The following is a 55,908-nucleotide window of genomic DNA, read 5'->3' as shown; positions in this document are numbered from 1 at the left end:
TTCGCCGACTTGTAGAAGTACATCGGCGCCACATACAGCCGGACCGGGCCGCCGTGCGAATGGCTGACCGGCTTGTCCTGCATCTTCAGGCAGACCAGCACATCGTCGCGGCGGGCCTGCGGAAGGGCGAGGCTCTCGCTGTACGTGCCGTCGAAGCAGGTGAAACGGATGGCCTTCGCCTCGGCGCGTACGCCCGCTGCGTTGAGCAGCAGGGACAGCTTCACGCCCGAGAAGGGGGTGTTGGGGACCCGCCAGCCGGTGACGCACTGGACGTCGCGCACGACCCGGGTCTGCGGCAGCTTGCGCAGCTCGGCGAGCGTATACGTCGCGGGGCGGTCGACGAGGCCGTCGACGGTGAGGCGGTAGCTCTGCTCGCTCTTGTGCGGCACGGAGGAGGCGACCGAGTAGTAGCGGAAGCCGCCGCCGTTGGGAAGCAGTCCGGTCAGGCCGGTCGGGTCCTTGTCCGAGGCCGCGCCCAGAAAGGACTCGAGCCCTCGCTGGAGATACGGCGCGGCGGCGATTCCGGCCCCGCCCAGCCCGATCATGCCGAGCACCAGGCGGCGGCCGACGGGGGCACCCTCGGCGTCGGGGTGGTGTGTGGTCACGCTTCGATTCGAACACTCGGGGACGGGAGAAGCCAGCGGATCCGGCCGCACGTCAGACTTCCGTCACACTTGGGGCTCCGCCGCTGGACCCCGTATGCGACCTTCGGCCGCATGTCCCAAACGCCGGACGGGCTGAAATTCACCCCACCGCCCGCGCCGCCGCCCGGCCCGCCGCGCGACCCGAGAAGATGCAGCCGCCCAGGAACGTGCCCTCCAGCGAGCGGTAGCCGTGCACCCCGCCGCCGCCGAATCCCGCCGCCTCCCCCGCCGCGTACAGTCCCGCCAGCGGCTCGCCGTCATCGCTGAGTACCCGCGAGGACAGGTCCGTCTCCAGGCCGCCGAGCGACTTACGGGTGAGGATGTTCAGCCGGACGGCGATCAGCGGACCGGCCTTCGGGTCGAGGATGCGGTGCGGCGCCGCCGTGCGGATGAGCTTGTCGCCCAGGTACTTGCGGGCTCCGCGGATCGCCGTGACCTGGAGGTCCTTGGTGAAGGGGTTCGTGATCTCCCGGTCCCGCGCGGTGATCTCGCGCCGCAGCTGCGCCTCGTCGATCAGCGGCTCCTTGGTGAGCGCGTTCATGCCGCGTACGAGCGCGGAGAGCTCCTTCTCGACGACGAAGTCGACGCCGTTGTCCATGAACGCCTTCACCGGCCCCGGCACATCCGTCGTCGCGCGCCGGATCACGTCGCGGATCGACTTCCCGGTCAGATCCGGGTTCTGCTCGGAGCCCGAGAGCGCGAACTCCTTGCCGATGATCTTCTGGTCGAGCACGAACCAGGTGTGGTCGTAACCGGACTTCATGATGTGCTCGAGCGTGCCTAGCGTGTCGAAGCCGGGGAAGAGCGGGACGGGCAGCCGCTTGCCGCGCGCGTCGAGCCAGAGCGAGGAGGGTCCGGGCAGGATGCGGATTCCGTGCTTGGCCCAGATCGGGTTCCAGTTCTCGATGCCCTCGGTGTAGTGCCACATCCGGTCGCGGTTGATGTGGCTCGCGCCCGCGCGTTCGGCGATGCCGATCATCAACCCGTCGACATGGGCGGGGACGCCGGAGAGCAGCTTCTCGGGCGGGGTGCCGAGCCGCTCGGGCCACTGTGCGCGTACGAGGTCGTGGTTGCCGCCGATGCCGCCGGAGGTGACGATCACCGCCTGTGCGCGGAACTCGAAGGCCCCAACGACCTCCCGGCTGCTCGCGGTGCCGCGCTCGGCGCCGGAGGGCTCGAGGACTTCGCCGCCGACCGTGTCGAGCGTGCCTCCGCTGCTGCTCAGCCCGGTGACCCGGTGGCGGAACTTCAGCTGGACGAGTCCGCGGGCGACGCCTGCTCTGACGCGCCGCTCGAAGGGGGCGACGACTCCGGGGCCCGTGCCCCAGGTGATGTGGAAGCGGGGTACGGAGTTGCCGTGCCCGGTGGCGTCGTAGCCGCCGCGTTCGGCCCAGCCCACGACCGGGAAGAACCGCATCCCCTGGGCGTGCAGCCAGGCGCGCTTCTCGCCGGACGCGAAGTCGACGTACGCCTCCCCCCATTGGCGGGGCCAGTGGTCCTCCTCGCGGTCGAAGCCCGCCGTGCCGAGCCAGTCCTGGAGCGCCAGCTCCCGGCTGTCCCTGATCCGCATCCGGCGCTGTTCGGGCGAGTCGACGAAGAAGAGTCCGCCGAAGGACCAGTGTGCCTGTCCGCCGATCGACTGTTCCGGCTCCTGGTCGAGCAGGATGACCTTGCGTCCGGCGTCGACGAGCTCCGCGGTGGCCACCAGGCCTGCGAGTCCTGCCCCGATCACGATCACATCAGCGTCGTACGCCATGGGTTCCATCCTTGTCGGGGGCCGGAGTGCGATGGCTCCGATCTTCGGTACGCGGCAGTAACTCGTCAACCGTTCGGCCGGTGCTTGGATGGGGACATGAATCCCGCTGACGAAATCCTGGACATCGTCGACGAGAACGACGAGGTCATCGGCCAGGCCCCGCGCGGCGAGGTGTACGCGCGCGGCATGCGCCACCGTGCCGTCTTCGTTCTGGCGAGGGACACGCAGGACCGGATCTTCGTTCACCGCCGGACGGCGACCAAGCTGGTCTTCCCCTCCCTCTACGACATGTTCGTGGGCGGTGTCGTCGGCGCGGGTGAGAGCTATGACGCGGCGGCGCTGCGCGAGGCCGAGGAGGAGCTGGGGGTCTCAGGACTCCCCGCGCCCGTGCCGCTGTTCAAGTTCCTCTACGAGCGCGGCGATCAGACCTGGTGGTCCGCCGTGTACGAGGTCCGCTGCGAGCTGCCGGTGAACCCGCAGGCCGAAGAGGTCGCCTGGCACGACTTCCTGCCCGCGCGGGAGTTGGAGCGGCGGCTCGGGGAGTGGGAGTGGGTGCCGGACGGTCTCGCGGCGTACGAACGGCTGCGGGAGTCGGGCACGTAGGGTGCGACGCGTGAGCGATTTCGGACGGAGTCTGCGGCTGTGGTTCGCGCCCCAGCGGGTGAGCGAGGAGGGCGAGACTCCCGACTACCGGTTCTCGCTCGCCAATGAGCGGACCTTTCTCGCCTGGCTGCGGACGGCGCTGGCCCTGATCGGCGGCGGCTTCGCGGTCGATCAGTTTCTGCCGGAGCTGGCCCGGTGGCTGCGGACCGGGATGGCGCTCGGGCTGCTGGGCGCCGGGGTGTTGTGTGCGCTGCGGGCCGTGAATCACTGGGTGCGCTGCGAGCGGGCGATGCGGCGGGGCGAGGATCTGCCCGTTTCGCGGTTTCCGACGGTGCTGAGCCTGGTGGTCGCCGCTGTCGCGGTGGCGATGGTGGTGGTCGTGCTCTTCGGCTGGGAGGGCGGGCGTTGACGGCCGCGTCCGAACGGGATCCGGGGCTGCAGCCGGAGCGGACCAGGCTGGCGTGGCGCAGGACCACGCTGGCGTTCACCGTGGCGGCCGTGCTCGCGGCCCGGCAGGTGGCGGGCGGTGATCTGAGCACGGCCGGGCTGGTGGCGGTGGCGTTGAGTGCGCTGGTGTGGCTGGCTTTTCTGCGGGTGGCCCACTGGCGGGTGCGCGCGTTGGGCGCAGGGCCGAGGCCGCGGGTGCTGTCGAACCGGGCGGCGCTGGCCGCGGTGGCGTGCACCATCGCCCTGGCCGGGTTCGCGGTGGCGATGGTGGTCTGAGGTGAGGCTTCCTAGGTCTCCCAGTCGACGGTGACGACGATCTTTCCGCGGGTGCGCCCCTCGGCGTTCACCGCCTGCGCCTCGGCCGTCTGCTCCAGGGGGAAGGTCCGGTCCACATGGACGGAGATCACGCCTCGCTCGGCGAGCTCGCCGAGCGCCGCCAGCTCCGCCGCGTCGGGCCGCACCCAGCAGTAGTTGCCGCCGAGGCTCAGGACTTCGCGGTCCGCGATCGAGGCGAGCCGGCCCTCGGGCGCGAGCACCTCGGCCGCGGACTTGAGCGCGTCCCCGCCGATCGTGTCGAAGGCCGCGTCGACACCGTCAGGAGCCAGCGCGCGGACCCGGTCGGCGAGCCCATCCCCGTACGTCACCGCCTCCGCGCCGAGCTCGCGCACATGGTCGTGGTTGCGTTCGCTGGCCGTGCCGATCACGCGTGCCCCCGCGTGCTTGGCGAGCTGCACGGCGAGTGACCCGACGCCGCCGGCGGCGGCGTGCACCAGGACCGTGTCCCCGCTGTTCACCTTGAGCGCGCCGCGCAGCACCTGGTACGCGGTGAGACCGGCCAGCGGCAGCCCCGCGGCCTGCTCGAAGCTCAGGTTCAGGGGTTTGCGGGCGAGCGTGCGGACGGGGGCCGCAACGTATTCGGCGAAGGTGCCGCGGCTGACGAAGTCCTCGCGTACGTATCCCATCACCTCGTCGCCGACCGCGAACTCCGTGACGGCGATGCCCGGTTGGACCACCACGCCCGAGACGTCCCAGCCGGGGATCACCGGGAACACCGGTTCGAAGAGGGCGTCGATGTAGCCCTCGCGAGCCTTCCAGTCGACCGGGTTGACGGCCGCCGCGCGCACCTTGACCAGGACGGAGTCGGGTCCGACCTTGGGCTCGGGACGGTCCCCGTACTCAAGGACCTCGGGGCCGCCGTACCGGCTGTAGCTGATCGCCTTCATGATCCGACCCTCGGCCGGGGGCGGCACCCGCGCAAGCCGGGCTGGGGCACAGGGGGTGCGGGCCCGGGTTTTCCCGGGTGCGGCACGTCGCCGGGACCCGGACGAGCCGGATCTTGAGGGCTAGCCTGAACTATGACAGAAGGCCGCATATCCGATCAAAGGTGAGCTTTATGACCGTCCTCCACCATGAGCACCCCGCGCACGAGCACGTCCACGGTCCGGCCTGCGGACACGCCGAGGTCCCGCACGGCGACCATGTCGACTACGCCCACGACGGACACCTCCACCGCTCCCACTCCGGCCACTGGGACGAGTGCGAGCCCGGCGAGCATGTCTCGCACAGCGGCCACGCGCACGAGCACGGTCCCGGCTGCGGCCACCCGGCCGTGGAACACGGTGACCATGTCGACTACGTCCATGACGGACACCGGCACGCCGAGCACGAAGGGCACTGGGACGACCACTGAACACACCCCCCGACTTCCCCCGCGCCGGGGCCGACTGGCAGGCTCCTGCTGACCGGTTCGGCCTCGACTCGGGGGAGTTCAGTTGTCCGTCAGCGATCCGTACATCGTCCAGCTCGCACCAGAGGTGCACGCCTACGTCCAGCCGGACGGCGGCTGGTGCCTGAACAACGCGGGGTTCGTCAGCGACGGGGAGTCCACTCTCCTCGTCGACACCGCCGCCACCGAGCGGCGCGCACGGGCGCTGCGGGAGGCGCTCGTCGCGACCGGGGTCCCGCTTCCGCGGACTCTCGTCAACACGCACCACCACGGCGACCACACCTACGGCAACGGGGTCTTCCTGCCCGAGGCCGTGGTGATCGGCCACGACTCCTGCCGCAGCGAGCAGCTGGCGGCCGGGCATCAGCTCCATCTCCTGTGGCCGGGGACCGACTTCGGCGACATCTCGATCATCGCCCCGACCGTGACGTATAACGACCGGCTCACGGTCCATGTCGGGGACATCGAGGTCCGGCTCATCCACCCCGGCGGCGTCGCGCACACCCCCGGGGACACGATCGTGCATCTGCCGCGGCAGCGGGTGGTCTTCACCGGGGACCTGATCTTCGAGGGCGGCACACCCTTCATCCCGATGGGCTCGCTGAGCGGGTCGCTGCGGGCGCTGGACGTGCTGCGATCGCTGGACGCGACGACCGTGGTGCCGGGCCACGGTCCGATCACCGACCCGTCGGCGTACGACGCGACAGAGCGCTATCTGCGCTACGTCGCCGAGCTGGCCGGGCAGGGGCGCGCCAGGGGGCTCACTCCGCTGGAGACCGCCCGCCAGGCCGATCTCGGGGCCTTCGCCGAGCTGAGGGAAGCCGAACGGCTGGTGGCGAATCTGCACCGGGCGTACGCGGAGCTGGACGGCCTGCCGGAGGGCTCCCCACTGGATCCCGCCGCCGTCTTCGGTGACATGGCGGCGATGAACGGCGGCGTTCCGGTGGCCTGCCACGCCTGAACCGCCCGGCGGACACTCGACCGCCGTTCCCATATATGTCCAGCATGTATGGATGTGGGTCTGGAGCCTGTGATCCAGACCCCGGTTCAGCGCGCGCACTGGACGACATACCGACTGGTCGGTCATCATGAGCGGGACCTGCCCTACCGCCCCTCGGAGGTGCCACCGATGAGCTCAGTCCCCCCGCCAGGCCTCGATCCCGAGCAGTTGCGCGGCTATCTCGACCGCGAGCGCCCGGGTCTGGTGAGCGGACCGCTCGATGCCCGGCTGATCCAGGGCGGTCGCTCCAACCTCACGTACTCCGTCACCGACGGCGTCGGCCGCTGGGTCGTCCGGCGGCCCCCGCTCGGGCACGTACTGGCCACCGCGCACGACATGAAGCGCGAATACCGGGTGATCAGCGCCCTCTACCCGACCGCGGTGCCGGTGCCCGAGCCGGTGCTGCTGTGCGAGGACGAGTCGGTGATCGGATCGCCGTTCTACGTCATGGAGTTCGTGGACGGCACTCCGTACCGCACGGCCGAGGAACTGGCCCCGCTCGGGCCCGAGCGCACCCGGAACGCCCTTCTCGGCCTGGTCGACACACTGGTCGAACTGCACGCCGTGGACCCCGAGTCGGTGGGTCTGTCGGACTTCGGCCGACCCGAGGGCTTCCTCGACCGGCAGCTGCGCCGCTGGGGCAAGCAGCTGGATGCCTCACGCAACCGCGAACTGGCCGGCATCGACGAGCTGCACGCCGCCCTCGGCCGCTCGCTGCCCGACTCCCCCGCTCCCGCCGTCATCCACGGCGACTACCGGCTGGACAACGTCCTGGTCGGCCCGGACGACCGGATCAAGGCGATCCTCGACTGGGAGATGTCGACGCTGGGCGATCCGCTGACCGACCTCGGTCTGCTGGTGATGTACAGCGTCAAGCTGGAGCTGCCCGAATCCCCCGTCAGCACCACCGCGGGCGCGGCGGGTCACCCGGAAGCGGCCGAGCTCATCGAGCGGTACGCCGCCCGCTCCGGGCGAGACACCTCCGCCATCTCCTGGTACACGGCCTTCGCCTGGTTCAAGCTCGCCGTGATCCTCGAGGGCATCCACTACCGCTACACCCTCGGCCAGACCGTCGGCCCCGGCTTCGACCGGATCGGCGCGCTGGTGCCCCTCTTCATCGAGCACGGCCTCACCACCCTCCAGGAAGGCTGAGTACACATGGACTTCGCATTCGACACGCGAACCGAGGAGCTGCGGGCCAAGCTGCTCGCCTTCATGGACGAGCACGTCTACCCGGCAGAGGCCATCGAGCACGAGCAGCGCGCCGAGCTGGCCTCGCCGTGGGACACCCCGGCGATCGTGGAGGAGCTCAAGGCCGAGGCACGCAAGCAGGGCCTGTGGAATCTCTTCCTCCCCGACACGGAGCACGGCGCGGGCCTGACCAATCTGCAGTACGCGCCGCTCGCCGAGATCACCGGCCGCAGCCCGCACCTGGCACCGACGGCGCTGAACTGCGCCGCTCCCGACACCGGGAACATGGAGGTGCTCGCGCAGTTCGCCACCGACGAGCAGAAGAAGCAGTGGCTGGAGCCGCTGCTCGCCGGGGAGATCCGCTCCGCCTTCGCGATGACCGAGCCCGAGGTCGCCTCCTCGGACGCGACGAACATCCAGACGCGGATCGACCGCGACGGCGACGACTACGTCATCAACGGCCGTAAGTGGTACATCTCCGGCGCGATGAACCCCGACTGCAAGATCTTCATCGTGATGGGCAAGACCGACCCGGACGGCGAGGACATCCGCCGCCAGCAGTCGATGATCCTGGTGCCGCGCGACGCCCCGGGCCTGGAGGTCCGGCGCGCCATGCAGGTGTACGGCTACGAGGACCACTCCCACGGCGGTCACGCCGAGGTGGTCTTCACCGATGTACGGGTACCCGCGTCGAACCTGATCGGCGAGGAGGGCGGCGGCTTCGCCATCGCCCAGGCGCGGCTCGGCCCCGGCCGTATCCACCACTGCATGCGGCTGATCGGCATGGCCGAGCGGGCGATCGAGCTCATGTGCAGGCGGGCGGTGTCCCGTCAGGCCTTCGGCAAGGCGATCGCCCAGCAGGGCGTCGTACAGAACTGGATCGCCGACGCCAGGGTCACGGTCGAGCAGCTGCGGCTGCTCGTGCTGAAGACGGCCTGGCTGATGGACACGGTGGGCAACCGCGGGGCGCACACCGAGATCCAGGCGATCAAGATCGCGACTCCGCGGGCGGTCGTGGACATCCTCGACAAGGCGGTGCAGGTGCATGGCGCGGGCGGGGTGAGCCAGGACTTCCCGCTGGCGGAGCTGTGGGCGGCGGCGAGGACGCTGAAGCTGGCGGACGGGCCTGACGAGGTGCACCAGCGGTCGCTGGCGCGGCGGGAGTTGAAGCGGTACGTGTAGGGGGGGCGGGGGGCGCCTGCGGCGGGCCTGTTCCCCTACCCGCCCTCCCCCAGACTCCGTCCGGGGGGACCCCCAACCTCCCCGTATGCGACCTCCGGCCGCATGTCCTCAAACGCCGGACGGGCTGAACAATCAGCCCCTCCGGCGATTGAGGCGCAGGGGGTCCGCGGGCAGCGCCCCCGGCTAAATCACGGGCGCAGCGCGCGCAGCAAGAGGTCTGCCAGGTGGTCCGCCACCTGCTGGGGGGTCAGGGGGCCGTCCGGGCGGTACCACGTCGACAGGTGGTGAACCGAGCCGAAGTGGTAGTCCACCACCAGGTCCGCGGGCGTGGCCGAGGAGAAGACCCCGCTCTGCTGGCCCTCTTCGACCAGCGCCCGGAACCGCTCGTGGTAGCGGCGGCGCTCGGCCCGCACCTGCTTGTGCTTCTCCGGGCTCAGATGGTGCATGGAGCGGAAGAAGATCGCCGCGTCGTCGAGGTTGTCGATGGTCGTCACCACGACGTCCGCCGCCGCGCCGCGCAGCCGCGTCTGAACCGGCTCGTCCGCGTCGGCGAAGGCGTCGAGGCGTTCCTGCTGGAGCCGCAGCACCCGGGCGTAGACCTCCTGGAGCAGGTCTTCCTTGGAGCCGAAGTAGTGGTAGAGCGCTCCCTTGGTGACGCCGGCCGCCTCGACGATCTCCTGGACGGAGGTACGGTCGTAGCCGCGTTCGGCGAAGAGCCGGGTGGCGGCGGCCAGCAGCCTCTGCGGGACGGGGGTGCCGTCCCCGTCCGTCGTCCTGGCCATTGCCGCCACCCGCCTTTCACTTCGTTCACTCGGATTGCTCGGTGTCTTGAATTACCCGGGGAAACGCAGTTCCCGCCTGAGGATCTTCCCACTTGTCGTCTTCGGGAGCTCCGGCAGGATCTCCACCTCGCGCGGGTACTTGTACGCGGCCAGGCGCTCCGCACAGTACGCGGAGATTTCGGCCGGTTCCACGCTCGCCCCGGGGCGCAGACTGATGTAGGCCTTGACGGTCTCTCCGCGGTAGTCGTCGGGTACGCCGACGACGGCCGCCTCGCGAACCGCCGGGTGCGTGTAGAGGACGTCCTCCACCTCGCGCGGCCAGACCTTGAAGCCCGAGGCGTTGATCATGTCCTTCTTGCGGTCGACGATGTAGAGCCAGCCGTCGGTGTCCATGAAGCCGATGTCGCCGGTGCGCAGTTCACCGTCCGGGAACGCCTCGGCCGTGGCGTCGGGCAGCCGCCAGTAGCCAGGCACGACCTGGGGGCCGCTCACCGCTATCTCGCCCTGCTCGCCGAGGGGGACGTCCTGGCCCTTCTCGTCGACGATCCGCACGATCGTGTCGGGTCCGGGTACGCCGACGGAGAGGGTGCCGGACGCCGGGTCGATGGGGGCCTGTTTCTCGGGCGGTACGGAGGCGCAGGGGGCGGTGCACTCGGTGAGGCCGTAGCCGTTGCTGAGGTAGGGGCCGAAGCCCGTACGGAACTTCTCGACCAGCGCGGGAGGCACCGGTGCGCCGCCGGAGGAGATCACCCGGAAGGATGCGAAGTGCTCGCGGGTGGCGGCGGGATGCGCGGCCAGCGCCATGAAGGCCGTGGAGGGGCCGACGGTGTACGCGGGCCGGTGCTCGGCGAACGCGTCGAGGACGACGCCCGCCTCGAAGCGGTAGGCGAGGGCGAGGGTGCCCGCGTTGGCGATACAGGCGGCGAGCTCGCAGACCATGCCGGTGATGTGGAACAGCGGCGCGAGCGCGAAGTAGCAGGAGCCCTCGGGCACGGGGTGGCCGGTGCGCTGCCGTTCGGCGTTGTGGACGATGCCGCCGTGGAGGTTCATGGCGCCCTTGGGGGTGCCGCTGGTGCCGGAGGTGTAGCTGATCAACGCCACGTCGGCGGGGGTGAGTTCGCGGCCTTCCGGCGCGCTCAGCCCCTGCCGGGCCACGGCCAGCAGGTCGTGGGTGTCCACCGGGGCCGGCTGCCGCTCGAAGCCCAGGACGCGTTCGTCGTCGCGGCTCTGCAGGTCCAGCTCGCAGGCCGTGAGGGCGAGGCGTACGGGCGAGTCGGCGGCGCTGTCGCGCAGATACGACTCCCAGGCGCGGTCCGAGCAGATCAGCACGGTGACGTCGGCGTCGCTCAGGACATGCGCGACCTCGGCCGACTTGTACATCGGGTTGAGCGGGACGACGGTCGCCCCGGCCTTCCAGGCGCCGAGAAGTGCGATCACGAAGTGCGGGGTGTTCTGCAGCATGATCGCCACGCGGTCGCCGCGCCCGACTCCGCGGGAGCCGAGATGGCCGGCGACGGAGTCGGAGAGCTCGTCGGTCTCGCGGTAGCTCAGCCGCCCGTCGAAGTAGGCGAGTGCGGTGTGCTCGGGGGCCCGGGCCACGGCGGCGCGGAAGGAGTGCACGACGCTCGCGGGCGGGGTGATCGTGGCCCGCTGGGCCTCGGTGAGCTGGGCGAGCCATGGCCTGGCCGCGTAGACGGATGTCACCTCTGCGCTCCTTCCCACTTCTGCTGGATGTGGTTCATGCCGGCCAGCCAGCGCTCGGGCGTCGCGGCGCGTGCCTGGTAGAAGTCGGCGACCTCGGGGTGCGGCAGGATCAGGAAGCGGTCGGCCTCGATGCCCTCGAACAGCGCGTCGGCGACGTCCTCGGGCTCGATCGCGGTGGGGGCGAGGACAAGTTGGCCCGCCGATCCGGCCGCGGTGAGCATGTCCGTACGCACTCCCTGAGGGCAGATGGCGTGCACCTTCAGGCCCCGGTGGGCGTAGGTGAGCTGGAGCCACTCGGCGAAGGCGTACGCGCCGTGCTTGGAGACGCTGTACGGGGCCGCGCCCACCATGGTGAGCAGGCCGGCGGCGGAGACGGTGGAGACGAAGCGGCCGCTGCCGCGCTCCAGCCAGTCGGGCAGCAGGGCGCGGGCCGCGCGGACGTGCGCCATCACATTGACGTCCCAGGCGGCGGCCCACACCTGCTCGTCGGCGAAGACGTCGCCGGGGGAGGCGAGTCCGGCGTTGGCGCAGTAGACGTCGACGGTGCCGTCCAGTGCGTCGCGGGCCTCTGCCACGATCTCGGAGGCGTCGCCCGGCACGGCGGTCGCGCCGATCTCGTCGGCCACCGCCTTGGTCCGGGCCGGGTCGATGTCGTCGACGACGACACGGGCGCCCTCCGCCGCGAACCGGCGGGCCAGGGCGGCTCCGATGCCGCCGCCCGCGCCCGTAACCACAACCCCAGCGCCCTGTACCGCACTCATCAAGCTCCGCCTCTCCGCGTACCGTCCCGTCCGAGCAGACTAACCAGTCGGTATGTCGCGAGGGAAGGGGGCGTGCGGCCACGGGCACAGGGGGCCGAACCGCGCTGTCGCAATCGTTCCGTACGCCCGCCGTGCACGCTAGCGTGCGTGGCCATGACAGACAGCGACCACGGAGGTAACCCGATGAGCCTGTCCAGACGGGGTCTGCTGGCCGCCGGTGGCGCGGTGGGCGCGCTGGCCGCGGCCTCTTCGCCCGCCGCCGCACACGCGGTCGCCCGCCGGGTCCGCACCGGCTTCGAGCGGCTGGCAGCCGACGGCTACGCGCCCCTGGCCGGACAGCGGGTCGGTGTCGTCACCAACCCGACCGGGATCACCCGGGACGTACAGCACATCGTGGATGTGATGCACGCCGACGACCGGGTGAACCTTCTCGCCGTCTTCGGCCCCGAGCACGGCTTCCGCGGCACCGCCCAGGCCGGCGGCTCAGAGGGCCGCTACGACGACCCGGCGACCGGGCTGCCCGTCTACGACACGTACACCAAGAGCGGGCAGGCCCTCGCCGACATCTTCACCGCGTCCGGCGTGGAGACGATCGTCTTCGACATCCAGGATGTCGGCGCGCGCTTCTACACCTACATCTGGACCCTCTACGACTGCATGGAGGCGGCCGCGCTCGCGGGCAAGCGCTTCGTGGTCCTGGACCGGCCCAATCCGGTGACGGGCCGGGCCGCGCTGGGGCCCGTCCTGGACAAGGCCTTCGCGACCTTCGTGGGCCGCGAGCCCATCGCGCAGGCGCACGGGATGACGGTCACCGAGCTGGCGCTGCTGTTCAACGGCGAGTTCCTGACCCGTCCGGTGGAGCTGGAGACGGTGCGGATGACCGGCTGGCGGCGCTCGGACTTCTTCGACGAGACGGGTCTGCCCTGGGTCCCGCCGAGCCCGAACATGCCGACGCCGGACACCGCGCTGGTCTACTCGGGCACCTGCCTGTTCGAGGGCACCAATCTGTCGGAGGGCCGCGGCACGACACGTCCTTTCGAGCTGCTGGGCGCCGAAGGCATCAACCAGGCCTGGGCAGCAGCCGCAAATGGGCTCGCGCTGCCCGGTGTCCGCTTCCGCGAGGCGTACTTCGCGCCGACGTTCTCCAAGTTCCAGGGCAAGACGGTCGGCGGGGTTCAGCTGCATGTCCACGACCGCACGTCGTACGACCCCGTGCGCACGGGGATCGGCCTGCTGGTGACGGCGAAGCGGGTGTGGAGCGGCTTCGCCTGGCGGCCCGACAACTGGATCGACAAGCTGACGGGATCGGCGAGGGTGCGGACGATGATCGACGCGGGGGCGGGGGCCGACGAGGTGGTGGCGGCGTGGCAGGGCGAGCTGGCCGCCTTCAGGGCCGTACGGAGGACGTACCTGCGGTACTGAGGCAAGCCCTACCCAGTACAAGGGGGTTGACTGGTTGGTGGGGCCCCGTGCCGGACTGGAGCGGCAGCGGCTGGGGGCCGACCGCGACGACTCTGTCAGCGCCGGATTCACCTTCGGACAGGGGGCGTTCAACGCGCTCGATCTGACGGATCCCGCCGAGCCGATCCGCGCCTTCAGGGTCGGACCGCCGGAGCCCGGCGGCAACGAGGAGACCCTGGAGCGGGTGTCGCGCGGCGACTACTACCTCGACATGCGTACGGCACCACCGGTCGCGCGGGATTGGCTGAATGTGGTACGCCAGACCCGGACCATCGGTAACGCCTGGCCGGTCGACACCGAGCCGGTACGGCTGGGCTCGACGTACGACGTACTGATCCATCTCCACCGGGTGCGCGCGGCCGACCGTCTCTGACCGACCGCCTGTGACCGACTGGGACCAGGCGCGATCGAGCGCGGTCGTAGGTATGGCCGTTCCTCCCTTCACGCAGGATGCTGGGGCATCGGCGGACAAAAACGGGGAGGGCCGGTCATGCCGGAAATGAGCGTGGAGCCGTACCGGGAAGTCACCTTCGACAAGGACGGCGATGTGGACGCCGCGCAGCGCGACTGTCTGGCTGAAATGGACGTCACCGATCTGGTGATGTTCGCGCACGGGTGGAACAACTCGCCGTCCGTCGCCCACCGGCTGTACTCGGCCTTCTTCGCGCCCTTCCCGGGGCTGACGGGCGACGGGGTACGGCTCGGATACGTGGGCGTCGTGTGGCCGTCCATGAAGTTCACGGACGAGCCGATTCCGGACTTCCGGCCATCCGCCACGGCTCACCCACTGGACGCCGCACTGGACGAGGCGACGCAGGACGCCCTGGTCGAGCTGTTTCCCGGGCACGACGGGACGGTGCGACGGCTCGCTCAACTGCTCCGCGAGCAGCCCGAGTCGGAGGCGGCCTTCGCGGACTTCGGCTCACTGGCACGGCAGCTGGCCGAGGCACCGGTCGGCGGAGTCGGAGGTAGCTGTTTCACAGACGATCTGCCCCGCGACGAACAGGGCCCGCCCGCCGTCCTGTTCGAGGATTCCCTGACGATGTGCCGGAGGTTCGCGCTCGCGCTGGAGGAGAGCGTGGAGGTGACGGAGAAGGAGCCCGCCGTCGAGTCCTTCGCCATCGGCGGTGGGCTCAAGAAGGTGTGGAAGGGCGCGAAGGAACTGCTGCGGCAGACGACGTACTACGCGATGAAGCGGCGCGCCGGGAGGGTCGGCGAGCTGGGTCTCGGCCCGCTGCTGGGCCGGCTCGCCCGGTCGTCCCCCGCCGTGCGGGTGCATCTGGTGGGGCACAGCCAGGGGGCGCGGCTGGTTTCCTTCGCGCTGCGCGGGCTGCCCCACGGCGTGAACAACGTGAAGTCGCTGACGCTCCTCCAGGGAGCCTTCTCGCACTATGCGTTCGCGCAGAGCCTGCCGCACGCGGCACACAGCGGCGGCGCCCTGCGCAGCATGGAGCAGCGGGTCGACGGGCCTGTGGTGGCCTGCTATTCGCGGCACGACAGCGCGCTCGGTGTGATCTATCCGCTGGCCTCCAGCCTGGCCGGGGAAGAGGCCGACGTGGTCGGGCTCGACAAGCGGTGGTGGGCGATGGGGCACGACGGCATCCAGGCCGTGCAGCCGCTCGTCAGGCTGACGCTGGAGGAGGCGCTGCGGCAGGGGATCCCCGGCTCGGGCTGCGTCAGCGTGGACACGGCTTCGGTGGTGCGGCGCGGCGGGCCTCCTGCCGGTGCGCACAGCGACATCTGCCACGAGGAGCTGGCGCGGGTGGTACTCGCCGCGGGTCGCATCGGACGCTGAGCATTCTCAGCGTCCGTGCGGCCCGCGGCTGTTGCGCTTAGGTCCTGTCCGGCCGATCTTGCCGGGCTCGCGTGCCCTGGCACGGCACTCCCCCGTAGCCCTTCGGGCACGGGAGGTACCCCCATCGCCAGACCCCGCTCCCTGATCAGGCCTGATCGACCGGACAGGACCTATCGATGCGACGGGAACTCCACGACCTGCTGATAGGTCGGCCGGTTCTGCCAGCTGATCGCCGGGTGGGTGATGCCGCCCAGCGCCCGGTGGATGATCGCGTCCGTGCACCACTGTTCCCCGGCCTTGCAGCTGCCGTCGCCGGGATAGACCTCGGTCGCGGGCTTCGCCGTGGCCTGCTTCAGCGTGGCGAGGAGCGCGTCACGGCAGGCGGCGAGATTCCCGCCGCCGCAGTATGTCGTGGCCAGCGGGCCCTGCACCGGCCGGCCCAGCACCTGGCGCAGATCCTTGTCGGCGAAGGCCCACCAGCCGTACTGGAAGGAGGAGCCGCTGTGCGCGCCGGTCGCGCCGTGGGCCGCCGCCGGTGACTCGTCCGTCGGCAGGCTCCCGGTCAGCGCGGTGTACAGGTCGGCGCCGAGGCCCGGTTTGAACTCTGCCTCGATCAGCAGCGGCCACCAGGCGTCCATGATGCGGACGGCGTCGGCATGGGTGTAGGTGTGCGAACCGGGCGCGGTCTCCCTGCGCTGTGAGCCCGCGGCTCGCCATGCCTCCAACTGCTGTATCGCGGCGTTCAGTTGGGGATCGGTCACGGGTCCCGAGCGCAGCACCGCGAGCAGCTCGGGCAGCAGCTGCTCCCCGCGCAGGTCGGTGACCGCGGCCTCAGCCATCGCCCGGGTGAGCGAGGCGCGGGTCACCCCGCCGTCCGCGGCGAGTCTGGCCACCCGGTCGTCCAGCAGATCGCCGCGGTGCACGGCGCCGAAGCCGAAGACCGCGGTGGCGTACCCCTTGGCCTGCCGGTTGTTCCAGGAGATGTAGTAGTCCTGGCCGACGGACTGCGGATGCTGGGCGAAGGGCGTGTAGGCGGCGGTGTTGGCGGCCGGGTCGTAGCCCTGCCACTCGTACTGCCGCTCCGCCGCGACGGGCAGCGCCGGGTCGACGTCGGCGGCGCGCACCGGGTTCATGCCGCTGTTGTAGTACGCGGCGGTGCGGGAGTCGGCGTAGAACCAGTTGAAGGCGTAGTCGATGTTGTGGACGGCCTGCTGGAAGGACGCGGCGTCCGTGACGAACGAGGGGTCGTTGAGCATCTGGAAGCCGATGATCGAGTCGGCCTCGTGACGGTAGGTGGTGCGCAGCGAGGTGTACGCGACGCGCTTGCCGCCCACCGTGGCGCGGTGGGTGACGATGCCGTACTGGGTACGGAAGACCTGCATCCGGTAGGAGCCCGCGGCGGTGGAGTCGGCGACGGACGGCTTCCAGGCGTTGGTCTTCTCCAGCTTCTCCATGGGGGTGCAGGCGCCCCGGAAGAGGTAGTGGGTGTCGTCCTGGCAGAGCTCGACGGCATACGTGTCGGTGATGTCCTGGGCGGCGGAGGTGGCGGACCAGGCGTAGTCCTTGCCGCGGCCCATCTGGACGTACATGCCGACGCCCGCGAAGGAGACACCGCGCGCGGAGATGCCGGGGCCCTGGAGCTCCTGGAGCATCATCAGCTGTGGCGCGAAATAGCCGGTTTGCGGACCGAATACGGCGATGGGGTGGCCGCTCGCGGTGGCCCTGCCGGAGACGAGGAGCGCGTTGGACATACCGCGCCTGCCGCCGAGTGAGCCGGGTTCGATCACTCCGTCGTCGTACATGCCCTGTGCGGGCTTCAGCGCCGCGGGCGCCCGCAGCGGGGATTTGACTCCCGTGCCCGCGGAGCCGGTTCTGTCGTGGACGAGCTGCTCGGGGACGACCGAACCGGCGTCGGGCAGTGCCGTGCCGCGCGGGTTCGCCGGCTTTTGGGCGTACGGGAAGCTGCTGCCGTCGTGGACGGTGAGCACGGCTTCGGGATCTTCGCGCTGCCGGAAGGACTCCCAGACCCTGGTGCCTTCCACCAGGCCGTACTTCTTCTGGGCGGCGAGCAGGGAGAGCGCGGCCTGCACCTCACCGCCGCCTCCGCCGCCGAACTGGCCGCCGACCACTGAGGCGATGGAGATCAGATCGGTAAGCCTGAAGGGCTGGATCTCCCCGACGTTGGTGATCGAGTCGATGTGGCCGGTGAGGACGTATTCACCGGGGAAGTAGCGCCCGTTCTTGGACTGCACGCGATAGGCGTTGATGCCGTCGACATAGGCCTGGGCATCGGCCATGGCCTGCTCGCCGCGGGCGCCCTCGGTTGCCCGGATCCGGTCGATCTGAGCCTGGTAGTCGGCCTCGGTGTAGGGGGCAGATGGCCAGAACTGCTGCTCCAGGCCCTGGTTGGCGAGCGCACCGCCGGCGAACGGGGTAAGTTCGCCGCGGCCGATGTGCCGGAAGAGGTCCATCATCCACAGGCGGTCCTGGCCCGCGGCGAATCCGGCGCCGAACTCGGTTCCGTAGCGGGTGGTGCCCTTGATGTGGGGGACGCCGGTCTTCTTGTCGCGGGTGATGGTGACGTCGGGGCGGGGGGTGGCGACGGATTCGGCCTGGCCGTCGGGCACGCCGAAGGAGGAGTCGTTGAAGAAGTCGTTGAGTTTGGCGTCGGTGAGTCCGCCGTAGCCGCCCACCAGGGAGTCGTAGCGGCCGAGTTGGTCGGAGCTGTGGGCGGGGCGGGTGCCGAAGACCTTGTGGACCAGGATGTCGGCGAGGGTGGCGTTGCCGTTCTGCCCGGGAGGCAGGATGTCGGCGCACTGGCCCTGGCAGAGATCGCCGTCGGCTGCGGTTGCGGTGGGGGCTGCGGTGGCGACGGCCGCGGCCTGTGGCAGGGGGGCCAACAGACCGGCGGCGAGCGCGAACACCGCGGCGGCGGTGGCAGTTGCGAGTCTTCCGGTGCGTCGTCGCATGGGTGCTCCTCGGGGAGGCCGATGCGCCGGAGGTTACTGGCGGTAAGAGGCGCGAGTAAGGTGAACATGCGTCACCTTTTCCCCATCGCCAAGCGGAGTGGGGCAGTTGACCACGGCATCAGGGCCGCCCGCCCGGGCGATCCCGACGAACCGGCGTGATCACCACCACCGGACAGTGATGACACCCATCGAATTTTCGATGGAGCCGGATCGGGTACTCGTACGTCCATTCCACAACGCCGAAGTACCAGCGACGGAGGTGGCAGTGCGATGGCAGGTTTCCGCAGTCTTGCGAGACAGGTGCGCGACGCGCGGTGTGATCTGGCGCTACGACGCTATTCGCTGCGCAAGTGCCTGGAGCGATTTGCCCCTTACGGGCACCGGGCAACCTGGGCTCATCTGTGCGCCAGGCACAGCATCGAGCCCGAGGACCGGGCCCCCGATCCGGCGCGGCTGGTGGCCGCGCTCGACGAGTTGGAACATGCGCGGGCCGTCTGGCTCGCGTACGAGGAGAGTTTCGCTGACCGCCGCAAGCGCGAGAAGCACGACGGACTACGACGGCCGGCGTCGATCGACGACTGGCACCGGCGAACCTGGGGCGGGAACGGGGTCGCCCGCTGCGACAGCCCGGCCGCCCATCCGTCGGCACCGCTCGACGAGGTCCTGCGGCGGCTGATATCCGCGCTGGAGACCGAACCCGGAAAGGGCTGCCCGGTGTGCGGGGGGACGCACATCGTGTGGCGGCAGGATCTGGGGAACGAGCCCTGGTTCGGTCCGGTTTGCACGGGCTGCGGGATTGTCGTGCCGCAGCCTGTACTGACGTCCGAGGCGGTGGCGGCGGCGAAGCGGGCGGGGCGCAGGGAGCTGGCGTCGGTGGCCTGAACGGTTGGGCAGGGCCCTGCGGGGCCGTTTTCCCCACCCCGCCCTCTCCCTACGGCCTGGCGGCCGTGGGAGGTACCCCCATCCCGTAACTGGGGGCAAGCCCCCAGACCCCCGTATGCGACCTTCGGCCGCATGTCCTCAAACGCCGGACGGGCTGAAATGTGCGGCCCCGCCGGCGTTTGAGGCGACGCGGGGTCCGGGGCGGAGCCCCGGTTACGGAGAGGGCGGTCGATATTCAGTGGCCGACCGCCGGTCACCGCCCGCACAGTGGACGCGGAAATCCGTAATCGAGGAGACGCCGATGTCCACGCTGCGTGTCACCGCAGAGCTGCTGACCGTCCACGAGCACCCGAACGCCGACGCGCTCGAACTGGCCCAGGTGGGCCTGTACCGCGCTGTCGTTGCCAAGGGCGCGTACCGCAGTGGTGACGCCGCCGTCTACATCCCGGAACAGTCCGTGCTCCCCGCCGAGTTGATCGAGGAGCTCGGGCTGACCGGACGGCTGGCCGGCGGAGAGTCCAACCGGGTCAAGGCGGTGCGGCTGCGCGGCGAGCTGTCGCAGGGCATCGTGTGCCGGCCGCAGGCCCTCGTGGACATCGATCTGGCGCAGGCGGCCGCCGACGGCACTGACTTCGCGGAGCTGCTCTCGATCACCAAGTGGTCGCCGCCCATCCCGCCCACGATGAGCGGCGATGTGGAACGGGCTCCCGATCTGCTGCCCTGGGTCGACATCGAGAACATCCAGCGCTATCCGGAGATCTTCGAGCCCGGCGAGCCGGTGGTGATCACCGAGAAGCTGCACGGCTCGGCCTGCCTGCTGACGTACAGCGTGACTGACGACGGGAAGGGGCGTGTCCAGGTCTCGTCGAAGGGCTTCGGCGCCAAGGGCCTTGCCCTCACGGAGGATCCGCGCAATCTGTACTGGCGTGCGATGCTCGGCCATGACGTCCCGGCGGTCGCGGCGCGCCTTGCCGAGAAGCTGGGGGCGAGCCGGGTCGGGATCTTCGGCGAGGTGTACGGCGCCGGGGTGCAGGACCTCGCCTATGGGGCCAACGCCCGCTCCGAGGCGCTCGGTTACGCCGTCTTCGACGTGTCGGCCGAGATCGACGGCCAGGTCCGCTGGCTGGAGACGGCCGGGCTGCTTGAGGGTGAACTGCCGCTGGTGCCACGACTGTTCGAGGGTCCGTACCACATCGACACGGTGCTGGAACTGGCGAGCGGCCGGGAGACCGTGTCCGGGCGCGAGCTGCATCTGCGCGAAGGCGTCGTGATCCGTCCCGCTGCCGAGCGCTACAGCCCGGTGGTGGGCGGCCGGGCGATCGCCAAGGCGGTCAGCCCGGCGTATCTGACGCGCAAGGGCGGCACGGAGTACGAGTAGTCCCGCGCGGCTGGGGGGGTGTCCGCCCCGCACACCCCCCAGGGAAGAGGCGGGCCCGTCACGGGGGTGCGGGCCCGCCTGTACGTCATGGCTCAGGCACGGTCCTTCGCGGGCCGTCCGCGCTCGGGCAGCAGCCGGGAGCCGGTCAGCCGCTCGCCGAAGATGTCGTCCGGGTTGGACAGGACGCAGGTCTGCAGGGAGAGACAGCCGCAGCCGATGCAGTCGGTGAGATGGTCGCGGAGCCGGCCGAGCTGTCTGATGCGCTCGTCGAGCTCCGCGCGCCACGCCTCGGACAGCCGCGCCCAGTCCTCGCGGTCGGGCGTGCGCTCCTCGGGCAGTTCGGCCAGCGCGTCCCTGATCGTGGCGAGCGGAATGCCCACCCGCTGCGCGGCCCGTACGAAGGCGACGCGGCGCAGCGCGTCCCTGCTGTACCGGCGCTGGTTTCCGCTGGTCCGGCGGCTGCTGATCAGCCCTTTGGACTCGTAGAAGTGCAGGGCGGAAACGGCGGCGCCGCTGCGCGCGGAGAGCTGGCCGACGGTGAGCTCGTGAATCTTCTCGGGAATCTGTGGCACTCCTCGAAGCCTACTGGGCCCGTCGTTGACAGGAGCTGTCCGCCCAACCATGCTGAGCAAGCGCTTAGACATTGGTGTTCCGCAGAGACAAGACGCAGGGAGCAGGGACATGGCCGAGCCGAGGATCTTCACGTCCGCCGAGGAGCTGCGCGCCGGGGTCGGCGAGCAGCTGGGGCACAGCGACTGGCTGGAGATCGAGCAGAAGCGGATCGATCTCTTCGCCGAGGCGACCGGTGACCACCAGTGGATCCACGTGGACCCGGAGCGGGCGGCGACCGGCCCCTTCGGCACGACGATCGCGCACGGCTATCTCACGCTGTCGCTGCTCCCGGTTCTCGTCCCGCAGGTCCTGCGCGTCGAGGGTATGAAGATGGGCATCAACTACGGCGCGAACAAGGTCCGTTTCCCCTCTCCCGTACCGGTGGGCTCGCGGCTGCGCGCGACGGCTGTGCTGCAGAACGTGGAGGAGGCGGGTGGCGGCGTGCAGGTGACCGCCCTCGTCAGGGTGGAGCGCGAGGGCGGCGACAAGCCGGTGTGCGTGGCCGAGTCGGTGTCCCGCTACTTCTTCTGAGTCCCGCCGGCTCTTACGGGTCCTAGTCCTTCCGGGCGGAGACCATGCGCAGGACGAGGTCGGCGTACAGCGCGCCGACCTCGTCGGGCGTCCTGCGGCCCCGCGTGTTGAACCAGCGCGCCACGTCGATGCAGAGCGACAGCACGGCGACCGTGGTGCCGGGCACGTCCGGGACGTCGAACTCCCCCGACTCGACGCCCTCGTGCAGAATTCCGCGTACGACGGCGTCGCTGCGGCGGCGCAGCTCGACGATCTCGTCGCGGTGTTCACCGGAAAGCGCGTCGAGCTCGTACTGCACCACACGTGCGGTGTCGTGCCGTCCTGCGTGCCAGCGGACGAAGGAACTCACGGCCGCGGCGAGCCGCTCGGAGGGCGTACCGCCGGTGTCGGCCGCCGTCGACAGGACCTCCAGGGCCTTGTCGTGCCCGATCCGGCTGATCCGGTGGAGCAGCTCTTCCTTGGTCTTGTAGTGGATGTAGAGCGCGGCGGGGCTCATTCCGGCGCGGCCCGCGATGTCCCGGGTCGTCGTCGCGTGATAGCCCCGCTCGGCGAAAGCCTCGACGGCGGCGACCAGCAGCTTCCTCGCCGCCTCGGGCGTGACCTCGCCCCACGGCATGTCCTCGTCGGCCGTGTCCTCCGCCGTACCCATCGCTCGCCCCTTCCGTTCATCAGAAGGCACACCATACCCCGAGGGTGAGCAAGCGCTTAGAGCTTAGAGCTTCTGGAAGGGGTCGTGCTCGGCGAGCAGCTTCTCCAGCCTGGCCTGGTCGACCCGGCTGACGATCTGCCCGGCCTCCTGGCGGTCCCGGATCACCTTGGCCAGGGTGAACGCCGACGTCGTGAGGTAGAGGACGGCGATGGCGAGGAAGCCGCGCACCCAGACGTCGGCGTCGAGATAGAGGATGCCGAGGCCGACAGCGCCGAGCGCGACGGCGAAGGAGGCGACGGACTGTCCGTAGAAGGCCGCGGTGTTCTGGTGCTTGACCTGTGTCTCACTCATAGGCGTCAGCATCGGACGGCGTGGCCCGCGCCACATCCGCTCCCGTACTTACACGCGTACTCAGAAGGCCCTGGCTCAGCCTCGCTACCCTGGCTCAGAAGGCGGAGACGCCGGTCAGGGCGCGGCCGATGATCAGCTTCTGGATCTGGCTGGTGCCTTCGTAGAGGGTCATCACACGGGCGTCGCGCAGCAGCTTGCCGACCGGGTACTCGTCGATGTAGCCGTAGCCGCCGAAGACCTGCAGGGCGTTGTTGGCCGCGCGGACCGCCGCCTCGGAGGCGAAGAGCTTGGCCTGGGACGCGGCGGTGGCGAAGTCCTCGCCGCGGTCGACGAGGTCGGCGACCCGCCAGGTGAGCAGCCGGGCCGCGTCAACGTCGACCGAGATGTCGCTGATCAGCTCCTGCACGAGCTGGTAGGAGGCGATGGGCTTGCCGAACTGTTCACGCTCGCCCGCGTAGCCGACCGCCGCGTCGAGGGCCGCCTGGGCGATGCCGACGCAGCCCGCCGCGACCGACATCCGCCCCTTGGCGAGCGCCGACATGGCGATGGAGAAGCCCTTGCCCTCGGGGCCGAGCATCGCGGCGGCGGGCACGGTTGCGTCTTCGAGCACCAGCTCGGCCGTGGCCTGGCCGCGCAGGCCGAGCTTTCCGTGGATGGTGCGGCGGGTCAGCCCGGGAGTGTCCATGGGCACCAGAAAGGCGGATATGCCCTTGTGTCCGGGCGTGTCATTGGTGCGGGCGAACAGGAGCACCACGTCGGCCCAGCTGCCGTTGGTGATGAACATCTTGGAGCCGTTGACGACATAACCGTCGCCGTCGCGCACGGCCCTGGTGGCGAGATTCCCGGCGTCGGATCCGGTGCCCGGCTCGGTGAGCCCGAAGCAGCCGAGCGCGTCACCGGCGGTGAGCCGGGGCAACCACTGGCGCTTCTGTGCCTCGTCGCCCCAGGCGGCGATGGTCTTGGTGACCAGGCCGAGGGATACGGACACGATGCCGCGCACCGAGGAGTCGCCGCGGCCGAGTTCTTCGGTGACCAGGCAGTACGTCAGATGGTCGCCGCCACAGCCGCCGTACTCCTCGTCGATGGTGAGGCCGAGGAAGCCCAGCGCGCCGAGTTTCTTCACGATCGATCTGTCGACGCTCTCGGCACGGTCCCACTCGACGGCGTTCGGGGTGATCTCGCGGCCGACGAAGTCCTTGGCCAGCTGCCGGACGGCTGTCTGCTCCTCACTGAGCTCCAGGTTCATACGCCCACCCCGTTTTAACTATCACTGCTAGTTTCCCGTTGGCAGGCCCTACTATGTGCCGCATGGCCCGCCCGCGCAAGCCCCTGCTCAGCCGAGAACGCATCGTCGAGACGGCGAGCGCGCTCGTGGACGCCGAGGGCCTCGACGCCGTCTCCACCCGCAGGCTCGCCGCCGAGCTGGGGGTCAGCGGCCCCTCCCTCTACAACCACTTCCGCAACAAGGACGAGATCCTCGACGCCGTCGCCGACGCGGTCAGCGCCCAGGTCGACCTGTCGATGTTCGACGAGGGCGACGAGCGGGACTGGCGCACCGCGCTGCACGACTGGGCCGTCTCCTACCGCGCGGCCCTGACCGACCACCCCAACACCGTGCCGGTCCTCGCCCGCGGCCCGGGCCGCCGCCCGGCGGGCCTCAAGGTGGCCGACGCCGTCTTCGGCGCAATGGTCCGCGCGGGCTGGCCGCCGGCCCAGGCGACCTACATCGGCGCCCTGATGCGGTACTTCATCACCGGCTCGGCGCTCGGTTCGTTCGCCCGCGGCTTCGTCGACGACGAGTCCGCGTACGACCCGGCCGACTATCCGCATCTCGGGCAGGCGCACCTGCTCGCCGAGCGACAGCAGAAGGTGGACGAGGGCGCGTTCGAGACGGGCCTGCGCGCGCTCATCGACGGTCTGTCCGTGCAGTACGAGGCCCTGGTGCGCGCCTGACGGGGACTGTTCGGCGGCCGCCGAACAGTGGTGGCGCCATCCTGGACACATGCAATCCAGAGACCTTGCCGCGCTGGCCGCGCTCCTCGCCGACGAGACCCGGGCCTCCTTCTGTCTCGCGCTGCTGGACGGCCGTGCCTGGACCGCGGGCGAACTCGCCCGGCACGCGCGCGTGGCGCCGTCGACCGCCAGTGAGCATCTGGGCAAGCTCGTCGCGGGCGGACTGCTCGCCGAGGAGCGCCAGGGGCGCCACCGGTATGTGCGGCTCGCGGGCGAGAGCGTCGCCCGTCTCGTCGAGGAGCTGGCCGCGCACACCGCACCCGCCCCGGACGCGCCCCCCGCCTCGCTGAGGGCGGCGAGCACACGCAGTGCCATGGCCCGCGGACGCACCTGTTACGACCATCTCGCCGGGCGGCTCGGCATCGCGATCACCCAGGCCATGACGGCACGCGGGCTGCTGCACCAGGACAACGGCTTCGCGCTGACCGCCCAAGGCATCGCCTGGTTCGGCGAGTTGGGGCTCACGCTGGAGCGGAAGGGGCGGCGTCCGCTCGTACGGTCGTGTTTGGACTGGACCGAGCGCAAACCACATCTCGCGGGGCTCGCGGGAGCGGAGCTGTGCCGCCACGCCCTGGATGCGGGCTGGTGCGTACGGATCGGGTCCGAGCGCGCGGTGAAGGTGACCGCGGACGGCGAGCGGGCGCTGGCCGAGCTGCTCGGCATCGAGCCAGGGATATTGCGGTGAACGCCGAACAGTCGACGCCGTACGGTCGGCGCATGACGCACTCCTCGCGCCCCGCCCGTGCGCAGTGGCCCGCCCTCGCCGCCGCGGGCGTCACCGTCGTTCTGTGGGCCTCCGCCTTTGTGTCCATCCGCAGCGCCGGTGATGCCTACTCCCCCGGCGCGCTCGCCCTCGGGCGGCTCCTCGCCGGGTCGCTCGCCCTCGGCTGCGTCCTGCTGGTCCGGCGCGAGGGGCTGCCGCCGCGGGCCGCCTGGCCGGGGATCGCCATATCCGGGCTGCTGTGGTTCGGCGTCTACATGGTGGTGCTCAACTGGGGTGAGCAGGAGGTCGACGCGGGCACGGCCGCGATGGTCGTGAACATCGGCCCGATTCTCATCGCGCTGCTCGGTGCCCGGCTGCTCGGCGAGGCACTGCCGCCGCGGCTGCTGGCCGGGATGGCGGTGTCGTTCGCGGGGGCGGTGACCGTCGGCCTCTCGATGTCGGGCGAGGGCAGCGCCTCAACGCTGGGCGTACTGCTGTGCCTGCTGGCGGCGGTGGGATACGCGGGCGGGGTGGTGGGCCAGAAGCCCGCGCTGGCGCACGCGAGCGCACTGCAGGTGACGACGTTCGGCTGCCTGGTCGGGGCGGTGGCCACTCTGCCGTTCGTCGGACAACTGGTGTCCCAGGCGGAACGGGCTCCGCTGTCGGCCACCCTCAACATGGTCTACCTGGGCGTCTTCCCGACCGCGCTGGCGTTCACGACCTGGGCCTACGCGCTGGCTCGTACGACCGCGGGGCGGATGGGCGCGACGACCTATGCCGTGCCCGCGCTGGTCGTGCTGATGTCGTGGCTGGCGCTGGACGAGGTGCCGGCCGGACTCACGCTGGCGGGTGGGGCGCTGTGCCTGGCGGGAGTGGCCGTCTCGCGCTCCCGGGCCCGGAAGTCGGCTTCACCGGATGCCCCGGTCGCGCCGGTTGCCCCGGATGCCCCGGTCGCGCCGGCGGACACCGCTACGTGCGCGCCGGACACCGGGGCGACCGAGGCCGGCGGCCGTCAGGACTGATCCGCCGCCTCCCGCAACTGGGCCAGCCTCAGCAGACCGCCCTTCTCGCTCGTGAGGGGGATGCGGCCGCCCCGGCGGGGGATGACGGGGCGGCCGCACATAGGGGTCTCACGGGCGGGATGCGCGACCGGCTCAATCCAATCGAGGACGCGGTTTCTGCGGTGCGTGGGGGTGTCCGCGGTTTGCTCAGGTGGTGGGTTTTCCCCTACCCGCCCCTTCCCGTAACTGGGGGCAAGCCCCCAGACCCCTGTATGCGACCTTCGGCCGCATGTCCTCAAACGCCGGACGGGCTGAATACGCAGCCCCGTCGGCGATTGAGGCGCGGGGGTCCGGGGACAGCGCCCCAGTTACGGGATGGGGGTACCTCCCACGGCCGCCAGGCCGTAGGGGGAGGGCGGGGTGGGGAACGCTAAAAGACCACCAGCGCACGCCCGCCCCGGCCCGCCAGCATGTTGGCGAACGCATCCGCGATCCCGTCCAGGCCGATCCGGTCCGTCACCAGGGCCGCCAGGTCCAGCCGCCCCGCGCGCACATGCTCCGCCAGGACCGGCAGGTCGACCGCCGGGTTGCTGTTGCCGTAGACGCAGCCCGAGAGCGTGCGGCCCCAGTGGAAGAGTTCCAGCGCGTTGAAGGTGACCTGCTGGTCCTTGCCGCCGATGCCGACGACCGTCGTGCGGCCGCCCCGGCGGGTGGATTCCCAGGCGGTTCGGATCGTCGCGGCCCGCCCGACGCACTCGATCGCCACGTCCGCGCCCTGGCCGCCCGTGAGTTTGCGGATCTCCTTCGCGGTGGTGTCGGAGGCGAGAACGTACTCGGTCGCACCCGCCCCCCGCGCGAGGGACTCCTTCTCCTCGGACACGTCGACCGCGATGATCGTCGACGCGCCCGCGATCCGGGCGGACTGGAGCGTGGCGAGGCCGACGCCGCCGACGCCGTAGACGACGACCGTCTCGCCCTCGCGGACGCGGGCGGAGTGGTGGACCGCGCCGTACCCGGTGAGGACCGCGCAGCCGAGCAGGGCGGCGTCGGTGAGCGGGACGCCGTCCGGGACGGGGAGGACGCAGTTCGCGGCGACGACGGTTTCTTCGGCGAAGGCCGCGACGTTCAGGCCGGGGTACAGCTCCGCGCCATCGCCAGTACGGGCGTAGACGTTCGCCGCGCCCGCGAGTGCATTGGCGCACAGCCATACTTCGCCGATCGAGCAGTGGTGGCAATTGCCGCAGGACGGCGCCCAGTTGAGGACGACGCCGTCGCCCGGGGCGACATGCGTGACCCCCTCGCCGACGGAGACGACAATGCCCGCGCCCTCATGGCCGAGGACGCACGGCGTCGGCACCCGCATGGTGCCGTTGGACAGGGACAGGTCGGAGTGGCAGACCCCGGCCGCGGCGAGGCGGACCCGCACCTGACCCGGGCCGGGTTCGGGCAGGTGGATGTCTGTGATCTCCAGCGGAGAGCCGACGGCGGGCAGTACGGCGGCGCGGACCATGATGCGTAGGACTCCCGGCTCAGAACTGGAGGGACTTGGTCTGGAGGTACTCGGACAGACCGTGCTGGCCGAGCTCCCGGCCGACGCCCGACTGCTTGTAACCGCCGAAGGGCGCAAGGGGGTTGAAGCGGCCGCCGTTGATGTCGACCTGCCCGGTGTCCATCCGCCGGGCGAAGGCGACGGCTTCGGCCTCGTCGGCGGCCCAGACCGCGCCCGCGAGCCCGTACACGGTGCCGTTGGCGATACGGAGGGCGTCGTCCTCGTCCTCGTACTTGAGCAGCGAGACGACCGGGCCGAAGATCTCCTCCTGCGCGATGGTCATCTCGGGGGTGACATCGGCGAAGACGGTGGGGCTGACGTAGTAGCCCGTCTCGCGCGGGGCTTCGGGGCCGCCGGCGACCAGGCGGGCGCCCTCGGCCACGCCCTTCTCGATGTAGCCACGTACGCGCTGCTGCTGCCTGGCGCTGACCAGCGGGCCGATCCGCTCGCCCGGTACGTACTTGGCGACCGCGGCCCTCGCGAGCGCCACCGCCTCGTCGTACTGGTCCTTGTGGACCAGCATCCGGGTCCATGCGCTGCACGTCTGGCCGGAGTTGGACATGACGTTGGCGATGCCCACGTTGACGGCCTTGGCCAGGTCGGCGCTCGGCAGGATGACATTGGCGGATTTGCCGCCGAGCTCCAGGGCGACCCGCTTGACCGCGCCGCCCGCGGTCGCGCCGATCTGCCTGCCGACCGCGGTCGAGCCGGTGAAGGAGACCAGGTCGACGTCCTCGTGGGCGGCGAGTGCCTGCCCGGCGACCGGGCCGAGACCCGTCACCAGGTTGAACACGCCTGCGGGCAGCCCGGCCTCGTCGACGGCCTCGGCGAAGAGCTGCGCGGTCAGCGGGGTGTCCTCGGCGGGCTTGAGTACGACGGTGCAGCCCGCCGCGAGCGCCGGGGCGACCTTGGCGACGACCTGGTGCAGCGGGTAGTTCCAGGGCGTGATCGCACCGACCACGCCGACCGGCTCCAGCAGCACCGTGGAGTTCCCGGTCTTCTCCTCGAAGGAGTACGAGGCGGCGAGCTCCGCGTACGAACCGGCGACCAGGACCGGCACGCCCGCGTGGACCGTCTGCGAGAGCTGAAGCGGCGCGCCGAGCTCGGCGGTGACGGTCTCGGCGATCTCGTCCGCGCGGGCCACGAGCACATCGCGCAGGGCCGCGATCCGGGCGGCGCGTTCGGCGGGCGGGGTGGCGGCCCAGCCGGGGAGCGCCTCGCGGGCCGCGCGTACGGCGTCGTCGACGTCCAGTGCCGTACCGGCCGGGACGTGGGCGATGACCTGCTCGTCGGCCGGGTTCACCACCGCGATCGTGTCCGGCCCCCGGGCGGGCCGCCACTGGCCTCCGATGTACATCCCGTCGCGAGCCTTCATCGCACTCCTCCAGAAGCTGCCGTCAGTCGTCCGCACCCCCAAACTAGCGGTGTTAGTTTTTGGACGCCAGGGCACCTGGAGCGTAGCGGGGACCTCTCAGGCGTCCAGGCCCGGGAGGTCCATCGGAGCAGGGCAGATTCTGCGGCCGTGGTGATCGAAGACATAGAGATGCGCGAGATCGACGAGCAGCGGCACCTGCGCGCCGGTGCGCAGCCGCACATCGGGGCCGGTTCGCACCACCAGATCGCTCGCTGCCACGGACGGGCGCTCGGCGGTGATGGTCCCCGGCCGCGGCTCCGGGTCGTCCAGGGCCACCACGGGCCCCGAGACGTGGGCGACCGCGCGCTTCCTGAGGCGGGTCAGCACGCTCGGGCCGCTGCGGGTCCGGCGCCTGCGGACGGGGCCCTGCGGCCTGGGCGACTCGAGGTCGGCGACCACGGCGGGCTGTGAGCCGGTGTTGAAGTGCACGAGCGCCTCATGGCCCTGGTACTCCATGTGCTCGACGATCCCGGTCAGCGCGACCTCGCCGGGGCGGGCCTGGCTCGGCGGGGCTATCCGCGTGGCCTCCGAGCGCAGGCCGACGATGATCTGCCGGCCCTGCTGGATGCGGAGCAACTGGTGGTCGGTGCTGAGGGGTTCGGGCAGCGGAAGCCGCTGTTTGCCGAGATCGATGGACATCCGGCCGTCCAGCGGCGCGTAGACGACCGCCTGCAGCAGATTGATCCGCGGCGTGCCGATGAACGCGGCGACGAAGACGTTCGCGGGCAGGGCATAGGTCTCGCGCGGGGTGCTCACCTGCTGGAGTACGCCGCCGCGCATCACCGCGACCCGGTCGCCGAGGGACATCGCCTCGGCCTGGTCGTGCGTGACGTACACGGTCGTCACCCCCAGCTCCGAGGTGAGCTGGGATATTTCGGCGCGCAGATGGTTGCGCAGCTTCGCGTCGAGGTTGGACAGCGGCTCGTCCATCAGAAAGACGGAGGGCCGTCGGGAGATGGCCCGGCCCATCGCGACCCGCTGGCGTTCGCCGCCGGAGAGCTGGCTGGGGTAGCGGTCCAGAACGTCCTCGATGCCGAGCATGCGGGCGGTGGCCTCGATCTGCGGGCCGCTGTCCGCACGCGGGTTCTCCAGCCGCAGCGGGAAGCCGATGTTCTCGCGGTTCGTCATGGTCGGGTAGAGCGCGAAGTTCTGGAACACCATCGCCATGGCGCGCTCGCGGGGCGGGATGTGGTTGGCGTACTCGCCGTCCAGCAGCAACTCCCCCTCGGTGATGTCCTCGAGGCCCGCGATCATGCGCAGCACGGTCGACTTTCCGCAGCCCGAAGGGCCGAGCAGCACCACGAACTCTCCCGGCTCGATGTCGAGGGAGAAACGGTCGACGGCGCGATTGGCGCGTTCGTACCTCTTGCTGACACTGCGCAGGGAGATGGCGCGACTCATATGTTCCGCCGGGAGGAAGAGGGGAGCGACTGAGACGCCTGAAACTAGCCGACTACTCCCGGTCAGGGAATGAGTCGCGCGAAGGTTGGGGCTGGGCTTTTTGTACGGAGCCGTCCGCAGGGGTAGGAGACGGCGGGCCGCGACACCGACACCGCCGCCCGGGCGAAGCCGAAGGCGGCGGTGTCGAGGCGCAGTCAGCCCCTGGAAGGCATCAGATGATGCCGAAGAGAATTCCCGCGCCGAGCACGATCAGCGACGTCAGGGCGGCCCACTTGACGACGAACCGCGTGTGGTCGCCGAATTCGACCTTGGCCATGCCGACGAGGACGTACACGGCGGGGACGAGCGGGCTCGACATGTGCAGGACCTGTCCGGTGAGCGAGGCTCGGGCGATCTCCAGCGAGGAGACGCCGTGTGCGGAGCCGGCCTCGGCGAGGACGGGCAGAACACCGAAGTAGAAACCGTCGTTCGACATGAAGTAGGTGAGCGGGATGCTCAGGACGCCGGTGACGAGCGCCATGTGCGGGCCCATCCCCTCGGGGATGGCGCCGACGAGCCAGTCGGCCATGTGCTTGACCATCCCGGTGCCGGTGAGGACTCCGGTGAAGACGGCGGCGGCGAAGACCATGCCTGCGACATTCAAGACATTCTCGGCATGGGCGGCGATCCGCGCCCTCTGGTCCGTCATCTTCGGATAGTTGACCGTCAGGGCGAGCGCGGCGCCGAGCAGGAACAGCACCGGGATCGGCAGCCATTCCATGATCATTGCGGTGAGGAGGCCGACGGTGAGCGCCGCGTTGAACCAGTACAGCTTGGGCCGCAGGGTCGCGCGGTTCGGGTCGAGGCCCTGAAAGCCCTCGTCGCCGTCGTCCTGCTGGGGAACATCCGCACCGGTACCGGCACTTGTGGACGTGCCTCGCCCGCCGCCGCCCGCCTTGACCAGGACCGTCTCGGTCTCCGGCTCCAGCACCTCGTCGAGGCTGAGGACACCCAGGCGCTTGCGCTCGCGCCGGCCCAGCACATAGGAGAGGACGAAGACGAAGAGCAGTCCGACACCGAGCGCCGGGATCATCGGGACGAAGATGTCGCCCGCATCCACCTTCAGCGCGGTCGCCGCACGGGCGGTGGGGCCGCCCCAGGGGAGGGTGTTCATCACGCCGTTGGCCATGGCGGCGACGCCGGTCATCACGACCAGGCTCATCTTGAGGCGCTTGTAGAGCGGATACATCGCCGAGACGGTGATCATGAAGGTGGTGGAGCCGTCGCCGTCGAGGGAGACGATCGCGGCGAGCACCGCCGTACCGACCACGACGCGCAGCGGATCCGCCTTGCAGAAGCGCAGAATGCCGCGCACGATCGGGTCGAAGAGACCGACGTCGATCATCACGCCGAAATAGACGATCGCGAACATCAGCATCGCCGCGGTGGGGGCGAGGTTCCCGACGCCTTCGATGACGTAGTCACCGAGGTGCGCGCCCTTCCCGACGAATACGCAGAAGAGTGCGGGGATGAGGACCAGCGCCGCGATGGGCGACATCTTCTTCATCATGATCAGGACCAGGAAGGTCGCAATCATGGCGAAGCCGAGGATTGTCAGCATGGGGACACCTAACGTTCATCCTTGAACTCCCACCAGAGCGGCGGTTCGGATGACGTTAGGTGCCGCCAAGAGCCGTTAACAAGATGTTGACGTGTGAGCAATACGAGCAAAACCCCAGGTCATCGCACCGGTGACAGCTCGACGGGGAATCCGTTGAGCACGGCGGTGCCGGACAGCGGGTCGAGCCGTGAGCCGTCGAGCAGCTGATTGACATTGACTCCGGGGCGCGCCGCCGCCACCGACATCCGGGTGCCGGGCCGGTCGTGGCCCCAGCCGTGCGGCAGGCTCACCACACCGGTCCGTACCGCGTCCGTGATCTCCACCGGCGCTTCGACCTGGCCGCCCTCAGCGGTGATACGGGCGGAGGCGCCGTCCTCGAGTCCAAGCCGGGCCGCGTCGGCGGGATGGATCTGCAGGGTGCAGCGGTTGGAGCCGCCGTTGAGCGTCGCGACGTTGTGCATCCAGCTGTTGTTGGAACGCAGATGGCGGCGGCCGACGAGCACGAGGGCGGTGGGCCGCTCGTCCAGCGCGCGCCGCAGCCTGGGCAGATCGGCGGCGATCGGGTCGGGCAGCAGCTCGATGCGTCCGCTGCGGGTCTTGAGGATCTGCGGAACGCGCGGCTGGAGCGGGCCGAGGTCGACGCCGTGCGGGTTCTCCAGGAGCTTGTCCAGGGTGAGGTCGTACGGGCCGAGGCGCAGCATCATGTCGAGCCGCCGCTCCGGTCCGGTGCGGCCGGTGAGCTGCTCGGCCAGCTCCTTGGGAGCTCCCGCCTTGGTGAGGGTGTTCTCGATGACCATGTCGTCGACGGCGTTCGGCTCCGCGCCGTGCATCCCTCCAACGGCGAGCACCAGACGGGCCTGGATCTCGCACTCACCCATCCGCCCCTCCTCCAAGGGGACGACCGCCGGGGTGTAGCGGGCCTGGTTGCGGACGGCGAAGGCGTTGAACGCGAAGTCGAAGTGGGAGCTCTGGGACGGCGGCGGCGGAGGCAGGACCACATCCGCGTGCCGGGACGTCTCGTTGAGATACGGATCGACGCTGACCATGAAGTCGAGCCCGGCCAGCGCGCGGTCGAGGCGGTCGCCGTCAGGGGCGGAGAGCACCGGGTTGGCGGCGATGGAGATGACCGCGCGGATGCGGCCGTCGCCCGGGGTGTCGATCTCCTCGGCCAGCGCGGCCATGGGCAGTTCGCCCTTGGCCTCGGGGTGTCCGCTGACCCTGCTCGCCCAGCGGCCGAGCGCGAAGCCCTTGCCGGGGGCGGCGGGGCGGGGAGCGCGATCGGTGGCGGACAGCGGGAAGAGCGCGCCGCCGGGGCGGTCGAGATTGCCCGTGATCACATTGAGCACGTCCACCAGCCAGTTGGTGAGAGTGCCGTACTCGACGGTGGAGCTGCCGACCCGGCCGTAGACGGCGGCGGTGGGCGCGGCGGCGAGCTCGCGGGCGATCGTACGGATCTCCTCGGCGTCCATGTCACAGGCGGCGGCGACCGCCTCGGGCGTGAACTCCTGTACCGCTTCCTGGACTTCGGCCACCTGCTCGACATGCGCTTCGAGCGCGCCGAGGTCGGTGAGCTTCTCCTCGAAGAGGACATTGGCGACGGCGGCGAGCAGCAGTGCGTCGGTCCCGGGCCGGATGGCGACATGCCGGTCGGCCAGCTGCGCGGTGCGCGTGCGGCGCGGATCGACGACGGTCAGTGTGCCGCCGCGCTTGCGCAGCGCCTTGAGCTTGCCGGGGAAGTCGGCGGCGGTGCACAGACTGCCGTTGGAGTCCAGGGGGTTGGCGCCGAGCAGGAGCAGATGGTCCGTGCGGTCCAGGTCCGGGACCGGGATGGCGACGGCGCTGCCGAAGAGGAGCCCGCTGGAGACGTGCTTGGGCATCTGGTCCAGGGTGCTGGCGGTGAAGAGGTTGCGGGTGCGCAGCAGGGTGAGCAGGACGGGCGGGTAGAGGGCGCCGGCCATGGTGTGGACGTTCGGATTGCCGAGGACGACGCCGACGGCATTGGCCCCGTGCTCCTCGATCAGCGGCCGGATCCGGGCCGCGACCAGGTCGAAGGCCTCGTCCCAGGTGGCTTCCCGCAGCTCCCCGTTCTCGCGCACGAGGGGGGTGCGCAACCGGTCGGGGTCGGCGTCGAGCTCACCGAAGGAGGCGCCCTTGGGACAGATGAAGCCCTTGCTGAAGACATCCTCACGATCGCCTCGGGCGCCGGTGACGCGGGTGCCCTCGATGGTGAGGGTCAGCCCGCAGGTGGCCTCGCAGAGGGGACAGATCCGGAGGGCGGTACGGGTGGGGGCTGTGCGGGGCATGGGCCCTCCCTGGGGCGACGGCGGTGTCTCGATCGAGCATACCGACCGGTATGGAGGGTGGGGAGGGGGCGGTGCGGTCCGGGTTGCGGTGGTGCGGGCTGCCTGCCGCGCTGTCCCCCTACCCGCCCTCCCCCAGACTCCGTCCGGGGGGACCGCCAACCTCCCCGCGCCTCAATCGCCGGCGGGGCTGGATTGTGCGGCCCTGCCGCACATTTCAGCCCGTCCGAACCGCACCGCACCGCCCCCTAATCCAGCACCCTCGCCAGATACGCCCGCAGCAACTCCCTCGTCTCCCCCACGATCCCCTCGTCCCCCGACGCCTCCACCCTGAACGCCAGCTGCAGCAACGCATCCGCCGCCTCCACCGAGATCAGGATCGCCAGGCGCAGCTCCGCGTCGGCCGGGCGGTCCAGATGGGCCGCGAGCAGTTCGGTGAGGCGGTCGGCGACCTGGTGGTTCGCGCCGGATACGGGGGAGCCCACCGGAATCTGGTAGCCGAAGTCGATCAGGGCGAAGCCGGGAACGGTCCGCTTCATCGCCAGGTACTCGTCCAGTACGGCATCGAGCGCGCCCCGCCAGTCCCCCTCCCCGAGTCCGGCGAGACGCCCGCTGATCCGTTCGGTGTAACTGTCCAGATTCCGATGGGCCAGCGCGTCGGCCAGAGCACGCTTGTTGCCGAAGAAGCGGTAGACGGAACCGATGGGAACCCCGGCCCTGGCAGCCACCGCCCGGGTGGACAGGTCTTCGTAACCGGTCTCGTCGAGGAGTTCGGCACAGGCGTCCAGTATCCGGGCGAGCCGCTCGGTGCTGCGCTGCTGCACGGGCGTACGTCGGAGGTGGGCGTGGGACACGCGGTCCATCATGCCGTCCTGTTGCCGTTGACGGAGCGGTCCCGCAATCCTACGGTTATCCATAGGATTCCTTCAGCACCGGGAGCGGACGATGAGCGGCATCGAGCAGGCGCGGAAGACGGCCGAGGGCCTTGGGCATCTGGCCGGCTTCGGCAATGAACACAGCTCGGAGGCCGTGCCTGGCGCGCTTCCGCATGGACGCAATTCACCGCAGCGCGCCCCGCTGGGGCTGTATGCCGAGCAGCTGAGCGGCAGTGCGTTCACCGAGCCGCGCGCCCACAACCGCCGCTCGTGGCTGTACCGCATCCGCCCCTCGGCCGCGCACCCGGCCTTCGTACGCATCGACAACGGCGGCGTACGCAGCGCTCCCTTCACCGAGACCGTCCCCGACCCCAACCGGCTGCGCTGGAACCCACTGCCGGATCCCGCGCCCGGGACGGACTGGCTGGCCGGTCTGTGGACACTCGGCGGAAACGGTGACGCGACCCAGCGCACGGGTATGGCCGTGCACCTGTACCACACCAACTCCTCCATGACGGAACGGGTGTTCAGCGACGCGGACGGCGAGCTGCTGATCGTGCCCGAGAGGGGCGGCCTGCTGCTCCGCACAGAGCTCGGGCTGCTCACGGCCCGCCCCGGCGAGGTCGCGCTGATCCCCCGTGGCGTCCGTTTCCGCGTCGAGCTGCTCGACGAGAGCGCCCGCGGCTATGTCTGTGAGAACTACGGTCAGCCGTTCCAGCTGCCCGACCTCGGCCCGATCGGCGCGAACGGCCTGGCCAATGCCCGCGACTTCCTCGCGCCGGTGGCGGCGTACGAGGACGTGGAGGGCCCGGTCGAGGTCGTCAACAAGTTCTGCGGGAACCTCTGGGCCGCGACGTACGACCACTCGCCACTGGATGTCGTGGCCTGGCACGGCAACCATGTTCCGTACGTCTACGACCTGCGCCGCTTCAATGTGATCGGGACGATCTCGTACGACCACCCGGATCCGTCGATCTTCACCGTGCTGACCTCGCCGAGCGACACCCCCGGCCTGGCCGGTGTGGACTTCGTCGTGTTCGCGCCGCGCTGGCTGGTCGGGGAGGACACCTTCCGGCCGCCGTACTTCCACCGGAATGTGATGAGCGAGTACATGGGCCTGATCGAGGGCGCGTACGACGCCAAGGCGGAGGGCTTTGTCCCGGGCGGCGGCTCGCTGCACAACATGATGTCCGCGCACGGACCGGACCGGGAGACGTTCGACAAGGCCAGCGCCGCCGAGCTGAAGCCGCAGAAGATCGACGACGGTCTTGCGTTCATGTTCGAGACGCGCTGGCCGGTCACGGCAACCGGGCAGGCGGCGAACGCCGGCCATCTGCAGAAGGGGTACGACGACGTGTGGCAGGGTCTTGAGCGCCACTTCCGGTCGTAGTACGGAGTACGCCGTGACCGCCTTCGCCCCCGATTCGCTGGTCCTGAACCGCAAGCTGCCGCTGTGGTACCAGGTCTCGCAGTCGCTGCGCGCCTCGATACTGGGCCGAACGCCCGAGGCGTCACTGCGACTGCCCACCGAGGAGCAGCTCGCCGCGCACTACGGCGTCAGCGTGCTCACGATGCGCCAGGCACTCAAGGAGCTTGAGGAGGAGGGCCTGATCAGCAGGCACCGGCGGCGCGGCACGTTCATCGAACCGGGGGCGCGGCGGGGAGCGCCGAGGCGGCTGCTGGGCTCGATCGACGCGATCGTGGCCCAGCAGTCGGGCGAGCGCACGACGATCCTGGGGCACGGCCCCGAGCCGGTGCCCGGCGAACTCGCGGAACACTTCCCCGACGACGCCGAGGTCGTGACCTACCGGCGCCTGCGCTGCGACGGCGAGAGCGGTGAGCCGACCAACTGGGCGGAGAACGCGGTCCGTCCGGACATCGCGGCGCGGCTGGACCTCGCGGATCTGGAGCGCTGGCCGATGACGAAGGCGCTGCGGGACGGGGTGGGCGTGCGGATCAGCCGCATCACGGACACGGTGGAGGCCCGCCTCGCGGACCCGCAGACGGCGGAACTGCTGAAGGTGCCGCTGCTGAGCCCGATCCTGCACTACACGGGCGTGACGTACGACGATGCGGGCCGCGTGGTGGACGTGGCCCGGATCCGCTACCGGGGGGACCGTTTCTCGTTCTCGGTCACCGTCGACGCGGAGTGAGCGCTGTCAGGGCCCGCGGTTAGCATTTCCGCATGCCGATGCTGGACGAGCTCATGCCGTGGGGCACAGCACCCCTGCGGCTGGGGCGACCCTGGGTGATGGCTCCGGATGCCGCTTCTCTCAAGGCGCGCTGGGATGCTCTTGTACGGGCGGAGGGCGTCGAGCAGGACGCGTTGTTCGGGTGCACCCGGGCGCGTACGCCGCGCAGTGCCGTCAGTCAGCTGCCCGGGCAGACCACCGGGACCGGCAGGTTCGTGCGCGAGGACGGACCCTGTCCCGCGCCGGTGCGGGTCTGGCACGGGGCCTTCGACGAGCAGTGGCTGATCCCCGACCACCGGCTCATCGACGTCGCCAGGCCCGAGCTGTGGCGGGTGGCCGACGAGCGGCAGCTGTTCGTGGTGGAGCACGGCTGGGTGGCTCAGTCCGCGGGCCCCGCCGTCAGCGTCTGCGCGCTGCTGCCCGACGGGCGCTCCCTTGCCGGACGGCCCGGCCGGATCCGGCCCCTCTACCGGCGGCCCGGCGGCCGGGAGCCGAATCTCGCGCCGGGTCTGCTGGCCGCCCTCGGCAGCCACTACGGGCGCGAGGTCGACGCCGACGAGCTGGTGGCCTGGATCGTCGCGGCCGCCGAACCCTCGGCCGCCGGATGCGTGGTGCCGCTGCCCGCCGACCCCGAAGTGTGGAGGTCCGGGGCTGAGTTGGGGCGAGAGATGACGTGGGTCCAGCTGCGCGGGGCGCGGGGCGGCGGGCGCCCCCGGCTGCCCGGCGGACGGCGGCCGTATGTGCGGGCCGCCGTGCCCGCGCGGCCCGACGCGATCGCGTACGACGCCGAGGAGGAGGCGCTCAGCCTGGGCGACGGCCGCATCTCACCCGTGCCCGCCGAGGCCTGGGACTTCCACGTCGGCGGCGTACGCGTGCTGGAGCTCTGGTTCGAGCGCCGCACCGCAGCGGCCGAACCCGGGACGCTGGAGGCGATACGGCCGGCCGTATGGCCGCAGGAGTGGACCTCCGAGCTGCTTGAGCTGATCACCGTCCTGGCCCTGCTGGGTGAACTCCGCAGCAGGCAGGACGAGTTGAAGGTGGAGCAGGAGATCACCGAACTCCCGGGCGTGCTTCCACCGCCCGCCGCGACCCGGCGGCCCGCCTCCGTGCTCGACCACCACGAAGAGGGCCCGGAGGGTCAGTTCACCCTGGTATGAGGGCACTGGCACTGTTCGTACCGCTCGCGGTCCGCCGTTTCGCGAAAAACGCCAGGTGACACCCATCGGGGGATGACAAAGGTGGCACGTACACGGTAGGCACGGCCTCATGAACCATCAGCCCCTCCCCCTCGACGGCATCACGGTCGTCGCCGTCGAACAGGCCGTCTCGGCGCCGTTCGCCACGCGCCAGCTGGCCGATCTCGGTGCCCGCGTCATCAAGATCGAGCGGCCTGACGGCGGCGACTTCGCCCGCGGCTACGACACCGCGGCCCGCGGGCTGGCCTCGCATTTCGTCTGGTGCAACCGCGGCAAGGAGTCCATCGCCGTCGACCTCAAGGACCCCCGCGGCCTCGACATCGCGCGTCAACTCCTCGCGGGCGCCGATGTGTTCGTGCAGAACCTCGCCCAGGGAGCGGCGGCCAGGCTCGGTCTGGACGCCGCCACCCTCTGCGCCGCACACCCGCGGCTCGTCGCCGTGGACATCTCCGGATACGGCGCGGAGGGACCGTACGCCCACAAGCGCGCCTACGACATGCTCGTGCAGTGCGAGGCGGGCCTGGTCTCGGTGACCGGGACCGCCGAGCACCCCGTCAAGGCGGGCATTCCGGCGGCCGACATCGCCGCGGCGATGTACGCCTTCTCGGGGGTGCTGGCGGCTCTGCTGCGACGGGGGACCACAGGGCTCGGCGGGCCGGTGGAGATCTCGATGCTGGACTCGCTGGCCGAGTGGATGGGGCATCCGCTGCACCACGGGATGCATGGGGGCGAGGCCCCGGCGCGCACCGGGGTGGCGCACGCCGTCATTTCTCCGTACGACGCCTATGCGACGGCGGACGGCGGCCAGGTTCTGCTGTCCGTACAGAACGACCGGGAGTGGCGTCGGCTGGCCGAGCAGGTACTCGGCCGGCCCGAACTGGCGGACGATCCGGTCTTCGCGACCAACAGGGCCCGCACGACGAACAGGGAGAAGACCGACGCGGTGGTGGCCGACGGCCTGTCGTCCCTGAGCCGCGACGAGGCGATCGACAGGCTGGAGGCGGCGGGCATCGCGTGCGCGCGGCTCAACAGCGTGAGCGACCTGGCCGCGCATCCGCAGCTCGCGGCGCGCGACCGGTGGCGGGACGTGGACTCACCGGCGGGGCCGCTGAGGGCTCTGCTTCCGCCGATCGTCCTGCCGGGCGGGGACGAGGCCCGGATGGGTGCTGTTCCCGCGCTCGGCGAGCACACCGACGCGCTGCTGAGGGCCCTGGGGATGACTGATGCCGGGACAGCGGCGCTGCGCCGGGACGGTGTGATCGCCTGAGCGCGTTCGCGTACACGGGTGAAGCGGAGGGAGGGGCGCCTAGGCCCTGTCCGGTCGATCAGGCCGGATCAGGGAGCGGGGTCTGGCGTGGTGCATCGCAAGGCGGAGGATGGAGCCCACGCGGAGCGTAGGCGACTGACGACAACGCAGCGAGGTGCCGTGCCAGGGCACGCGAGCCCGGCAAGATCGGCCGGACAGGACCTAGCGGCGGCTGCCGAAGAGTGAGCGACGCAGCCGCTTGAGCGGCGCGAAGAGCGAGAGCCGCTCACTCTTGCTCTTGCGGGTGTGCGCGACATCACGCGAGGTGAGCTCGAGCATCAGCGATGTCGCCTCGGCCGCCTCGCCCTGCGGGACGGCGGGACCGCCCAGCACCGAGAGATGTCGGTCGAGACGCGTGCTGGTCGCACTGCTCCCACATGTGATCGCAGGGACACGCGCCCTGCTGCGCATTGCTATCTGTTCCATGTCACTCCCCACCCGTACGAGGGCACCCGGCCCGGGCAGGTTAACCCTATCGCCCCGCCGACACACTCGTGTATCCCGCCCGCAGGATTCACCACACCCGTACGTGAGTTGACGACTACTCACCGAATCCATGTGATTCCAGGGCGACTTGGGACAGCACATCGACAAAACTTCTCGGACTGGCGACCAATCCGTTCCGCTCTCCGCACCGAATGGCTGGCATCGGAGCAGAACCAGCACTCGCGAAGGACGGATTCGATGACCGCAATGAGCAGCAGCGGGCGGGGGCCCAGGAGGCTCGCCGCTCTTACCTGCGTGGCGCTGGGGGCCGGGGCGCTCGTGGCCTCCGGCGTGACCGGGGTCGAGCCGGGCACGGCCAAGGCTTCCAGCCACCGGGAGGCACCGCTGATCTCCGGGCAGCCGCAGTACGACAACACGGACCTGTACGCGTTCGTCAGCCCCGACAAGCCCGACACCACCACGATCGTCGCCAACGTGCTGCCGTTCGAGGAACCGGGCGGCGGGCCGAACTTCTACAAGTTCGCCGACGACGCCCAGTACGACATCCACATCGACAGCGACGGTGACGCCCAGGGCGACCTGATCTACCGGTGGACCTTCAAGAACCACGTCAAGAACGGCAATACGTTCCTGTACAACACCGGTCCCGTCACCACCATCGACGACCCGGACCTCAACATCACGCAGACGTACGACATCGATCTGCTGAGGCTGAAGAACCAGCATGTGATGCACTCCACGAAGGTCGCGGACGATCTGCCGGTGGCACCGTCGAACGTGGGCAAGGCGTCCATGCCCGACTATCAGGCCCTGCGTGACCAGGCCGTGCAGAAACTCGCGGGCGGATCAACGGCGTTCGCCGGTCAGGCGGACGACCCCTTCTTCGCCGACCTGCGCGTCTTCGACCTGCTCTACGGCGGGAACCTCTCCGAGGTCGGCAATGACACGCTCAAGGGCTACAGCGTCAACTCCGTCGCCCTGCAGGTGCCGACCGCGTACATCCGGCAGTCGGAGAAGCAGCCGATCGTCGGCATCTGGTCCACCACCCAGCGCAAGAGCGCGAGCGGTCACTGGGCGCAGGTGTCCCGGCTCGGTATGCCGCTGGTCAACGAGGTCGTCATACCCGTGAAGGACAAGGACAAGTTCAACGCGTCCCACCCGTGGAACGACGGTGACTTCCTCCAGTTCGTCACCCAGCCCGAACTGCCGAAGCTGATCGAGGGCATCTACAAGATCAAGGCCCCGGCCGAACCGCGCAACGACCTGGTCTCGGTGTTCCTGACGGGCGTCGACAAGGTCAACAAGCCGCCGCACGTGAAGCCCGCGGAGGCCCTGCGGCTCAACACCTCCATCGCGCCGACCGCCGAGCCCAAGAGGCTGGGTGTGCTGGACGGCGACAACGCCGGATTCCCCAACGGCCGGCGTCTGAGCGACGACGTCCTGGACATCGCGCTGCAGGTCGTCGAGGGCGAACTGGTCGGCTCGAAGAACGACTTGGGCGACGCGGTCAACGAGAACGACCAGAAGTTCGGCGGCACCTTCCCGTATCTCGCGCTGCCGACGGAGGGCTCGCGCGGCCCGCTCGCCAAGGAGGGCGCCGCCAAGGACGCCCAGGGCAATCTGCTCAGCGGGGGTGCTTCGTCCGCCTCCTCAAGCAGCGCATTCACCGACAACACGCTGATCGCCTCCGCGGTCGCAGCGGGCGTGGGCGTGCTGCTCGTCGCGCTGGGTCTGAGCTGGTGGCGGATGCGGCGCCGCAACAGCTACCGCTGAACGGCCCGACGCGACAACGACAGGAAAGGGCAGAGAGATGTCCCTGCGAAGGGCGCCAGGAACGACAGCGGCCGACGGCCGCGACCCGGGGGGCCGGGAAACCGGCCCCCGGTTCGGGGCGGGACGTGTGGCCGGGGTGCTGCTGCCGGCCGGGATGCTCGCCGTCGCCCTGACCGTGGGCATCGTGGTGTCCGGCGGCGCGGGCGACGAGCCCCCGGCGGCCCGGACCGCCGCGCCCGTGGCGGACGCGCCGTTCGAGCGGATCGGCACCGGTGACCTCGCCCGCGGGGTCACCGGCCTCCAGGCGCATCTGCGGGCGCAGCCCAAGGACGCGCGGGGGTGGGCGGCTCTGGGTGCCGCCTATGTCGAGCAGGCCAGGACCAGCGGTGATCCGACCCGGTATCCGCAGGCCGCGAAGGCGCTTGCCCGTTCCCTGGCGCTCCAGCCGCAGGACAACGACACGGCACTCGCGGGTCGTGCCGCGCTCGCGGCGGCGCGGCACGACTTCCGCGGGGCGCTGCGCGCGTCGGAGGCGGCGCTGAAGGTCAACCCGTACAGCGAACGCGCACTGGCGTCCCGGATCGACGCCCTCGTCGAACTGGGCAGCTACTCCAAGGCGCTGGCGGCGGCCGAGCAGGCCGACGGCCGCCGCCCCGGCATCCCCGTCTTCACGCGCTACGCGTACGTCCTGGAGCTGCGCGGCGACATCGCGGGCGCCCGGCGGGTGCTCGGCGGCGCGCTGAAGTCGGCCTCGTCCCCCGGCGACACGGCCTATGTCGCGACCGCTCTCGGCCAGTTGGAGTGGAGCCAGGGGGCGTACGCCCGGGCGCAGCGGTACTTCACGACGGCGCTCGACGCGGACCCGGGGTATCTTCCCGCCCTTGAGGGCCGGGCCCGCACCCAGGCCGCGCGGGGCGACACCAAGGGCGCGTTGCCGGGGCTCGAAGCGGTGGTGGACCGGCTGCCGCTGCCGGGGCAGCTGGTGGCGCTGGGTGAGGTGTACGAGGCGGGAGGCCGGGCGGCCGATGCCCGGGCCCAGTACGAACTCATCGGCACCTGGACCGAGCTGGCCCGCGCCAACGGCGTCGACACCGATCTGGACACCGCTCTGGCGCTGGCCGACCACGGCGACAGGGCCGAGGCGCTCAAGGCCGCGCGCGCCGAGTGGGGCAAGCGCCGGACCGTGCACACGGCGGACGCGCTGGCCTGGGCGCTCCACGTCAACGGCCGTTCCGCCGAAGCCCTCCCGTATCTCGCCACATCGGCGCCGGCCGGCTGCCGCAACGCCATGTTCCTGTACCACCGCGGCATGATCGAGCGCGCCGCCGGCAGGACGGACGCCGCCCGTGCGTCGCTCGCCGCCGCGCTGAAGATCAACCCCGGCTTCTCCCCCACCGGTTCACGTGCGGCCAGGGCCGCGCTGAAGGCTCTGGAGGCGTCATGAAGAGGCGTACGACCGCTGTCGGCGCGGCGGTCCTCGTCGCCGGTGCCGCGCTCGCGATACTGCCCGCCGGGACGGCCGCGGCGCATCCCCTGGGGAACTTCACGGTCAACCGCTACGACGGACTCCTCGTCGCGCCCGGGCGGCTCGGCGTCGACCACGTCGAGGACCTGGCGGAGATACCCGCGGCCCAGGCCCGTAGGAAGATCGACCGCGACGGCGACCGGGAGATGTCCCCGGGGGAGCTGTCCGCGTGGGCGGGGACGCGCTGCCGGGACGCGGCGCGGGACAGCCGCGTCACGGTCGAACGGCGCACCGTGGCGCTCACGCCCGGCGCGAGCCGCGCCGAGGTGCGCCCCGGGCAGGCCGGACTGCCGACGCTGCGCGTCGAGTGCAGGCTCACGGCCGAACTGCCCGGCGGGCAGCGGACGATCGCCTTCCGGGCCGCGGGCGAGGCCGAGGGACCGGGCTGGCGGGAGGTCACGGCCCGCGGCGACCGGATGACGCTCACCTCCTCCGACGTACCGCAGACGTCCGAGTCGGGGCGTCTGACGAAGTACCCCGAGGGGCAGCTCTCCTCTGCGCCGGACCGCACGGCCGCGTCGGTCTCGGTCACGCCAGGCGGCGCGGCGGCGGACCGGCAGGAGGCGGCGGCCCCCACATCCGTACTGCCGCGCGGCGCCGACCGCTGGACGCAGGCGCTGACCGGCCTGGTGTCCCACCGCGACCTGACCGCGGGATTCGCCGCGCTGGCTCTGGCGACCGCCCTGCTGCTCGGCGCGATGCACGCGCTCGCGCCCGGCCACGGCAAGACGGTCATGGCGGCCGCGGCGGCCGCGGGCGGGCGCAACTCCCTGCGCGACGTGCTGTCCCTGGGCGCATCGGTGACGGTCACACACACGCTCGGGGTGTTCGCGCTCGGCGGCCTGATCGCGGTGGGCTCGGCGGCAGCGCCGTCGGTGGTCGCCTGGCTGGGTGTCGCAAGCGGGGCACTGGTGGCGGTGGCCGGTGCGGTGCTCGTACGCAGGGCATGGAGGACGCGGGCGGCCGCACATGCGCACGGGCACAGTCATGACCACGGACACGGTCACAGCCATGACCACGGGCACAGCCACGCGCACGGGCACACCCACTCCCATGAACACCGCTCCCTCGGTCTCCGCTCCACCATCCTGCTCGGCTTCGCCGGCGGGCTCGTCCCCAGTCCCTCCGCCGTCGTCGTCCTCGTGGGCGCCGCCGCCCTCGGGCGAGCCTGGTTCGGGCTCCTGCTCGTCCTCGCGTACGGCGCCGGGCTCGCCCTCACCCTCGCCGCCGCGGGCTTCGCGGCGGTGCGGCTCGGCGAACGCGCCACCCGCCTGCTCGCCGATCGCAGCCGCCGCAAGGGGCGGCTGTTCACCGCCGCCCAGCGCGCGCTCCCCCTGGGTACGGCCTGCATCGTGCTCGCCATCGGATGCGGATTGGCTCTCAGGGGGGCGGCAACAGCCCTTGCGTGAGGTAATTTGGGGTAGTTCCTCTGCTACCGATGGGGGCTCGCTGTGAGCGAAGTGCCGGGCGATTCGCGGCTGGTGGCAGGGCGCTACCGACTGCTGAGCCCCCTGGGCGAGGGCGGGATGGGCGTGGTCTGGCGCGCCCTCGACGAAGTACTGAACCGCGAGGTGGCCGTAAAGGAGGTCCGCGCCCCGGCCGGGCTCGGCACCGCGGACGAGCAGCGGCTGTACGCGCGTCTCGAACGGGAGGCCTGGGCCGCGGGCCGGATCTCCCACCGCAATGTGGTGACCGTCTACGACGTGGCGACCGAGGACGGCCGACCGTGGATCGTGATGGAACTCGTGCGCGGGCTCGCCCTGTCCGACGTACTGGACGCGGAGGGCCCGCTCGCCCCGCAGCGCGCCGCGCACATCGGTGCGGAGATCCTCGCCGCCCTGCGCGCCGCGCACGAGGCGGGTGTACTGCACCGGGACGTGAAGCCCGGGAACGTGCTGATCGGCAACGACGGCCGTGTGGTGCTCTCCGACTTCGGTATCGCGATGGTGGAGGGGACCTCCAATCTGACGATGACGGGCGAGCTGATCGGCTCCCCCGAGTTCCTCGCGCCCGAGCGGGCGCTGGGACGTACGCCGGGGCCCGAGTCCGACCTGTGGTCGCTCGGCGTGCTGCTGTACGCGGCGGTCGAGGGCAACTCCCCGTTCCGACAGAACACCCCGCTGAGCACCCTGCGTGCCGTCGTCGACGAGGAACTGCCCCCGCCGCGCAGGGCCGGGGCCCTCGCGCCGGTGATCGCGGGGCTGTTGCGCAAGGATCCTGCGCAGCGGCTTTCGGCCGAGGAGGCCGAGCGTCTGCTGCGAGTGGTGAGTGCGGGCGGCACGGCGCCCACGACTCCGGTGCCGCCCAGGCCGTACAGCCCCACCGTCTCGTCGACCCCGACACCTGTCGCGCATCCGCTCCCCCAGACGCCCACGCCCGTGCCCGGTCCGGCCACCACGGCCACGACCGGTGTGCCGCCCGATCGCGCGCGGCGTGCGACGGTGGTGCTGGTCGCAGGGGTGACGGCGCTGCTCCTGTCCGTCGGCGGTCTCGCCTGGGCGCTGGTCAACCAGGGCAAGGGGAACCAGGGCGGCGGTGACGACAACGGCAGCGTGAGTCCCGCGGCCGGGAGTTCGAGCGCGAGCCCCGGCAATACGGCCACCGCCCCCGGAGGCGGCGGGACGGACGGCGGCACCACCGGCAACAGCGGAAACAATGGCAACAACGGCGGCGGCAACGGCGGTACGTACACCCCGCCGCAGACCGTCAAGGTCTACGCCGAGACGCTGCACGGCAGTTACTCGGGCACCTGCCCGCCGCCCGAGGCGGAGGCTCCGGCCTTCCGGGCGACGATCACGGTGGGCCGCACCCCCGCCTCCGTCGATTACCGCTGGGCAACGAAGAGCGGCGAGAGCTCGGACCCGGAGTGGAAGACGCTCGACTTCGAGGCCGGTGGTTCGAAGCAGAAGCAGGTCAACCACGTCGAGCTGACGTACAAGCAGGGCGAGACGCACCACGACCGGATCCGGGTGGAAGTCCGGAGTCCGGTCGAGGCACGCTCCAACTGGATCGACTTCTCGGTCACCTGCGAGCAGGAGAGCCCGACGGACGCGGGCTCCTACACCGCCAACGCCACGAACGCCGTTCTCAGGCGCGCGAGCTGAAGACGGGCAGGTAGCCGCCGGACTGTCCGGAGGCGGTGGGGTGGTACGACTCGCCGATGTTGAGCCAGTTCAGGCTGTGCAGCCAGGCCGACCCGGAGCAGATCTCGTGTCCGGTGAAGGCGGGGGTGACATCAGCGAAGGAGTAGCCGTGGTCGGCCGCTCGCTTCGCGGTGGCGGCGTTGAGATAGTCCGCGGCGCCGTTGATCGCGGACCGTTCGTTCTCGCTCAGTCCTGCGATGCAGCTGCCGCCGAGCTTGTAGAAGCGGGGGTAGCCGAGGACGACGACCCGGGCAGCGGGTGCCTTGGAACTGATGGCCGAGTACACGGAGTCGAGCTTGCCGGGCAGGGTTGTGTCGACGTACGCCTTGGCCTGGTTGATGCGGTTGATGCAGCTGGACTCGGACTGCAGCACGCACGTGGTCATGACGTCGGAGAAGCCCGCGTCATTGCCTCCGATGGTGATCGAGACGAGGTCGGTCGCGGAGCTGAGGGGGCCGAGCTGACCGGCCGTGACATCACCCGTACGAGCGCCCGAGCAAGCGGTGAACGCGAACGACGAGGGTGAATGCGCGGCCGCCCAGAGCTTGGGGTAGGCCTTGGTGCTGCGCTTGCAGTCGCCGCTCGCACTGTCGTAGCTGCCGGCACCGACGCCTGACGAGTAGGAGTCGCCCAAGGCCACGTAGTCAAGGGCGAGGGCGCTGTCCGAGGCCTGTGCCTGGCCGGCTCCGGTGAGAGCGAGGACGGCGCCGAGGAGGAGTGAGGATGAGAATGCCGCGATTCGGGACAGTTTCATGGAACCTCCCTTTAGCAGGATCTCTGCCTCAACTTTCGTAGCAGCGGGCATACTTCACCGGAAGTGTCCATGCCAAGAATGTTGCGTGAGGGCTTCTTGACAGCGCACGAGCTGCGCAGCATGGAGGGTCAGCAACCGATGCATCCGACGCCTCGCGCGGCGCCCATGACGAGGGCGGCGCGCTCGGCACCATGCTCGACTGGGACCGGGTGCGCGAACTGGCCGCCGCGGGCACGGAGATCGGCGGCCGCACCCACACTCATCCGCAGATGGACCACTACCCGTACGGCTACTCCAGCCGCCGGGTGCGCCGAGCGGTCGGGCGGCGGGCTTCGCGCAGTCGCTCTCCGTGGGCAACGCCCTCGCCCTACCCCGGCGGGGGCCGTACGCCATCCAGCGGGTGACCGTACGGCGCTCCACCGGCATCGAGGAGTTCGAGCGGCTCGTCGAGGGGAGGTCGATCGCCCGGAACTTCGCCAAGGACCCGCCCCCGCCAAGGGGTACGCCGTGGTGCGCCGCACACGCCGGGCCGTCGGGCTGATCCGCGGGACCCTCAGCTGATGCCGGAGCCGGCGGCCGGCCCGCGGCCCGGGCCGCGCCACCGGTCAAAACACCGTGCGCGCGGCGGTCCCGTGCCGGATCATGGGCGCATGTCTGCAAAGCCTCAGGACGCACTGCCGATCCGGCTCACCGTCGACGACAGCGATTCACCTTCGGACGTCGTCGACGCGCTGTTCCTCGGCCGCTTCGCGACGGGCGAGCAGCCGTACTCCCACAGCTCCACCATCGACCGTGTCAGGCCCGGCGCCACCCTGCTGCCTCCCGCAGCTTCCGTACTGCGCTCCGCGCGGGACGACGACCGCAGCGCCACGCTCGCCGAGGGCGAGGGCTGGACTCTGCTCATCTCCCGCTGGAACCGCGGCGCGGACGTCACGGTCACAGCGGTCACCTCCGAGCTCGCCGAGAAGGTCCTCAAGCAGGCCACGGACGGTGCGGCCGACGAACCGGAGCCGCAGCCGGAGAACGTGACCATGGGATTCTGGTACGTCTCGCCGCGCCGCGGCCCGCACCGCACCACCCGCCAGATCGCCGCCGGTACCTGGGACGAGGTCCGGCCCAACTACACGGCGCCGGTGGCCGATGCGATGGACGGGCTGATGAAGGTCACGCCGGACGACATCGCCGGACGGCTGCTCCTGCTGCACGGCCCGCCCGGCACGGGCAAGACGTCCGCGCTGCGCACGCTCGCCCGCTCCTGGCGGGACTGGTGCCAGGTCGACTGCGTACTCGACCCCGAGCGGCTCTTCAACGACGTCGGCTACTTGATGGACATCGCGATCGGCGAGGACGAAGGCACCTCGAAGGGCCGCTGGCGACTGCTGCTCCTGGAGGACTGCGACGAACTGATCCGCGGCGAGGCCAAGCACACCGCGGGCCAGGCGCTGTCCCGGCTGCTCAATCTCACGGACGGTCTGCTGGGCCAGGGCCGCAATGTCCTCGTGGGCGTGACGACCAACGAGGACCTGGAACGGCTCCACCCGGCGGTGGTCCGCCCGGGCCGCTGTCTGGCCCGGATCGAGGTGGGGGCGCTGACCCGCAAGGAGTCGGTGAACTGGCTGGGCACGGAGGAGGGGGTCGGCCGCGAGGGCGCGACGCTGGCCGAGCTGTACGCCCTGCGCCGCGGCCACAGCCCCACGTCGGTCCCCCTCCAGCACGACGGCGCGGACGCGGGCTTGTACCTCTGAGAGACCCGGAAATCCAAGCCCGTCCGGCGTTTGAGGACATGCGGCCGAAGGTCGCATACGGGTCCGGGGCGGAGCCCCAGCGGCACGGGGTCAGCCCCCGTACGCCGCCCGCAGCGCATCCCGCACCGCGGACAGCGCCGCCGCTTGCGACAGGCCCAGGCGATGCACCTGATCGGCAAAGGCCGCCGCGGCCACCGCGGCCTGCCGCTCCGCCGCATCCCCCGCCGCCGCGACGAACGTCCCGTTGCGCCCGCGCGTCTCGATGACCCCGTCCGCCTCCAGCGCCCGGTACGCCTTGGCGACGGTGTTCGCGGCAAGCCCGAGGTCTTCGGCCAGTCCCCGTACGGTCGGCAGCCGGTAGCCGACCGGCAGCGCGCCCGAGCGTGCCTGTTCGGAGATCTGCGCGCGCAGCTGTTCGTACGGGGCAACGGCCGCACCGGAATCGATGGTGATGTTCAAGGTCACCCGCCGATTCTCCCCCACCGGCGGAAATTGGGAGGCGACACGGCCCGGCCGCCACGTAGCGTCCGTCTCCATGACATTGATCGTCCGTGATTTCCGCCCCGAGGACGCAGCAGCCGTGTCCCGGATCCGGCGCGCCACCGTCCCCTACATGGTGACGACGCCCGACGCCGTCCGCTTCGGCGTGGGGACGGCCAACCCCGCCAAGAAGTACCGGCTGTTGATCGCCGAGGTGGACGGGGAGGTCGTCGGCACGGCGCATGTGGGCATCGCGTACGACGCGAGCGAGCCCGGGCAGTCCTATGTCACCCCGCACATCCACCCCGACCACCGGGGCACGGGCGCGGGCGGACTGCTGCTGCGTACCGCCGAGGAGCATCTGACGGTGGAGGGCGCGCTCGCCGTCTACGCCTGGGTCACCGATGAGCCCGCGTCCCTCTCCTTCGCCCGCAAGCGCGGCTACCTGCCGACCCGCCCGGCACACTTCCAGCGCCTCGACCTGGCGAACGGCCCCCTGCCCGAGCTGCCCGAGCTGCCCGCGGGCGTCGAACTGCGCACCGCGAAGGACTTCGAGGCCGATCCACGGCCGCTGTTCCAGGCCGATGCCGAGGCCACCTCGGACGAGCCGGGCGACATCAGCACGGACTTCGACGACTACGACGACTGGGTCCGCCACACCTGGAACGACCCGCTGCTCGACCGCGAACTCACCACGGTCGTGCTGGTGGACGGCGAGGTCGCGGCGTACACCGCGGCTCTTTCGGACGGCGAGACCCGCTATGTGTCCGGCATGACGGGCACCCTGCGCGCCCACCGCGGCCGGGGGCTCGCGAAGCTCGCCAAGACCGACTCGCTGCGCCGCGCCCGCGCGGCGGGTCACACCGAGGCGTTCACCAACAATGACGCCGACAATGGCCCCATGCTGGCGATCAACAAGTGGTTCGGTTACGAGATCTGCGCGACGGAGGTACGGCATGTCCGCACGCTCGGTTGAGGTGGTCCTGGTCAAGGCGGGCCGGACCAAGATCCGTTACACCGCGGAGCTGCTCGCGGACGACGGCACCCATGTGACGGTGCGCGCGCCGTGGGCGGGCGAGGGGGCTCGTGACTTCGGCTTCGTACGCTTCGAGGCGGGCGATGTGTTCACCGAGCACTACTGGCGGGACCGCTGGTACTCGGTGAAGGAGGTCAGCTCCGGCGACGGCGTGCTGAAGGGCTGGTACTGCGACATCACCCGCCCCGCCGTCCTCGACGGCGACGAGCTGGTCGTCGAGGACCTGGACCTCGATCTGTGGGTGTCGGCGGACGGGGCCCAGGTGCTGCGGCTGGACGAGGACGAGTTCGAGGAGAGCGGCCTCGCCGTCCGCGACCCGGGGGCCGCGGAGCGTGCGGTGGACGCGCTGGACGAGCTCGAAGTCCTCGCCCACCGGGGCAAGTTGACCGACCTCCTCGATCGGACCGGTCGTTAGGCGAGCTGCTTGCGGTAGTGGATGCGGTCGTCCGGACCGCCCACGCGGGGCGCCCTCAGAAGCGCCAGCTGTAGCGGCGCTCGGGTCTGCCCGCGGCTCCGTACCGCAAGGACACCTCAGCGTGGCCCGTGCACTGGAAGTGTTCGAGGTAACGGCGGGCGCTGACGCGGGAAATGCCGGCCCGGGCCGCGCACTCGGCGGCGGAGAGCGATCCGTCGATACCGCGCAGCGTCCGCTCGACGAGTCCCGCGGTCTCGACGCTCATGCCCTTCGGCAGCGCAGGGCTCGATGAGGGCAGGGCGGTCCCGGCCAGCACCCGGTCCACGTCGGTCTGGTCCCTGACGACTGAGGCGAGCAGGCTGCTGCGCTGGGCGGCGTATCGTTCGAGGCGGGGGCGCAGGTCTTCGAACTCGAACGGTTTCAACAGGTAGTTGACCACGCCCTGGCGGACGGAGCGGCGGACCGCGGCTGCCTCGCGCGCGGCAGTGATCACCATGACGTCACAGTCATGGCCGGCGGTCCGGAGACGTGGAATGACATCCAGTCCGAACATGTCCGGAAGATACAGATCGAGCAGGACCAGGTCGGGGCGCAGCTCGCCGACGGCTGTGACCGCCTGTTCGCCGGTGTTCGCCGTGCCGACGACCCGGAACGGCTCGACGCGGTCGACGAAGGCCCGGTGGACTTTCGCCACCATGAAGTCGTCGTCGACAACCAGCACGTCGATCATGAGGAGGCTCCTTCCGGTACCGCATCGGCCGGGCTGCCGACGGACATCCGAGCGGTGAACATGGCACCGTCGGGCGTGTTGGCCACCGCGACCTCGCCGCCGCGGCGCTTGCAGACGAGCCGGGTGAGGGCCAGTCCGATGCCCCGCTCCCCCTCTTGGGCGGCCTTCGTGGTGAACCCGTGTGAGAACACCTCGTGGGCGAGTTCGGGCGCTACTCCAGGGCCGGAGTCGCGCACCACGATCTCGACGCTGGACGCGTCCTGCCGCAGTTCGACCTCCACCCAGGCCTCGTGGCCGTGGTCGTCGCCGGCCCCGCCCGCCCCGGCGGCATCGACGGCATTGTCGACGAGGTTGCCGAGTACCGTCGCCACGTCCGCGGAGTCGTCGGGCGCCAGCCGGTCGAGCGACGTACGCTCCGAGACACGCAGCGCGACCTTCCGTTCCGCCGCAAATGAGGACTTCGCCATCAGCAGAGCGCCGACGGGCATGTCGCGGATTCGTCTGTTCACGGTCATGTCCAGCGACTGGCGGTGCCTGCTCAGCGCGCGGACGTACCGCACCACATCGTCGTGCTTGCCTATCTGGATCAGTCCAGAGATCGTGTGCAGCTGATTGGCGAACTCATGGCCCTGCGCGCGCAGCAGCTCGGCGGAACTGCGGAACGATCCGATCTCGCGTTCCAGCTGGGCCAGTTCGGTACGGTCCCGCAGGGTCGTGACCGAGCCGAGCCGGCGGCCGTCCTTGGTGACCGTCATCCGGTTCATCACCAGCACCCGCCCCCGGCGTATGACGACCTCGTCGCGTCGCCCGGCTGTGTCACTGGAGGATCCGGCCAGCACGTCGTGCAGTCGGCCCTCGATCCCGAGGTCGGCCAGGCTCATCCCCACACAGTTCTCGGGCAGATCGAGCAACCGCCTGCCGACCGCGTTCACCAAGGTGAGCCGCAACTGAGGGTCGAGGGCGATCACGCCTTCCGCAATCCCGTACAGCATCGCCTCGCGGTGCTCGGCCAGCCCGGCGATCTCGCGGGGCTCAAGTCCGAGGGTCTGGCGCTTGGTACGCCGGGCCAGCAGCCACGATCCGATCAGGCCGATCCCACTCGCGATGCCGAGGTATGCGAGCAGATACGACGACGCGTTGCTCAGCCGCTGCCAGGCCGTCGGTGACGCCTCGCTGACCATCACCGTCCCCAGGTGGCGGCCGAGGTTGTGCTGAGCCGCACCGATCACCGGGACCTGGGCCGCCATGAGGCTGGAGCCGTCCAGCGTCACTTCGCCGGACCAGCCGCGGGCTTCGGCGACGCCGGGACCGAGTGACATCCGGTCACCGACCGTCGTGGGATTCGTGGAGCTGACGATCTTGCCGCTGCCGTCGGCGACGGCCACGGACGTAACGCCGGACTGGGTCAGCGTGGTCTGCACCAGGGGGGCGAGTACCTCTCCCGGTGCCGGCCGGTCGAGCTGGCTGCGCGCCAAGGGGTTCCCGGCCATCTGTTCTGCCAACGCGGTGACCCGGCGTCCTTCCACCCGTTCGAAGGTCGCTTCGGACTGAGCCAGTGAGATCGCGGCGACCGCCACCAGCACCGCCACGATGATGGCGAGCTGCAGCACCAGCAGCTCGCCGGCGAGTGTATGGCGGCGAAACTTCACGACCACAATGAACTCAACCTTCAGTGCTGACACAACGCAGACGGGGTGTCCGCCGAGTCGCACAATCATGGCGTCCGAGTGCCCGAAGCGAAAGAGACCAGCCATGAGAGCAAGAAGAGCCGCCCTCGTCGGTGCCCTGACCGCCGTGTCGATTCTCACTGTCAGTGCCTGCGGCGCCACTGGGCAGAAGCAGGAGAAGGGCAAGAGCGACGGGCCCGTCACCGGCCTGCGGATCATGGTCCCCAACACCCCGGGCGGCGGGTACGACACCACGGCGCGCACCGCGGCCAAGGTGATGGAGGACACCAAGATCGCGTCCGGTATCCAGGTCTTCAACCTTCCGGGCGCAGGCGGCACGGTCGGCCTGCAGCGCACGGTGAACGAAAAGGGCAACGGCAAGCTGGCCATGCAGATGGGGCTGGGAGTCGTCGGCGCGTCGTACGCCGCGAAGTCGAAGGCGACGCTCTCGCAGACCACCCCGATCGCCAAGCTGATGGAGGAGGCGGGCGCGATCGTCGTGCCCAAGGACTCGCCCTACAAGACGATCGGCGATCTCGTCACCGCGTGGAAGAAGAACCCCAAGGGCATCGCTGTCGGCGGCGGCTCGTCGCCCGGCGGACCGGACCATCTTCTGCCGATGCAGCTCGCCAAGACGGTCGGCATCGACCCGAAGAAGGTCAACTACATCGGTTACGACGGCGGCGGCGAGCTGCTCCCGGCCATCCTCGGCAACAAGATCGCCTTCGGTGCCAGCGGTTTCGGTGAGTTCCTCGACCAGATCGAGGCGGGTCAGGTGCGGGTGCTCGCGGTGACCAGCGAGAAGGGGGTCGAAGCCCTTGGGTATGTCCCGACGCTGAAGTCTGAGGGTATCGACTTGGTCTTCACCAACTGGCGCGGAATCGTCGCCCCGCCCGGCATCAGCGACGCCGACAAGCAGGTCTGGGTCGACTCGCTGACCGCGATGCACGACTCCAAGGAGTGGAAGGACGAGCTGGCCAAGCACGGCTGGACCGACGCGTTCATGGCAGGCGACAAGTTCGCCACCTACCTGACGGAACAGGACAAGGCCGTCGCCGACATCCTCACAGAGCTCGGCCTGGCATGAGCCTGCACGTCAACGAGCGGGACGAAACGAGTCACCGCCCGACGCCGGGCGGGGACCGCGCACAGTACGGCGTGTGCGCGTTCCTCGCCCTGGTGGGGGTGCTCGTCATCGTCGACGCCGTCCGGACCGGGAATTCGACCAGCAGCACCGATCCGCTCGGCCCGCGCACGCTGCCGGTGATCCTCGGCGTTCTTCTTCTCGTGGTCGCGCTGGTGTACGTCATCGACGTCGCGCGAGGCGGTCGCGGCGAACCGGAGGCCGGCGAGGACGTCGACCTGACGACCCCAATCGACTGGCGCACTGTGCTGCTGATGATGGGCGCCTTCGCCGTCAATGCGGTGCTGATCGAACCCCTCGGCTGGGTGATCAGCGGGTCCGTCCTCTTCTGGGGAACGGCCTTCGCCCTGGGCAACCGGCACTACGTGCGCAACCTCGCGATCTCGGTCGCGCTGTCGCTGATCACCTTCTACGCCTTCGCGATCGGGCTCGGCGTCAATCTCCCGGCCGGCGTGCTGCAAGGAATCCTGTGATGGACAACCTGAATCATCTGCTCGAGGGGTTCGCGCACGTCGTCACCCCGATGAACCTCCTGCTGGCGCTGATCGGCGTCACCATCGGCACGGCGGTCGGGGTCCTCCCCGGTATAGGCCCGGCCATGACCGTGGCCCTGCTGCTGCCCGTGACCTACGGAATGGAGCCGACGCGGGCATTCATCATGTTCGCCGGCATCTTCTACGGAGGCATGTACGGCGGGTCGACCACCTCGATCCTGCTGAACACCCCCGGCGAATCGTCCTCGGTCGTCACAGCCATCGAGGGCAACAAGATGGCCAAGGCCGGCCGGGCGGCGCAGGCGCTCGCCACCGCGGCGATCGGATCCTTCGTCGCCGGAACGATCGGCACCCTGCTGCTGGTACTGGTCGCGCCGCTGGTGGTGCAGTTCGCGGTCAGCCTCGGCGCACCGGACTACTTCGCGATCATGCTGCTGTCCTTCATCGCGGTCACCGCGGTGCTCGGCGCGTCCCGCGTCCGCGGATTCGCCTCGCTGCTCATCGGACTGGTGATCGGCATCGTCGGAATCGACTCGGTGTCCGGACAGCAGCGACTCACCTTCGGCATCCCCCAACTCGCC

52 protein-coding genes and 1 pseudogene (2 of these 53 only partly in view) are annotated in these 55,908 nt (G+C 70.5%); 31 read left to right on the top strand and 22 right to left on the bottom strand.

Annotated elements, in window-relative coordinates; translation table 11 throughout:
* Positions 1–545, bottom strand: partial view of a molybdopterin-dependent oxidoreductase gene (locus tag OG905_RS32430; RefSeq protein ID WP_328682727.1) — the 5' portion only. Its footprint begins 121 nt before the window's first position; only the first 545 of its 666 coding nucleotides appear in the window; its start codon is at positions 543–545; its stop codon lies beyond the left edge, outside the window.
* Between the two features lie 199 nt (positions 546–744).
* Positions 745–2,400: an FAD-binding dehydrogenase gene (locus OG905_RS32425; protein ID WP_328679717.1), complete on the bottom strand. Its 1,656-nt coding sequence runs from the start codon at positions 2,398–2,400 to the stop codon at positions 745–747.
* A 96-nt stretch (positions 2,401–2,496) separates the two neighbouring features.
* On the opposite strand from OG905_RS32425, the gene OG905_RS32420 reads away from it, so the two are divergent.
* From OG905_RS32420 to OG905_RS32410, 3 genes are read left to right on the top strand one after another with little or no spacing between them, the layout of a single operon-like run.
* On the top strand, positions 2,497–3,003 hold the full coding sequence (locus OG905_RS32420) for an NUDIX hydrolase (RefSeq protein ID WP_328679715.1): 507 nt from the start codon (positions 2,497–2,499) through the stop codon (positions 3,001–3,003).
* A gap of 10 nt (positions 3,004–3,013) precedes the next feature.
* Positions 3,014–3,412, top strand: a complete 399-nt coding sequence (locus OG905_RS32415) for a YidH family protein (protein ID WP_328679713.1) — start codon at positions 3,014–3,016, stop codon at positions 3,410–3,412.
* A complete protein-coding gene (locus OG905_RS32410) occupies positions 3,409–3,726 on the top strand; it encodes a DUF202 domain-containing protein (RefSeq protein WP_328679711.1) in 318 nt (105 codons plus the stop codon). The genes OG905_RS32415 and OG905_RS32410 overlap by 4 nt, the downstream gene beginning before the upstream one ends.
* Before the next feature lie 11 nt (positions 3,727–3,737).
* On the opposite strand, the gene OG905_RS32405 is transcribed toward OG905_RS32410, so the two are convergent.
* Positions 3,738–4,673, bottom strand: coding sequence for an NADP-dependent oxidoreductase (locus OG905_RS32405; protein ID WP_328679709.1), 936 nt, complete (start codon positions 4,671–4,673; stop codon positions 3,738–3,740).
* 170 nt (positions 4,674–4,843) lie between these two features.
* Here OG905_RS32405 and OG905_RS32400 point away from each other — a divergent pair, with 170 nt between their 5' ends.
* The 4 genes from OG905_RS32400 (at position 4,844) to OG905_RS32385 (ending at position 8,549) form a co-directional block, all read left to right on the top strand.
* Positions 4,844–5,140 carry a hypothetical protein gene (locus OG905_RS32400; protein ID WP_324987406.1) on the top strand — a complete coding sequence of 99 codons (297 nt, stop codon included), beginning with the start codon at positions 4,844–4,846 and terminating at the stop codon, positions 5,138–5,140.
* Between the two features lie 82 nt (positions 5,141–5,222).
* Positions 5,223–6,137 (top strand): MBL fold metallo-hydrolase, encoded by a 915-nt coding sequence (locus OG905_RS32395; RefSeq protein WP_328679706.1) that lies wholly within the window; start codon positions 5,223–5,225, stop codon positions 6,135–6,137.
* Positions 6,138–6,305: 168 nt separating this feature from the next.
* Positions 6,306–7,328 carry a phosphotransferase family protein gene (locus OG905_RS32390; RefSeq protein WP_328679705.1) on the top strand — a complete coding sequence of 341 codons (1,023 nt, stop codon included), beginning with the start codon at positions 6,306–6,308 and terminating at the stop codon, positions 7,326–7,328.
* 6 nt (positions 7,329–7,334) lie between these two features.
* Positions 7,335–8,549 carry an acyl-CoA dehydrogenase family protein gene (locus OG905_RS32385; protein WP_328679703.1) on the top strand — a complete coding sequence of 405 codons (1,215 nt, stop codon included), beginning with the start codon at positions 7,335–7,337 and terminating at the stop codon, positions 8,547–8,549.
* Positions 8,550–8,737: 188 nt separating this feature from the next.
* Here the strand turns inward: OG905_RS32385 and OG905_RS32380 are convergent, their stop codons facing one another.
* From OG905_RS32380 to OG905_RS32370, 3 genes are read right to left on the bottom strand one after another with little or no spacing between them, the layout of a single operon-like run.
* Positions 8,738–9,331 (bottom strand): TetR/AcrR family transcriptional regulator, encoded by a 594-nt coding sequence (locus OG905_RS32380; protein WP_324987416.1) that lies wholly within the window; start codon positions 9,329–9,331, stop codon positions 8,738–8,740.
* 51 nt (positions 9,332–9,382) lie between these two features.
* Positions 9,383–11,035: an AMP-binding protein gene (locus OG905_RS32375; RefSeq protein ID WP_328679699.1), complete on the bottom strand. Its 1,653-nt coding sequence runs from the start codon at positions 11,033–11,035 to the stop codon at positions 9,383–9,385.
* A complete protein-coding gene (locus OG905_RS32370) occupies positions 11,032–11,796 on the bottom strand; it encodes an SDR family oxidoreductase (RefSeq protein ID WP_328679697.1) in 765 nt (254 codons plus the stop codon). Before OG905_RS32370 ends, OG905_RS32375 begins: the two co-directional genes overlap by 4 nt.
* A 183-nt stretch (positions 11,797–11,979) precedes the next feature.
* Here OG905_RS32370 and OG905_RS32365 point away from each other — a divergent pair, with 183 nt between their 5' ends.
* From OG905_RS32365 to OG905_RS32355, 3 genes are all read left to right on the top strand, one after another.
* Complete coding sequence (locus OG905_RS32365) at positions 11,980–13,218, top strand: exo-beta-N-acetylmuramidase NamZ family protein (RefSeq protein WP_328679695.1); 1,239 nt, start codon at positions 11,980–11,982, stop codon at positions 13,216–13,218.
* 37 nt (positions 13,219–13,255) lie between these two features.
* The gene (locus tag OG905_RS32360) at positions 13,256–13,630 is read left to right on the top strand and encodes an erythromycin esterase family protein (protein WP_328682726.1); all 375 of its coding nucleotides are present in this window, start codon (positions 13,256–13,258) and stop codon (positions 13,628–13,630) included.
* Positions 13,631–13,747: 117 nt separating this feature from the next.
* Positions 13,748–15,052 carry a serine-threonine protein kinase gene (locus tag OG905_RS32355; protein ID WP_443044021.1) on the top strand — a complete coding sequence of 435 codons (1,305 nt, stop codon included), beginning with the start codon at positions 13,748–13,750 and terminating at the stop codon, positions 15,050–15,052.
* A 170-nt stretch (positions 15,053–15,222) separates the two neighbouring features.
* Here OG905_RS32355 and OG905_RS32350 read toward each other — a convergent pair whose 3' ends face one another.
* The gene (locus tag OG905_RS32350; RefSeq protein ID WP_328679693.1) at positions 15,223–18,021 is read right to left on the bottom strand and encodes a penicillin acylase family protein; all 2,799 of its coding nucleotides are present in this window, start codon (positions 18,019–18,021) and stop codon (positions 15,223–15,225) included.
* A 270-nt stretch (positions 18,022–18,291) separates the two neighbouring features.
* Here OG905_RS32350 and OG905_RS32345 point away from each other — a divergent pair, with 270 nt between their 5' ends.
* Both OG905_RS32345 and OG905_RS32340 read left to right on the top strand, forming a co-directional pair.
* Positions 18,292–18,903: a hypothetical protein gene (locus OG905_RS32345; RefSeq protein ID WP_328679691.1), complete on the top strand. Its 612-nt coding sequence runs from the start codon at positions 18,292–18,294 to the stop codon at positions 18,901–18,903.
* Positions 18,904–19,204: 301 nt separating this feature from the next.
* Positions 19,205–20,281, top strand: a complete 1,077-nt coding sequence (locus tag OG905_RS32340) for an RNA ligase (ATP) (protein WP_328679689.1) — start codon at positions 19,205–19,207, stop codon at positions 20,279–20,281.
* Positions 20,282–20,373: 92 nt separating this feature from the next.
* On the opposite strand, the gene soxR is transcribed toward OG905_RS32340, so the two are convergent.
* Positions 20,374–20,853, bottom strand: a complete 480-nt coding sequence (soxR, locus tag OG905_RS32335; RefSeq protein WP_266478147.1) for a redox-sensitive transcriptional activator SoxR — start codon at positions 20,851–20,853, stop codon at positions 20,374–20,376.
* A 109-nt stretch (positions 20,854–20,962) separates the two neighbouring features.
* Here soxR and OG905_RS32330 point away from each other — a divergent pair, with 109 nt between their 5' ends.
* On the top strand, positions 20,963–21,424 hold the full coding sequence (locus tag OG905_RS32330; protein ID WP_328679683.1) for a MaoC family dehydratase: 462 nt from the start codon (positions 20,963–20,965) through the stop codon (positions 21,422–21,424).
* Between the two features lie 22 nt (positions 21,425–21,446).
* Here the strand turns inward: OG905_RS32330 and OG905_RS32325 are convergent, their stop codons facing one another.
* The 3 genes from OG905_RS32325 to OG905_RS32315 all read right to left on the bottom strand — a co-directional run bounded on the left by OG905_RS32325 (position 21,447) and on the right by OG905_RS32315 (position 23,670).
* On the bottom strand, positions 21,447–22,073 hold the full coding sequence (locus OG905_RS32325; protein WP_328679681.1) for a TetR/AcrR family transcriptional regulator: 627 nt from the start codon (positions 22,071–22,073) through the stop codon (positions 21,447–21,449).
* A 63-nt stretch (positions 22,074–22,136) separates the two neighbouring features.
* Positions 22,137–22,424: a YiaA/YiaB family inner membrane protein gene (locus OG905_RS32320; RefSeq protein WP_328679680.1), complete on the bottom strand. Its 288-nt coding sequence runs from the start codon at positions 22,422–22,424 to the stop codon at positions 22,137–22,139.
* A 94-nt stretch (positions 22,425–22,518) separates the two neighbouring features.
* Positions 22,519–23,670 carry an acyl-CoA dehydrogenase family protein gene (locus tag OG905_RS32315; RefSeq protein WP_328679677.1) on the bottom strand — a complete coding sequence of 384 codons (1,152 nt, stop codon included), beginning with the start codon at positions 23,668–23,670 and terminating at the stop codon, positions 22,519–22,521.
* Between the two features lie 62 nt (positions 23,671–23,732).
* Between OG905_RS32315 and OG905_RS32310 the strand changes: the two genes are divergently transcribed.
* The 3 genes from OG905_RS32310 to OG905_RS32300 are packed head-to-tail and all read left to right on the top strand — an operon-like array spanning position 23,733 to position 26,162.
* Positions 23,733–24,377, top strand: a complete 645-nt coding sequence (locus tag OG905_RS32310; protein WP_328679675.1) for a TetR/AcrR family transcriptional regulator — start codon at positions 23,733–23,735, stop codon at positions 24,375–24,377.
* Positions 24,378–24,426: 49 nt separating this feature from the next.
* Positions 24,427–25,122 carry an ArsR/SmtB family transcription factor gene (locus tag OG905_RS32305; RefSeq protein WP_328679673.1) on the top strand — a complete coding sequence of 232 codons (696 nt, stop codon included), beginning with the start codon at positions 24,427–24,429 and terminating at the stop codon, positions 25,120–25,122.
* Between the two features lie 32 nt (positions 25,123–25,154).
* Positions 25,155–26,162, top strand: coding sequence for a DMT family transporter (locus OG905_RS32300; protein ID WP_328679670.1), 1,008 nt, complete (start codon positions 25,155–25,157; stop codon positions 26,160–26,162).
* Positions 26,163–26,571: 409 nt separating this feature from the next.
* Here the strand turns inward: OG905_RS32300 and OG905_RS32295 are convergent, their stop codons facing one another.
* The 6 genes from OG905_RS32295 to OG905_RS32270 all read right to left on the bottom strand — a co-directional run bounded on the left by OG905_RS32295 (position 26,572) and on the right by OG905_RS32270 (position 35,268).
* The gene (locus tag OG905_RS32295; RefSeq protein ID WP_328679667.1) at positions 26,572–27,651 is read right to left on the bottom strand and encodes a Zn-dependent alcohol dehydrogenase; all 1,080 of its coding nucleotides are present in this window, start codon (positions 27,649–27,651) and stop codon (positions 26,572–26,574) included.
* Positions 27,652–27,670: 19 nt separating this feature from the next.
* Positions 27,671–29,065 (bottom strand): aldehyde dehydrogenase family protein, encoded by a 1,395-nt coding sequence (locus tag OG905_RS32290; RefSeq protein WP_328679665.1) that lies wholly within the window; start codon positions 29,063–29,065, stop codon positions 27,671–27,673.
* Positions 29,066–29,161: 96 nt separating this feature from the next.
* Positions 29,162–30,505 carry an ABC transporter ATP-binding protein gene (locus OG905_RS32285; protein ID WP_328679663.1) on the bottom strand — a complete coding sequence of 448 codons (1,344 nt, stop codon included), beginning with the start codon at positions 30,503–30,505 and terminating at the stop codon, positions 29,162–29,164.
* A 211-nt stretch (positions 30,506–30,716) separates the two neighbouring features.
* Positions 30,717–32,105: a CitMHS family transporter gene (locus OG905_RS32280; RefSeq protein WP_328679660.1), complete on the bottom strand. Its 1,389-nt coding sequence runs from the start codon at positions 32,103–32,105 to the stop codon at positions 30,717–30,719.
* 119 nt (positions 32,106–32,224) lie between these two features.
* Complete coding sequence (locus OG905_RS32275) at positions 32,225–34,408, bottom strand: molybdopterin oxidoreductase family protein (protein ID WP_328679657.1); 2,184 nt, start codon at positions 34,406–34,408, stop codon at positions 32,225–32,227.
* Positions 34,409–34,653: 245 nt separating this feature from the next.
* Positions 34,654–35,268, bottom strand: a complete 615-nt coding sequence (locus OG905_RS32270) for a TetR/AcrR family transcriptional regulator (RefSeq protein WP_328682724.1) — start codon at positions 35,266–35,268, stop codon at positions 34,654–34,656.
* 82 nt (positions 35,269–35,350) lie between these two features.
* Here OG905_RS32270 and hmgA point away from each other — a divergent pair, with 82 nt between their 5' ends.
* The 4 genes from hmgA (at position 35,351) to OG905_RS32250 (ending at position 39,935) form a co-directional block, all read left to right on the top strand.
* Entirely contained in the window at positions 35,351–36,670 is a 1,320-nt protein-coding gene (gene hmgA / locus OG905_RS32265) for a homogentisate 1,2-dioxygenase (protein WP_328679656.1), read from the top strand.
* 13 nt (positions 36,671–36,683) lie between these two features.
* Positions 36,684–37,433, top strand: a complete 750-nt coding sequence (locus tag OG905_RS32260) for a GntR family transcriptional regulator (RefSeq protein ID WP_328679654.1) — start codon at positions 36,684–36,686, stop codon at positions 37,431–37,433.
* A gap of 32 nt (positions 37,434–37,465) precedes the next feature.
* On the top strand, positions 37,466–38,629 hold the full coding sequence (locus OG905_RS32255) for a type ISP restriction/modification enzyme (RefSeq protein WP_328679652.1): 1,164 nt from the start codon (positions 37,466–37,468) through the stop codon (positions 38,627–38,629).
* Positions 38,630–38,738: 109 nt separating this feature from the next.
* Positions 38,739–39,935 (top strand): CaiB/BaiF CoA transferase family protein, encoded by a 1,197-nt coding sequence (locus OG905_RS32250; RefSeq protein WP_328679650.1) that lies wholly within the window; start codon positions 38,739–38,741, stop codon positions 39,933–39,935.
* A 201-nt stretch (positions 39,936–40,136) separates the two neighbouring features.
* On the opposite strand, the gene OG905_RS32245 is transcribed toward OG905_RS32250, so the two are convergent.
* On the bottom strand, positions 40,137–40,400 hold the full coding sequence (locus OG905_RS32245) for a hypothetical protein (RefSeq protein WP_328679649.1): 264 nt from the start codon (positions 40,398–40,400) through the stop codon (positions 40,137–40,139).
* Positions 40,401–40,658: 258 nt separating this feature from the next.
* Here OG905_RS32245 and OG905_RS32240 point away from each other — a divergent pair, with 258 nt between their 5' ends.
* From OG905_RS32240 to OG905_RS32225, 4 genes are read left to right on the top strand one after another with little or no spacing between them, the layout of a single operon-like run.
* Positions 40,659–42,194: a DUF4331 domain-containing protein gene (locus OG905_RS32240; protein ID WP_328679647.1), complete on the top strand. Its 1,536-nt coding sequence runs from the start codon at positions 40,659–40,661 to the stop codon at positions 42,192–42,194.
* Between the two features lie 37 nt (positions 42,195–42,231).
* Positions 42,232–43,638: a tetratricopeptide repeat protein gene (locus tag OG905_RS32235; RefSeq protein ID WP_443044020.1), complete on the top strand. Its 1,407-nt coding sequence runs from the start codon at positions 42,232–42,234 to the stop codon at positions 43,636–43,638.
* The gene (locus tag OG905_RS32230; protein WP_328679645.1) at positions 43,635–45,128 is read left to right on the top strand and encodes a nickel transporter; all 1,494 of its coding nucleotides are present in this window, start codon (positions 43,635–43,637) and stop codon (positions 45,126–45,128) included. Before OG905_RS32235 ends, OG905_RS32230 begins: the two co-directional genes overlap by 4 nt.
* Positions 45,129–45,170: 42 nt before the next feature.
* Positions 45,171–46,823, top strand: a complete 1,653-nt coding sequence (locus OG905_RS32225) for a serine/threonine-protein kinase (RefSeq protein ID WP_328679643.1) — start codon at positions 45,171–45,173, stop codon at positions 46,821–46,823.
* Here OG905_RS32225 and OG905_RS32220 read toward each other — a convergent pair.
* Complete coding sequence (locus OG905_RS32220) at positions 46,807–47,616, bottom strand: SGNH/GDSL hydrolase family protein (RefSeq protein ID WP_328679641.1); 810 nt, start codon at positions 47,614–47,616, stop codon at positions 46,807–46,809. The genes OG905_RS32225 and OG905_RS32220 overlap by 17 nt on opposite strands.
* 152 nt (positions 47,617–47,768) lie before the next feature.
* On the opposite strand from OG905_RS32220, the pseudogene OG905_RS32215 reads away from it, so the two are divergent.
* A pseudogene (locus tag OG905_RS32215) lies at positions 47,769–48,177 on the top strand (polysaccharide deacetylase family protein); the annotation flags it as partial.
* An 89-nt stretch (positions 48,178–48,266) separates the two neighbouring features.
* On the top strand, positions 48,267–49,361 hold the full coding sequence (locus OG905_RS32210; RefSeq protein WP_328679640.1) for a DUF5925 domain-containing protein: 1,095 nt from the start codon (positions 48,267–48,269) through the stop codon (positions 49,359–49,361).
* Positions 49,362–49,451: 90 nt separating this feature from the next.
* Here OG905_RS32210 and OG905_RS32205 read toward each other — a convergent pair whose 3' ends face one another.
* Entirely contained in the window at positions 49,452–49,826 is a 375-nt protein-coding gene (locus tag OG905_RS32205; protein WP_328679639.1) for a GntR family transcriptional regulator, read from the bottom strand.
* Positions 49,827–49,896: 70 nt separating this feature from the next.
* Between OG905_RS32205 and OG905_RS32200 the strand changes: the two genes are divergently transcribed.
* Together OG905_RS32200 and OG905_RS32195 are read left to right on the top strand one after the other, a co-directional pair.
* Entirely contained in the window at positions 49,897–50,817 is a 921-nt protein-coding gene (locus OG905_RS32200) for a GNAT family N-acetyltransferase (RefSeq protein WP_328679638.1), read from the top strand.
* Positions 50,798–51,292 (top strand): DUF402 domain-containing protein, encoded by a 495-nt coding sequence (locus tag OG905_RS32195; RefSeq protein WP_328679637.1) that lies wholly within the window; start codon positions 50,798–50,800, stop codon positions 51,290–51,292. The genes OG905_RS32200 and OG905_RS32195 overlap by 20 nt, the downstream gene beginning before the upstream one ends.
* A gap of 55 nt (positions 51,293–51,347) precedes the next feature.
* Here the strand turns inward: OG905_RS32195 and OG905_RS32190 are convergent, their stop codons facing one another.
* Positions 51,348–52,022, bottom strand: a complete 675-nt coding sequence (locus OG905_RS32190) for a response regulator (RefSeq protein ID WP_328679635.1) — start codon at positions 52,020–52,022, stop codon at positions 51,348–51,350.
* Positions 52,019–53,677, bottom strand: a complete 1,659-nt coding sequence (locus tag OG905_RS32185) for a sensor histidine kinase (protein WP_328679633.1) — start codon at positions 53,675–53,677, stop codon at positions 52,019–52,021. Before OG905_RS32185 ends, OG905_RS32190 begins: the two co-directional genes overlap by 4 nt.
* Before the next feature lie 97 nt (positions 53,678–53,774).
* Here OG905_RS32185 and OG905_RS32180 point away from each other — a divergent pair, with 97 nt between their 5' ends.
* The 3 genes in view from OG905_RS32180 to OG905_RS32170 are tightly spaced (each overlapping or abutting the next) and all read left to right on the top strand, a layout consistent with a single transcriptional unit that may run on beyond the window.
* The gene (locus OG905_RS32180; RefSeq protein ID WP_328679631.1) at positions 53,775–54,776 is read left to right on the top strand and encodes a Bug family tripartite tricarboxylate transporter substrate binding protein; all 1,002 of its coding nucleotides are present in this window, start codon (positions 53,775–53,777) and stop codon (positions 54,774–54,776) included.
* On the top strand, positions 54,773–55,306 hold the full coding sequence (locus tag OG905_RS32175) for a tripartite tricarboxylate transporter TctB family protein (RefSeq protein WP_328679629.1): 534 nt from the start codon (positions 54,773–54,775) through the stop codon (positions 55,304–55,306). The genes OG905_RS32180 and OG905_RS32175 overlap by 4 nt, the downstream gene beginning before the upstream one ends.
* Positions 55,306–55,908, top strand: the 5' portion of a protein-coding gene (locus OG905_RS32170) for a tripartite tricarboxylate transporter permease (RefSeq protein ID WP_328679626.1). Its footprint extends 897 nt past the window's final position; only the first 603 of its 1,500 coding nucleotides appear in the window; its start codon is at positions 55,306–55,308; the stop codon falls past the right edge of the window. The genes OG905_RS32175 and OG905_RS32170 overlap by 1 nt, the downstream gene beginning before the upstream one ends.

Source organism: Streptomyces sp. NBC_00322 (assembly GCF_036147535.1).
Lineage (GTDB): Bacteria > Actinomycetota > Actinomycetes > Streptomycetales > Streptomycetaceae > Streptomyces.
This window is presented reverse-complemented; position numbering and strand designations above follow the sequence as displayed.

Bases quoted from the DNA above. Each gene is read 5' to 3' on its own strand.
- OG905_RS32295 (WP_328679667.1), bottom strand. From the start codon at position 27,651: ATGGTCCGCGCCGCCGTACTGCCCGCCGTCGGCTCTCCGCTGGAGATC.
- OG905_RS32210 (WP_328679640.1), top strand. From the start codon at position 48,267: ATGTCTGCAAAGCCTCAGGACGCACTGCCGATCCGGCTCACCGTCGAC.
- OG905_RS32425 (WP_328679717.1), bottom strand. From the start codon at position 2,400: ATGGCGTACGACGCTGATGTGATCGTGATCGGGGCAGGACTCGCAGGC.
- OG905_RS32380 (WP_324987416.1), bottom strand. From the start codon at position 9,331: ATGGCCAGGACGACGGACGGGGACGGCACCCCCGTCCCGCAGAGGCTG.
- OG905_RS32400 (WP_324987406.1), top strand. From the start codon at position 4,844: ATGACCGTCCTCCACCATGAGCACCCCGCGCACGAGCACGTCCACGGT.
- OG905_RS32385 (WP_328679703.1), top strand. From the start codon at position 7,335: ATGGACTTCGCATTCGACACGCGAACCGAGGAGCTGCGGGCCAAGCTG.
- OG905_RS32300 (WP_328679670.1), top strand. From the start codon at position 25,155: ATGACGCACTCCTCGCGCCCCGCCCGTGCGCAGTGGCCCGCCCTCGCC.
- OG905_RS32255 (WP_328679652.1), top strand. From the start codon at position 37,466: ATGCCGATGCTGGACGAGCTCATGCCGTGGGGCACAGCACCCCTGCGG.
- OG905_RS32350 (WP_328679693.1), bottom strand. From the start codon at position 18,021: ATGCGACGACGCACCGGAAGACTCGCAACTGCCACCGCCGCCGCGGTG.
- OG905_RS32330 (WP_328679683.1), top strand. From the start codon at position 20,963: ATGGCCGAGCCGAGGATCTTCACGTCCGCCGAGGAGCTGCGCGCCGGG.
- OG905_RS32190 (WP_328679635.1), bottom strand. From the start codon at position 52,022: ATGATCGACGTGCTGGTTGTCGACGACGACTTCATGGTGGCGAAAGTC.
- OG905_RS32420 (WP_328679715.1), top strand. From the start codon at position 2,497: ATGAATCCCGCTGACGAAATCCTGGACATCGTCGACGAGAACGACGAG.
- OG905_RS32355 (WP_443044021.1), top strand. From the start codon at position 13,748: ATGCCGGAAATGAGCGTGGAGCCGTACCGGGAAGTCACCTTCGACAAG.
- OG905_RS32305 (WP_328679673.1), top strand. From the start codon at position 24,427: ATGCAATCCAGAGACCTTGCCGCGCTGGCCGCGCTCCTCGCCGACGAG.
- OG905_RS32320 (WP_328679680.1), bottom strand. From the start codon at position 22,424: ATGAGTGAGACACAGGTCAAGCACCAGAACACCGCGGCCTTCTACGGA.
- hmgA (WP_328679656.1), top strand. From the start codon at position 35,351: ATGAGCGGCATCGAGCAGGCGCGGAAGACGGCCGAGGGCCTTGGGCAT.
- OG905_RS32270 (WP_328682724.1), bottom strand. From the start codon at position 35,268: ATGGACCGCGTGTCCCACGCCCACCTCCGACGTACGCCCGTGCAGCAG.
- OG905_RS32200 (WP_328679638.1), top strand. From the start codon at position 49,897: ATGACATTGATCGTCCGTGATTTCCGCCCCGAGGACGCAGCAGCCGTG.
- OG905_RS32390 (WP_328679705.1), top strand. From the start codon at position 6,306: ATGAGCTCAGTCCCCCCGCCAGGCCTCGATCCCGAGCAGTTGCGCGGC.
- OG905_RS32195 (WP_328679637.1), top strand. From the start codon at position 50,798: ATGTCCGCACGCTCGGTTGAGGTGGTCCTGGTCAAGGCGGGCCGGACC.
- OG905_RS32315 (WP_328679677.1), bottom strand. From the start codon at position 23,670: ATGAACCTGGAGCTCAGTGAGGAGCAGACAGCCGTCCGGCAGCTGGCC.
- OG905_RS32310 (WP_328679675.1), top strand. From the start codon at position 23,733: ATGGCCCGCCCGCGCAAGCCCCTGCTCAGCCGAGAACGCATCGTCGAG.
- OG905_RS32220 (WP_328679641.1), bottom strand. From the start codon at position 47,616: ATGAAACTGTCCCGAATCGCGGCATTCTCATCCTCACTCCTCCTCGGC.
- OG905_RS32340 (WP_328679689.1), top strand. From the start codon at position 19,205: ATGTCCACGCTGCGTGTCACCGCAGAGCTGCTGACCGTCCACGAGCAC.
- OG905_RS32280 (WP_328679660.1), bottom strand. From the start codon at position 32,105: ATGCTGACAATCCTCGGCTTCGCCATGATTGCGACCTTCCTGGTCCTG.
- OG905_RS32290 (WP_328679665.1), bottom strand. From the start codon at position 29,065: ATGAAGGCTCGCGACGGGATGTACATCGGAGGCCAGTGGCGGCCCGCC.
- OG905_RS32325 (WP_328679681.1), bottom strand. From the start codon at position 22,073: ATGGGTACGGCGGAGGACACGGCCGACGAGGACATGCCGTGGGGCGAG.
- OG905_RS32240 (WP_328679647.1), top strand. From the start codon at position 40,659: ATGACCGCAATGAGCAGCAGCGGGCGGGGGCCCAGGAGGCTCGCCGCT.
- OG905_RS32245 (WP_328679649.1), bottom strand. From the start codon at position 40,400: ATGGAACAGATAGCAATGCGCAGCAGGGCGCGTGTCCCTGCGATCACA.
- OG905_RS32365 (WP_328679695.1), top strand. From the start codon at position 11,980: ATGAGCCTGTCCAGACGGGGTCTGCTGGCCGCCGGTGGCGCGGTGGGC.
- OG905_RS32230 (WP_328679645.1), top strand. From the start codon at position 43,635: ATGAAGAGGCGTACGACCGCTGTCGGCGCGGCGGTCCTCGTCGCCGGT.
- OG905_RS32235 (WP_443044020.1), top strand. From the start codon at position 42,232: ATGTCCCTGCGAAGGGCGCCAGGAACGACAGCGGCCGACGGCCGCGAC.
- OG905_RS32405 (WP_328679709.1), bottom strand. From the start codon at position 4,673: ATGAAGGCGATCAGCTACAGCCGGTACGGCGGCCCCGAGGTCCTTGAG.
- OG905_RS32275 (WP_328679657.1), bottom strand. From the start codon at position 34,408: ATGCCCCGCACAGCCCCCACCCGTACCGCCCTCCGGATCTGTCCCCTC.
- OG905_RS32180 (WP_328679631.1), top strand. From the start codon at position 53,775: ATGAGAGCAAGAAGAGCCGCCCTCGTCGGTGCCCTGACCGCCGTGTCG.
- OG905_RS32370 (WP_328679697.1), bottom strand. From the start codon at position 11,796: ATGAGTGCGGTACAGGGCGCTGGGGTTGTGGTTACGGGCGCGGGCGGC.
- OG905_RS32345 (WP_328679691.1), top strand. From the start codon at position 18,292: ATGGCAGGTTTCCGCAGTCTTGCGAGACAGGTGCGCGACGCGCGGTGT.
- OG905_RS32285 (WP_328679663.1), bottom strand. From the start codon at position 30,505: ATGAGTCGCGCCATCTCCCTGCGCAGTGTCAGCAAGAGGTACGAACGC.
- OG905_RS32250 (WP_328679650.1), top strand. From the start codon at position 38,739: ATGAACCATCAGCCCCTCCCCCTCGACGGCATCACGGTCGTCGCCGTC.
- OG905_RS32175 (WP_328679629.1), top strand. From the start codon at position 54,773: ATGAGCCTGCACGTCAACGAGCGGGACGAAACGAGTCACCGCCCGACG.